The organism is Paenibacillus sp. FSL R7-269, from assembly GCF_000517865.1.
In the GTDB taxonomy this organism is placed as follows: Bacteria; Bacillota; Bacilli; order Paenibacillales; family Paenibacillaceae; genus Paenibacillus_AQ.
Window position 1 is genome coordinate 1 of the sequence record NZ_ASPS01000148.1, and the last position, 57671, is coordinate 57671.

At 52.9% G+C, this 57671-nt stretch carries 52 protein-coding genes; 13 read left to right on the plus strand and 39 right to left on the minus strand.

Annotation, left to right across the window (positions count from 1 at the left end; translation table 11 throughout):
- The 22 genes from C162_RS33625 to C162_RS33730 all read right to left on the minus strand — a co-directional run.
- On the minus strand, positions 1 to 191 hold a 191-nt coding region (locus C162_RS33625; protein ID WP_036702401.1), incomplete at its 3' end, for a hypothetical protein.
- Positions 192 to 244: 53 nt separating this feature from the next.
- Positions 245 to 700 (minus strand): hypothetical protein, encoded by a 456-nt coding sequence (locus C162_RS33630; RefSeq protein ID WP_036702402.1) that lies wholly within the window; start codon positions 698 to 700, stop codon positions 245 to 247.
- Between the two features lie 221 nt (positions 701 to 921).
- Positions 922 to 1518 (minus strand): pentapeptide repeat-containing protein, encoded by a 597-nt coding sequence (locus C162_RS33635; protein WP_036702404.1) that lies wholly within the window; start codon positions 1516 to 1518, stop codon positions 922 to 924.
- A 25-nt stretch (positions 1519 to 1543) separates the two neighbouring features.
- Positions 1544 to 3691: a hypothetical protein gene (locus C162_RS33640; RefSeq protein WP_036702406.1), complete on the minus strand. Its 2148-nt coding sequence runs from the start codon at positions 3689 to 3691 to the stop codon at positions 1544 to 1546.
- 29 nt (positions 3692 to 3720) lie between these two features.
- On the minus strand, positions 3721 to 6438 hold the full coding sequence (locus tag C162_RS33645) for a hypothetical protein (protein ID WP_036702408.1): 2718 nt from the start codon (positions 6436 to 6438) through the stop codon (positions 3721 to 3723).
- Between the two features lie 10 nt (positions 6439 to 6448).
- A complete protein-coding gene (locus C162_RS34925; RefSeq protein WP_051494129.1) occupies positions 6449 to 7258 on the minus strand; it encodes a copper amine oxidase N-terminal domain-containing protein in 810 nt (269 codons plus the stop codon).
- 50 nt (positions 7259 to 7308) lie between these two features.
- Positions 7309 to 8616, minus strand: coding sequence for a hypothetical protein (locus tag C162_RS33655; RefSeq protein ID WP_036702410.1), 1308 nt, complete (start codon positions 8614 to 8616; stop codon positions 7309 to 7311).
- 48 nt (positions 8617 to 8664) lie between these two features.
- Positions 8665 to 10779 carry a peptidoglycan-binding protein gene (locus C162_RS33660; protein WP_036702411.1) on the minus strand — a complete coding sequence of 705 codons (2115 nt, stop codon included), beginning with the start codon at positions 10777 to 10779 and terminating at the stop codon, positions 8665 to 8667.
- 144 nt (positions 10780 to 10923) lie between these two features.
- Positions 10924 to 11214, minus strand: a complete 291-nt coding sequence (locus C162_RS33665; RefSeq protein WP_036702412.1) for a WXG100 family type VII secretion target — start codon at positions 11212 to 11214, stop codon at positions 10924 to 10926.
- 33 nt (positions 11215 to 11247) lie between these two features.
- Entirely contained in the window at positions 11248 to 11574 is a 327-nt protein-coding gene (locus C162_RS33670) for a WXG100 family type VII secretion target (protein ID WP_036702413.1), read from the minus strand.
- A 35-nt stretch (positions 11575 to 11609) separates the two neighbouring features.
- Positions 11610 to 15503: a type VII secretion protein EssC gene (gene essC, locus C162_RS33675; RefSeq protein ID WP_051494130.1), complete on the minus strand. Its 3894-nt coding sequence runs from the start codon at positions 15501 to 15503 to the stop codon at positions 11610 to 11612.
- A 12-nt stretch (positions 15504 to 15515) separates the two neighbouring features.
- Positions 15516 to 16352: a DUF5050 domain-containing protein gene (locus C162_RS33680; RefSeq protein WP_036702415.1), complete on the minus strand. Its 837-nt coding sequence runs from the start codon at positions 16350 to 16352 to the stop codon at positions 15516 to 15518.
- Between the two features lie 4 nt (positions 16353 to 16356).
- On the minus strand, positions 16357 to 16593 hold the full coding sequence (locus C162_RS33685) for an EsaB/YukD family protein (protein WP_036702417.1): 237 nt from the start codon (positions 16591 to 16593) through the stop codon (positions 16357 to 16359).
- A 21-nt stretch (positions 16594 to 16614) separates the two neighbouring features.
- Positions 16615 to 17103 carry a hypothetical protein gene (locus C162_RS33690; protein WP_036702419.1) on the minus strand — a complete coding sequence of 163 codons (489 nt, stop codon included), beginning with the start codon at positions 17101 to 17103 and terminating at the stop codon, positions 16615 to 16617.
- 32 nt (positions 17104 to 17135) lie between these two features.
- A complete protein-coding gene (locus C162_RS33695) occupies positions 17136 to 17615 on the minus strand; it encodes a hypothetical protein (RefSeq protein WP_036702420.1) in 480 nt (159 codons plus the stop codon).
- A 21-nt stretch (positions 17616 to 17636) separates the two neighbouring features.
- Complete coding sequence (locus tag C162_RS33700; RefSeq protein WP_036702422.1) at positions 17637 to 17855, minus strand: hypothetical protein; 219 nt, start codon at positions 17853 to 17855, stop codon at positions 17637 to 17639.
- Positions 17856 to 17880: 25 nt separating this feature from the next.
- On the minus strand, positions 17881 to 18762 hold the full coding sequence (locus C162_RS33705; protein ID WP_036702424.1) for a hypothetical protein: 882 nt from the start codon (positions 18760 to 18762) through the stop codon (positions 17881 to 17883).
- Positions 18759 to 19742 (minus strand): hypothetical protein, encoded by a 984-nt coding sequence (locus tag C162_RS33710; protein ID WP_036702426.1) that lies wholly within the window; start codon positions 19740 to 19742, stop codon positions 18759 to 18761. The genes C162_RS33705 and C162_RS33710 overlap by 4 nt, the downstream gene beginning before the upstream one ends.
- Complete coding sequence (locus tag C162_RS33715; RefSeq protein ID WP_036702427.1) at positions 19720 to 21186, minus strand: ATPase, T2SS/T4P/T4SS family; 1467 nt, start codon at positions 21184 to 21186, stop codon at positions 19720 to 19722. Before C162_RS33715 ends, C162_RS33710 begins: the two co-directional genes overlap by 23 nt.
- 14 nt (positions 21187 to 21200) lie before the next feature.
- Positions 21201 to 22028, minus strand: coding sequence for a hypothetical protein (locus tag C162_RS33720; protein WP_036702429.1), 828 nt, complete (start codon positions 22026 to 22028; stop codon positions 21201 to 21203).
- Positions 22010 to 22894 (minus strand): hypothetical protein, encoded by an 885-nt coding sequence (locus C162_RS33725; protein WP_036702431.1) that lies wholly within the window; start codon positions 22892 to 22894, stop codon positions 22010 to 22012. The genes C162_RS33720 and C162_RS33725 overlap by 19 nt, the downstream gene beginning before the upstream one ends.
- Positions 22895 to 24280, minus strand: coding sequence for a hypothetical protein (locus tag C162_RS33730; RefSeq protein ID WP_143804315.1), 1386 nt, complete (start codon positions 24278 to 24280; stop codon positions 22895 to 22897). It lies immediately after the preceding gene.
- 153 nt (positions 24281 to 24433) lie between these two features.
- Between C162_RS33730 and C162_RS34930 the strand changes: the two genes are divergently transcribed.
- Positions 24434 to 24853, plus strand: a complete 420-nt coding sequence (locus tag C162_RS34930) for a prepilin peptidase (RefSeq protein WP_051494131.1) — start codon at positions 24434 to 24436, stop codon at positions 24851 to 24853.
- Positions 24854 to 25115: 262 nt separating this feature from the next.
- On the opposite strand, the gene C162_RS33745 is transcribed toward C162_RS34930, so the two are convergent.
- Together C162_RS33745 and C162_RS33750 are read right to left on the minus strand one after the other, a co-directional pair.
- Positions 25116 to 25769, minus strand: a complete 654-nt coding sequence (locus C162_RS33745) for a deoxynucleoside kinase (protein WP_036702435.1) — start codon at positions 25767 to 25769, stop codon at positions 25116 to 25118.
- Entirely contained in the window at positions 25766 to 26389 is a 624-nt protein-coding gene (locus C162_RS33750; protein WP_036702438.1) for a deoxynucleoside kinase, read from the minus strand. The genes C162_RS33745 and C162_RS33750 overlap by 4 nt, the downstream gene beginning before the upstream one ends.
- Before the next feature lie 191 nt (positions 26390 to 26580).
- Between C162_RS33750 and C162_RS33755 the strand changes: the two genes are divergently transcribed.
- From C162_RS33755 to C162_RS33775, 5 genes are all read left to right on the plus strand, one after another.
- Positions 26581 to 28113: a stalk domain-containing protein gene (locus C162_RS33755; RefSeq protein WP_036702442.1), complete on the plus strand. Its 1533-nt coding sequence runs from the start codon at positions 26581 to 26583 to the stop codon at positions 28111 to 28113.
- Positions 28114 to 28269: 156 nt separating this feature from the next.
- Positions 28270 to 28776, plus strand: coding sequence for an RNA polymerase sigma factor (locus C162_RS33760; protein ID WP_036702445.1), 507 nt, complete (start codon positions 28270 to 28272; stop codon positions 28774 to 28776).
- Positions 28766 to 29803, plus strand: a complete 1038-nt coding sequence (locus C162_RS33765; RefSeq protein WP_036702447.1) for a hypothetical protein — start codon at positions 28766 to 28768, stop codon at positions 29801 to 29803. The genes C162_RS33760 and C162_RS33765 overlap by 11 nt, the downstream gene beginning before the upstream one ends.
- Before the next feature lie 100 nt (positions 29804 to 29903).
- Entirely contained in the window at positions 29904 to 30368 is a 465-nt protein-coding gene (locus C162_RS33770; RefSeq protein ID WP_036702448.1) for a VOC family protein, read from the plus strand.
- 27 nt (positions 30369 to 30395) lie between these two features.
- Complete coding sequence (locus C162_RS33775; RefSeq protein WP_036702450.1) at positions 30396 to 30797, plus strand: VOC family protein; 402 nt, start codon at positions 30396 to 30398, stop codon at positions 30795 to 30797.
- Positions 30798 to 30882: 85 nt separating this feature from the next.
- On the opposite strand, the gene nspC is transcribed toward C162_RS33775, so the two are convergent.
- The 3 genes from nspC to C162_RS33790 form a co-directional block, all read right to left on the minus strand.
- Positions 30883 to 32019 carry a carboxynorspermidine decarboxylase gene (gene nspC / locus C162_RS33780; RefSeq protein WP_200869266.1) on the minus strand — a complete coding sequence of 379 codons (1137 nt, stop codon included), beginning with the start codon at positions 32017 to 32019 and terminating at the stop codon, positions 30883 to 30885.
- Between the two features lie 26 nt (positions 32020 to 32045).
- Complete coding sequence (locus tag C162_RS33785; RefSeq protein ID WP_036702452.1) at positions 32046 to 33245, minus strand: saccharopine dehydrogenase family protein; 1200 nt, start codon at positions 33243 to 33245, stop codon at positions 32046 to 32048.
- A 524-nt stretch (positions 33246 to 33769) separates the two neighbouring features.
- Positions 33770 to 34591 (minus strand): AraC family transcriptional regulator, encoded by an 822-nt coding sequence (locus C162_RS33790; protein WP_036702454.1) that lies wholly within the window; start codon positions 34589 to 34591, stop codon positions 33770 to 33772.
- 172 nt (positions 34592 to 34763) lie between these two features.
- Between C162_RS33790 and C162_RS33795 the strand changes: the two genes are divergently transcribed.
- Positions 34764 to 36587 carry an acyltransferase gene (locus tag C162_RS33795; protein ID WP_051494132.1) on the plus strand — a complete coding sequence of 608 codons (1824 nt, stop codon included), beginning with the start codon at positions 34764 to 34766 and terminating at the stop codon, positions 36585 to 36587.
- Positions 36588 to 36751: 164 nt separating this feature from the next.
- Here the strand turns inward: C162_RS33795 and C162_RS33800 are convergent, their stop codons facing one another.
- Both C162_RS33800 and C162_RS33805 read right to left on the minus strand, forming a co-directional pair.
- Entirely contained in the window at positions 36752 to 36958 is a 207-nt protein-coding gene (locus tag C162_RS33800; protein ID WP_036702456.1) for a hypothetical protein, read from the minus strand.
- A 19-nt stretch (positions 36959 to 36977) separates the two neighbouring features.
- Complete coding sequence (locus tag C162_RS33805; protein WP_268748828.1) at positions 36978 to 37595, minus strand: ATP-dependent Clp protease proteolytic subunit; 618 nt, start codon at positions 37593 to 37595, stop codon at positions 36978 to 36980.
- 137 nt (positions 37596 to 37732) lie between these two features.
- Between C162_RS33805 and C162_RS33810 the strand changes: the two genes are divergently transcribed.
- Both C162_RS33810 and C162_RS33815 read left to right on the plus strand, forming a co-directional pair.
- Positions 37733 to 38503 (plus strand): sigma-70 family RNA polymerase sigma factor, encoded by a 771-nt coding sequence (locus tag C162_RS33810; protein WP_051494133.1) that lies wholly within the window; start codon positions 37733 to 37735, stop codon positions 38501 to 38503.
- A gap of 55 nt (positions 38504 to 38558) precedes the next feature.
- Positions 38559 to 39458 (plus strand): NAD-dependent epimerase/dehydratase family protein, encoded by a 900-nt coding sequence (locus C162_RS33815; protein WP_036702460.1) that lies wholly within the window; start codon positions 38559 to 38561, stop codon positions 39456 to 39458.
- Here C162_RS33815 and C162_RS33820 read toward each other — a convergent pair.
- Complete coding sequence (locus C162_RS33820; RefSeq protein WP_156949772.1) at positions 39438 to 41519, minus strand: methyl-accepting chemotaxis protein; 2082 nt, start codon at positions 41517 to 41519, stop codon at positions 39438 to 39440. The genes C162_RS33815 and C162_RS33820 overlap by 21 nt on opposite strands.
- Positions 41520 to 42014: 495 nt before the next feature.
- Here C162_RS33820 and C162_RS33825 point away from each other — a divergent pair, with 495 nt between their 5' ends.
- Positions 42015 to 42584: a YdeI/OmpD-associated family protein gene (locus tag C162_RS33825; protein WP_036702464.1), complete on the plus strand. Its 570-nt coding sequence runs from the start codon at positions 42015 to 42017 to the stop codon at positions 42582 to 42584.
- Between the two features lie 749 nt (positions 42585 to 43333).
- On the opposite strand, the gene C162_RS33830 is transcribed toward C162_RS33825, so the two are convergent.
- The 7 genes from C162_RS33830 to C162_RS33860 form a co-directional block, all read right to left on the minus strand.
- Positions 43334 to 44506, minus strand: coding sequence for an N-acetylglucosamine-6-phosphate deacetylase (locus C162_RS33830; RefSeq protein ID WP_063829090.1), 1173 nt, complete (start codon positions 44504 to 44506; stop codon positions 43334 to 43336).
- A complete protein-coding gene (locus C162_RS33835) occupies positions 44503 to 45282 on the minus strand; it encodes a glucosamine-6-phosphate deaminase (RefSeq protein ID WP_036702467.1) in 780 nt (259 codons plus the stop codon). The genes C162_RS33830 and C162_RS33835 overlap by 4 nt, the downstream gene beginning before the upstream one ends.
- Before the next feature lie 101 nt (positions 45283 to 45383).
- Complete coding sequence (locus tag C162_RS33840) at positions 45384 to 47027, minus strand: response regulator transcription factor (RefSeq protein ID WP_036702469.1); 1644 nt, start codon at positions 47025 to 47027, stop codon at positions 45384 to 45386.
- Positions 47020 to 48846, minus strand: coding sequence for a cache domain-containing sensor histidine kinase (locus C162_RS33845; protein ID WP_036702473.1), 1827 nt, complete (start codon positions 48844 to 48846; stop codon positions 47020 to 47022). Before C162_RS33845 ends, C162_RS33840 begins: the two co-directional genes overlap by 8 nt.
- A gap of 124 nt (positions 48847 to 48970) precedes the next feature.
- Positions 48971 to 50332 carry an ABC transporter substrate-binding protein gene (locus C162_RS33850; RefSeq protein ID WP_036702475.1) on the minus strand — a complete coding sequence of 454 codons (1362 nt, stop codon included), beginning with the start codon at positions 50330 to 50332 and terminating at the stop codon, positions 48971 to 48973.
- A gap of 63 nt (positions 50333 to 50395) precedes the next feature.
- Positions 50396 to 51184 carry a carbohydrate ABC transporter permease gene (locus C162_RS33855; RefSeq protein ID WP_051494135.1) on the minus strand — a complete coding sequence of 263 codons (789 nt, stop codon included), beginning with the start codon at positions 51182 to 51184 and terminating at the stop codon, positions 50396 to 50398.
- Positions 51185 to 51251: 67 nt separating this feature from the next.
- A complete protein-coding gene (locus C162_RS33860; protein ID WP_036702478.1) occupies positions 51252 to 52187 on the minus strand; it encodes a carbohydrate ABC transporter permease in 936 nt (311 codons plus the stop codon).
- A gap of 292 nt (positions 52188 to 52479) precedes the next feature.
- On the opposite strand from C162_RS33860, the gene C162_RS33865 reads away from it, so the two are divergent.
- The 3 genes from C162_RS33865 to C162_RS33875 are packed head-to-tail and all read left to right on the plus strand — an operon-like array spanning position 52480 to position 55531.
- Positions 52480 to 53244 carry a sugar isomerase domain-containing protein gene (locus tag C162_RS33865; protein ID WP_036702480.1) on the plus strand — a complete coding sequence of 255 codons (765 nt, stop codon included), beginning with the start codon at positions 52480 to 52482 and terminating at the stop codon, positions 53242 to 53244.
- Entirely contained in the window at positions 53241 to 55052 is a 1812-nt protein-coding gene (locus tag C162_RS33870; protein ID WP_051494134.1) for a family 20 glycosylhydrolase, read from the plus strand. The genes C162_RS33865 and C162_RS33870 overlap by 4 nt, the downstream gene beginning before the upstream one ends.
- On the plus strand, positions 55052 to 55531 hold the full coding sequence (locus tag C162_RS33875) for a GNAT family N-acetyltransferase (protein ID WP_036702481.1): 480 nt from the start codon (positions 55052 to 55054) through the stop codon (positions 55529 to 55531). Before C162_RS33870 ends, C162_RS33875 begins: the two co-directional genes overlap by 1 nt.
- A gap of 86 nt (positions 55532 to 55617) precedes the next feature.
- Here C162_RS33875 and C162_RS33880 read toward each other — a convergent pair whose 3' ends face one another.
- Positions 55618 to 56412, minus strand: coding sequence for an SDR family NAD(P)-dependent oxidoreductase (locus C162_RS33880; protein WP_036702483.1), 795 nt, complete (start codon positions 56410 to 56412; stop codon positions 55618 to 55620).
- A gap of 147 nt (positions 56413 to 56559) precedes the next feature.
- Positions 56560 to 57567 carry an AraC family transcriptional regulator gene (locus C162_RS33885; RefSeq protein ID WP_036702485.1) on the minus strand — a complete coding sequence of 336 codons (1008 nt, stop codon included), beginning with the start codon at positions 57565 to 57567 and terminating at the stop codon, positions 56560 to 56562.
- Positions 57568 to 57671 lie beyond the last annotated feature (104 nt).

Sequence of the window (57671 nt, forward strand, 5' to 3'; positions counted from 1 at the left end):
TCCTTATAATGACTCTTCGCCCACTCGCGGTATTTCTCATTTACCAGCCCCAGTGTGATGGCGAACCGCAGCTCATCACTGGCGGGCACTGCCGAACCGTCCGCTAACAGCGGGTTATAGGTGCAGGCGGATAGGGGGGAGCCCTTGTATTGGGTCCGCAGGTCAGTCTTTAAATAAAATCCAGGGTCCACGCCCAGCTTCTGCAGCAGCTCCCGCTAGCGCTCCGCATGTTCGTTCGCAGACTTCATATAGGCCTTGTTCCCATACTTCTCATAGACAGAGTAGGCGGATGACGAAGGACATCCTGAATGCCACGGGCGGCCTGATCCCGTATGCCTTGCAGCCACCGGCTGAACAGGCTGCCTGCCTGCTTCCAGGTGAAGGCCGGTGTAGCCTTTAACAGACTCTGCGCCTTCGATTCTGCCGACTGATATTGCCCGGCCGCCCAGCGCAAGGCCGATTGCTTGCGTTCTATCCGGTCACTAAGTGACTGTGCCTCCCGTCCCAACTCCTGTAGCAACCGGACCGCCTCGCGGGAGGGAGACTGTACATAACTTTCCGGGTAAGCAGCCTGCACCGAACGGACCAAACCACCAACGCTTCTGTCCATTCCCGTGACCTGTTCCTCCAGCACACGGTTCAAGCGCTTCAGTCCCAGTTCCAGCTCCAGCATCCGCTTGATCTCCACCTGCTGCTGCATGCTTCACCTCCTGAGCACAATTCCCCTTTGACAGTTTGTTCTAGATTCATGTCATTAAAAATTCCCAGCGAAGTCTGGCATCAGATGTATCTATCAAAATATAAAGAAACCTATTTTTTCGAAGGAAACAAGAATTTGAAATCCCTTTGGAAAAACTGCCACCTCTCGGCATCCAAATCCCAGCAATTCCACCTCATCCATAAGAATGTCCCGCCTCCGGGCTATTTAGATTCTACGGTTTGTGTGCACAACCACCGGTTAACATCCTCTCCCTCAAGCTTAATAGGGTGATCCTCACTACCAATATAGATATGGTCGGCATGGATGAAGTCCACACCCTTCGCCTTTACGAATGTCGTATGATACAAATGCGCGCCATCCATATGAGCATAGGACAAGTCAGCTTCATCAAAACAGGCATGACTCAAATTAGTTCTTTGAAAAGAAGCACGGCGCAAATCTGCTCCGGTTAAATCAGCATATACTAGATCCCCATCATCGAATGACGCTTTGATGGCTGTACAATGCCTCATTACACAATGCTTCATGGAAGCATATTCAAAGATCGCCTTGCTGAGCATACTGTCTGACAAATCAGCCTCATCAAAAACCGACCCCAGAAAATATCCTCCGGCCAGATCGCTATAGTGCAGAACGATTTTTTTGAAATCTGACTCTACTATAATTGCATCACTCAAATTGGTATGAGGTACAACCAGTCCGCTCAGTGATGCTTTTTCTATATCCATCTTCTCACCGGACTGCCCATTGGATGCTGCCCATGTCTTGTGATTCTCTATAAGATTTGTAATGTTCATATCGTGTCTCCTTAGTAAATTACTATCAGGGCCACCACAAGACTTTATCACTTAGCTTCGCAGCCTCTAGTTCAATCTTTACTTCCTTTATGTGCTCTGGATACATTTTAGTTGTGTCCACTATAACGTTTTCTCCATTTGCCAACGATTTTCTAATATCCTGCATTGCTTTTTCAAGTGAATACCCTTTAGGTGCATATTTAGAATACCAACCTTTTACATCCCATAGTTGTCCATTGGCATCAATAAATTCAGCACCTTTAGGATTAGGGTCTCTTTTGATTGGGCCAGGTAACTCATTTCGAATCTCTAATTCCAAACCTGCGATTCTTTCAATTTCTGATTTTTCACTAATCTTAAAATCGTGTGCAGGATCTCTAGAGAGACTCTCATACTCATCGTTAGATCTTGAAAAGTATTTTCCTTCATGACCGTATTTATCGATTAATTCTTTATAGTAATTGGGTGCTGACTCTCTGATATCATTTATCCTGGATTTAAAATCACCGCCAGCATCATGCTTTCCTTCTGGCCCCTGACTCCGCCACACCCGCCCCGGCACTTCGACCGGACCGGGGCCGCCCGGCGTTGCCGGAATTAAACGGTTCGGGTAAGGGTTCATCCCTGGGAAATTCCAGTTCTTCAAGGCATCCGGCACTTTCTTCACCGCATCGGTCAGCGGGTCCATCACCGCGTCGGCCACCTTGCCGACCACGCCGCTTTTGGCGATAGGTACGCCCGGGACGAGGATGGACGCGGCGTTGCCGAGCATTTCTGCTTTTTGCTCCAGGGTGCCTTCATTAAAGTTATGGTACATGGCTTTCGCTGCATCCACCAGAACTTCGGGATGATTGACGAGATAGTTCACCTTGTCGATCGTTTCTTGAGTCGTCTTCTCCGGGTCGATGACGAAGTCAAAAGCGAACTTGGCGGTGTCCACGGCTCCCATCACTGTAGATTTAATCAGGCCGCCTACGAAGGCTTGGGTTACCTGATCCGCCTGCACCACTATTTTGCGCCAATTGGTCATACCGTAGGTGTCATCCAGCCAACTGTCATAGGCGGTATACATGACTTCGGAATGTTTGCTGGGATCATAGACCTTGTCCTTAAAATAGGCAAAGGTCGTCTCATTCTCTTTGTTCTTCGCTGTGATTGGCGTGCCGTCCGGCAACGTCATCGGCGGCCCATGGAGCCGCTTATACTCCGCAACCTGACGTTCCAGCTCGCGAATCTGTTCCGCTCGAACCACTGCCGCCTCAATGTCCTTATAATGACTCTTCGCCCACGCGCGGTAGTTCTCATTCACCAGTCCTAACGTGATGGCGAACCGCAGCTCATCACTGGCGGGCACTGCCGAACCGTCCGCTAACAGCGGGTTATACGTGCAGGCGGATAAGGGGGAGCCCTTGTATTGGGTCCGCAGGTCGGTCTTCGCATAGAAGGCCGAATCCACGCCCAGCTTCTGCAGCAGCTCCCGCTGACGCTCTGCATATTCATTCGCAGACTTCATATAGGTCTTGTTCCCATACTTCTCATAGACAGAGTAGGCTGCTTGACTGCGCCCGATTTCCCGCAACGCCTCAGCAATCCTGGACAATTGTTCCCGCGCCTGCTGCTGTTCGGCGGGACTGCCGGATTCTCTCTGCTGGAACAGCTCAGAGATGACTGCATCTGCTTCAAAAGGGTGCAATTGTCTATCCACCGAAGCGTCTCTGACGTTCAGTAGGAGATTCTGAATCATGCCGCTAAGCGTGGGCGGGTGACGAAGGACATCCTGAATCCCACGCGTTGCCTGGTCCCGTATGCCTTGGAGCCATCGGCTGAACATACTGCCTGCCTGCTTCCAGGTGAAGGCGGGTGTAGTCTTTAGCAAACTCTGCGCCTTCGTCTCAGCAGATTGATATTGCCCGGCCGCCCAGCGTAATGCAGATTGCTTACGCTCTAACCGGTCAGTGAGCGATTGTGCCTCCCGCACCAACTCCTGCAGCAACCGGACCGCCTCGCGGGAGGGAGACTGCACATAACTTTCCGGGTAAGCAGCCTGCACCGAACGGACCAAACCGCCAACGCTTCTGTCCATATCGGTGACACGATCTTCCAGTATGCGGTTCAAGCGCTTCAGTCCCTGCTCCAGCTCCAGTATCCGCTTGATCTCCACCTGCTGCTGCATGCTTCACCTCCTGAGTACAAATCCGCCGTCTAGTTATTTAAGTCGTCGAACATGGAGCCCTTCACTGTGATGGTCATGCCGTCCAGTGCCGTAATACCTTGAATGGAGCCTAGAGTGCGATAGGCCAGCTTGCTCTTGCCAAGCTCCACATTCCCAACCGACACTTTAATCGGATATTCACCGTCCGCCATATTGGCATGAGTATACAGATAGCTGTTCTTCGGGTTGATCACAATCGTAACGCGGGTCTCTTCCGTAATTTGATACATGCTCTGCCCGTCTTTTACGAATTCCTTATATTCAAAAGCCGTATTGCTTCCAGCCGTAGAGGACTGGCTATAGCCTTCCATCACCTTTTTCCAGTATTCATGGGTATCGCCCTTTACGTCCTGTGAATGCTCCAGCTCCACTACCTTTTTGCTGTAGCGGCTGTCATCTGTACTACGGTCCATTACGGCCAGCAGCACTTCGCCATTCACACCCTTTGGACTCGCGGCAGTCAGTATGCCCGTCTTACGGGCAAAACCTCCGCCCTGTTTGGCAAGCGGCTCATTGCTCAGGTTCACGGCGATCTTTTTATTGTTGATATAGATCAGGTCATTCTCATAACGGAAAGAATCAATGACCCGCTGCACCAGCTCTTTATGATCTTCAGTATCGTCCTTGACCGGCTTGTACACCACAGTCTTTACCTTGAAGGAATAGGACCCTGCCGGGTTAAAATAGTAGCCCGACTTCAGCGGATAGTTGAAGCGCTGCAATTCCCGGTCCGTGGCGAACACCGCTTTGTCATAGCCTGCTTTACCTGCTTGTCCATTTTTGGCTGCTGTCCGCGAAGTCTGATATTCTTGGAGCTGCGGACTGGTTGCACTCCAGGCAATTTCACCAGTACCTTGCTGCGTGAACGAACGATTGTATTGCCCATTTACGGCTACAGCTTTGTATGCTTGATTATTCTTATCTAAATGGTACATCCAGCGGATGACATCCACCGGATACGGTTCGGTTCTCCACAGCAACTTCTTGGATAGAGCGGTCCCGGTGTTCTGCCCGATCTTACTGTCTATCACAGGCTCCGGTACTTCTTTGCGTCCATGATAGAAATACATTTCATAGAGTTTCCGGTCCGTTCCCTGCGGGAAGCTGGCGATTGCCGTATCGGTCTCTGTCCGTGTGGTGCAAGTGCCATTGCTGCAGCTCGTCACTTCATACTCATAGCTTCTTTGCACTCCGCCTTGAAAGTCCACCCGGCCTTCTTTTACCGCAGGGGAATATGGATTAGCCGGATTGAGCCATTTGCCATGCTCAGGGTCATCGCCGAAATCCTTGCGGTCAATCACCGCGCTGACGATGGGCTGGCGCGAAATACGACTCCCCGGATCATCCACCACAGGATTGCCCGACACATTATATTGCCGGAATACATCCGGTGTCGCATTGGTCACATTCAGTTGTCCTGTTGCCTTGTTGATCCAGTCTCCGCGGGGTAAGTACAACTGGGCAACTAACGGTACGCCGCCGTAGATCGGGAATTCCACCTGCCGGGTCAGCACATTATAGCCCAGCGGCTGCGGCTGCAGCAGCTTGACGGCGATCGGATGCGAATCGAGCACGTTATTAGCCATCTGCTTCTCCTTGGGGTTCTTCCCCTCCGGGTTCACGCTGAACTTGATACGCACATCGCTGCCTGGCATCTTGAAGCTGGCTTTCAGCAGGCGCTCCCCGTTCTTGGGAATGACAAGCTCGCCGCTACCCTTCTGCGCATGACCGGTGAACGTCAGCTTCGCCGAAGAGCTATCGATGGCCTTGCCTGTACTCACCTGAATAATCTCCCAACGGAAGGGAGTCTTGATCTCTTCAGGAAAAGATGAATCCACCCGGATCTGTACTTGCACCTGTTCACCGGCCTCTGCCTGCAGCGGCAGCTGTTCAAATTCAGTCTTTATATCGTACTCCTGCTCAATCAAGGCCAGCGGTGCAATCGGAATGTCCAAATACGTGATATTCCCGCTGTTATGGGAGATATAGACGGTGCCATACCCCCACGAGAAATACGTGGGCGGCTGGAGCACATGAACATAGTCAATCCACTTGCCACCCTTGGATGGAGTGGCGTTGTTGGTATAGACCTTCTTATCTTGAAGCTCTTTATTCTGATTACGGTACATGAAATCCTTATACGTATGGTTGCCGCCGTATTCAATATTCAAGCCCTCGATAATCGCCTGCTCAAAGGTCCCGTCTGTGAGATAGGCGGTGAGCTTTGAGTTGTTAGTGTTTTGATAGCGGTCAAATTTATTTGTGTTAACTTTGAATTTTTGCTGAACGGCATCATCCTCCCAGGATTCCTTAATCAGGGAGAGATTCTGAATCTGCGTCCCGCTCCACCCGGCGAACCAGGGAACATTCTCTGTCGGTACCGAGTTGCCTTCCCGGGTATAGCCGGAATATTCATAGAGCCCTCCGTCCAATTGGGTGCCATGACTGGTCCCGTAGACGATTTCATAGTAACGTTCGGCACCTGAAGCAATCCTTTTTTGCAGCAGATCCTTCCGGTAGCTGCCCTTGGAGGTCTCCTCCTTGAAGTAATCCTTCACACCATATAAGTCCAGGTAATCTTCGTTGGCGAATTTCAGCACTTCGGCCGGAGTGGCCGGCTTCCCGCGTGCATCCGAATAGGTATCCATTTGGAAGACGGCAGCGACAAAAATGACCGATAGTATGGCTAGAACCAGGGCTCTCTTCATCCATCTACACCTATTTTCTGTATATAGTAAAAACCAGCGCGTTATATTCGGTAGAAGACACATTAATTTTGTATTTTGCATCTTCAAATGTTCTAAAGGGCAGGTTATACTCTACTGTCTTCTTTGGAGCAACATAGTCCAGCATGGCATCTACAGTAGCCGGCTCAATCTTTTGCCGCATAATCGCTTCTGCTTCCTTCATTTGCATGGCATAATCAGCACCCTCGATCTCGAAATCGACCAGAATGACAAGGACGGCCTTGCCCTTGGGAGGATTCTCAGTAGAAGAATTAACCTGAAGCATAGAGCCTGTATCCGTATAATAAGTGAATCCGTTGGAGGTCTTAGGAGTGCCCTTAGCGGGTGCGGAGCTGATAACAGGCGTCTTGCCATCCGTGGAAATATAAGCGGTGCTAACCCGCTGGTCCCAGTTCACGCCTACGCCCAGCCCTTCGCTGACAAACTTCAGCGGCACGAACGTTCTACCGTTCTTCATCAGGGCAGCGGTATCCATCGTCTTCTTGGCGCCATCCAGCGTAAATTGTCTGTTCCCGATGACTAGCACCAGCTTCTTGCCGTTCAGTTCCACCGTTACGGTCTTGGAAGCCGGAACCCAGCCCACCTTCGCCCCGAGGGCTTCACTCACGAAACGGACCGGCACCTGCACCCGGTTCTGCTTGTCGAGGAATGGCTGGGCATCCGGGAAGCTGATTTTGGAGCCGTCCACCACCACCCGGACAGACTGGGCGGCATGTGCAGATACAGGCATTAGCGAGATTAACAGGAATAGGGCTGTGAACAAGATTGTTATTTTTTTCATCTTCATATCCTCCTCAAGTGGGGTTGTGACAAGCCTTAGCTATACTTCCTCTACTGGCGCTGCAGAATTACCGGCTCCCCGTCTAACTCTATCGTAATTACAGGATCGTTAATCAGCGTGCCCATGAAGCCGAAGGCGTGCCAGTCTCCGCTTGCCAGTACTAGGTCTGCACTGTGCTTGCGGCCGTATTGGGTCAGGAGAGGTTCAAGCTCTTTGCCGGTAAAAGGAGTCACCTGCTTAGTCCCGTCACTGCTGTCCGAGACGGCAATCGAGCTGAGCCTGATCTCCTTCCGCGAGTCTGTCAGATCCTCTGCATACAAATCAAGCCCAACTTCAAGCGAACGTTCATCTGACGCCTCTGCAATTGCAGACAGGAAGGCATATTCATCCTCCTTGCCGCGCAGCTTGTTCATCGCAGCTTTATATTTCTCATTCCCCGGCGTAGTTGGCGACAGAATCGCCATCAGATGCACGCCCTGCGTCGAATAGCCGGTATAAATCACGGAGTCGCCCAGCAGCGGTTGAACCTGTTCTTTCTGATCCAGCATCTCTTCTACTTCCGCATCGCTGAGCACGATGGACATAATGCTCTGCAGCCCGCGAATCCGGTCCGAAGCCAGCACGGCGGCCATCAAATCATCAGAGTTTTGCGCAACCTTCTGCATATTTGCCTGCAACTCTTCATACAGCTTCTCTTTCAGTGCAGTGCCTTCATCATCTCCGGCAGGCTTCACCTGATCATAGCTCTCCGTAACGGGACTGTTCGTCTCCCACTTATAAGAAGAGACCCCCCAGCCGCCAACCTTCTGTTGCTGCAGCAGCACCGTAAAGTAATGGTCATTCATTACATATTCCAGGACCCGTCCGCCATCGTCAGGCAGCTCATAGGCATGGGAATCTTCCCCATACAGCCGAACGACATCCGCTTCCGCGTCTCCCATTTTGAGGCCTGCTGCTGTAGGAGAATCATCGGTCACATCAATGATGTAGAGCCGCTCATTCTCATCGAATGTGAAATCAGCTCGGTCCGTCATAACGGTACGATGTCCCTGATTCCAGTCGGCGGGATCACCTGCATTCTCAATTTCATTGCTGTCGTCTATGCCTTCAGCTTCCAATTGTTTGCGCACTTCTTCCAGAGTCATTCCCAGTTGGAACATACCATCTTCTCCATTCTTCTGCTCATCGGTAATAACCCTATGGGCCGGGACTGCTGAAGGACTGGGAGCAGCGGTCTCCAATACCGGACTTTGCGTGGCTGACTGCCCCGTTTCTCCTAAAGTAGCCTTATCTGTCCGTGCGCAGCCTGTAATCATAAGTGCGGTGTACAAGCCTATCATCCAAAACCATTTTTTCATATGGCTATTTCTCCCTTCCAAGAGTTACTGCTACTACTGAACTTTCTGTCACCGCGTACTATGTCCCTTGCCCGATTCTGCGCTGCCGTCCGTTTGCCCTTCTGTAACTCCGCCATTTTTGCCATACCCCACGATATAGGTGTCAGTAAGCTTATAGGAACGCCGGGCAACCCTATCTTTCGTATTGCCTTCAATGGTGTATACGGTTTTGGACTTGCTGTCATAGCCGGTGACGATGCCTGTATGGTTTTGCCCGCTGCGGGTAAAAAAGATAACATCTCCAGCCTTCGGCGTGTATCCCGAGGAGCGTTTACTATAACGCCCTTGCTTGATGTACCATTGTCTCCCGGCTTCAACACTTGCATATTTGGGTACCACATTGCCCAGGATTCCGGCTTCATTAGCGATATAAGAGACGAACATCGCACACCAGGGCTGGTAGTTCATCCCATACCATTTGCCGTAAGGCGTATTGTTGTCACCGCTTGTTTTGCCTTTGGGGACATGCTCCTTGAAGCCCTTAGCCAGTTCCAGCTCGGCGGCTGCAAGAAATTTGTCAATACCAGGGGGATTCCCGGTACTGCCGCCGTTTACACCGCCCTTAGCGTCAGGTGCTTCCGGCTTCGGCTTGGATGGCAGCTGCGGAGTCCCGGAGGGAGTCTGAAGCGCTGCGCTTTCTTTATAGGTGTTGTTGCGCCGGGGGGTATATTTGCCCATGACCTCGTCTTTCAATGCTGCATTATGAATATTCTTGAGCGTCAGCGGAAGACCCGCCTTAAGCACCGCCTCCACCACCCGGTTCGCTCCGCGCGGCGACTGATTCTTAAGATCCGCATAATAGACCAACGCCTGGGGATCGGTAATGCCGAGTTTTTCCCCGCTATCCAGATAGACTTGAACATCCTTGCGGGCCTGCTCATCCTGTGCATTCTTCCCTGCCTTGGTCGTCAATAAGGCGGCAAGCGCTTCTTTCTCCTTCAAGCTCAGCACCCTGGTATACCACCATTTATCCTGCTTGGCGTACTTGATGAGATCCTTCGCCAGACTGGCAGGCAGATGCTTCTTGAGCTTGGCTTCATAGTCTCCCTGGGATGGCGTGATATTCATTTTCTTGAAGGTAAGCAGGATCAGATCTCTGGCCCGTTCGCCGTGCCACTGTATTTTCCCGACACTCAAGCCGCCGCCGTCGTCCGGAACCACAGTACCGTAATTGCCTTCATTGCCAAAAATCACGCCCATCGCCAGGTCCGTAAGCTGCGTCTCCGTGAGCGTGTTGCTGCCCGTTCCGGCGGAAGAATCAGCCTGGTTCAGCTCACTGAACAGCTTCTTCCAGGTGTGCGGGCCTACGACACCGGCCACGTCGCCTGTATTGCCCAGATGATTAGCGGCCTTAAACGCATTCACCGCTTGTTTCGTCTTGGCGTCGAAACGGCCATTCACCGTAACCTCATAGCCAAGCTCACGCAGCCGGATTTGCATGATCCGCACCTGCTCGGAGTACACATGAGGGCTATATTTCAGCCCGCCCTGAATGACGCCGAACAAGTAGAGCCAGGTCATCTCGCCTACGATCCCGGCATCCTTGCCTGTATTGCCCAGTCCATATTTCTTCTTAAAAGCATTTACAGCCTGCTTGGTCTGCTTGCCGAAATAACCGTCTGCTTCAAGCGGATACCCTAATTCAGTCAGACACTTTTGCAGCAGCAGCACCTCTTTACTGTAGACATCGGGGTTGTACGAGAGCTTGGAAGAAAGTGCTTTGATCCCCTCCGGCAGTATCAGAGCTGCCGGTTTGGAGGCTGCAGCTGAGCCTTTGTTCTGGGAAATACCGGGTGCACTCTGCTTTATGACAGATATTCGCTCCAGCCTGATGGTAGACTGCTTCTCTTCCCGATGATACTGATCTGCTGCCCAGATGAGCGCAGCCGCTTTGCGGTCCAGCTCAGTGGAGAGCGTTCCCGCCAGCGAATTGATTTGCTTAAGCAGGTTCTCCACACTATAGACAGCAGACTGCACATAACCTTCTGTATATCGTTCGCGGGTTCTTGCAGCAGCCTGGCCTGCTGCCTTCTGCATATTGCTGCTCCCGCTGATCTCCCGGCCCATCCGCTTCAAGCCGGCCGACAGCTCAGTCAGCCTTGTACGGTCAACCTCTTGCGACACTGTCCCGGCCTCCTTCCGCCTGCTTCACTTCTATATCTGAACCATCACTTTCATGAGGTCTGGTATGCTGAAGTTATGTATGACAAGCATAGCCGCGCCGGAAGCCTAAGCTTCCGGCCGCCTATACCTATATTCCGCCTGCTTCTATCTGCGAAGCTGGCTGGCAATATCGCGATCGCTTTGTTCTTTGATCTCTGCAACCTTATTCAATTGCATACTGATGCCATTCACACACTCGACCAGCTTGTCGAGCGACGGCTTCAACTGATTGAATTCCTCAATGAAGGCCTTGGAGGATTCACCTTGCCACCATGCTTCAGCAGCTTTAATTTCACTATCCAGCTTGTTGATGATATCTTTAGCACTTTGGCCTTTAGCCTTAATGGAACTGGCAACACTTCTAGCCTGCTCAGGACTGAATACCTGTTTCACCATTCGATTCACCTCCCTTCGTGGAATCTATTGCCGTTACTTCTTCCTCGCAGCGGCTGCGGCCAGCGCGCGGCGTGCCTCTTCTTCGGCCTTCGCCCTCGCCCTGCGTTCATCGTCAGCCCGCTGAACAGCGCCCGCCAGGGCCTGCAGCTGATTCTGCAGCTCCCGCATATGTCCAAGCAAACGGGTTACATCCCGGGTAATCTCCTGATACTCGCTGCGGTAAGTATCCCCGGCTCCGCCCTTCCACCAGCTGCTGCTCTGAGCGGCACTGCTGTCATTCTTACTCTGCTCCCGGCGGATATCCTCCGCCGCACTGCTTACATTTCCTGACTGCCGGCGGATTTCTTGCGGCGTAGGCAACAAGCTCACCTCCTCAAATGGGTCATTCGAAGGCCCTAAGTAGCCGTACGAATACCCGAGTATTTATTCTTCAGAATCAGGTAGCCATCGCCCGGCTCCAGCTCCTTCTCCTTCTCACCGTATGGCAACCGGACGTTGAACAGATTCTGATCCTTCAGGCTGCCCAGCTGAAGTCCGCATTGTTCCTCGCGGATTGCCTTCCCGAGTCCGTCCCAGTTCCCGGCCAGCTCGGAGGTGTTATCTCCGGCAATAACGGCAACCTTAAGCGCCCGTTCCTGCTTTACCATTCGTTCCAGCAATTCTTTCAAGGCATAGAGGTCACCATTCGTGAACTCCGTAAGCCGGTCAATGACGAAGACGATACGCGGCCATGAGGCAAACAGCTCTTCGGCTGCACCGCCGCTGCTCTTGACCTCCAGCAGGGAGCGGCGTCTGCCCTCAAGCTCATTCTTGATTTCTTCTGCGAAGGCATACATATCATCTACGGCTGTCAAATCCGTTACACCAGGCTGCCCTAGCACACTGTAAATTCCCATACTCCCTGAATCAAGCGCATAGATAACGCTCTTCTCAGACCGATTAAGAAGCTGTGTGATCCATGACACCAGCAGTGTGCTTTTACCGGACATGGGATCTCCGGCTACCATGACAATAGGTGTTGTGTCCAGATCCAGGATGGCAGGCTGAAGGTCGCCATCTGATAGTCCAATCGCCAGCCGCCCTTCCGGGAGTGCACAAGCCTCATTCAGCTTATTGATATCAATGGATGCTGGCATCACCGGAATCCGCGGTGCTTCCGTTAACAACCCGGTGTCTGCCTGCTTACGCAGATGAAGTATCCACTGTTCCACTCCTCCATGCTTCTGCTCTGGCAGGAGCGGCAATGCCGTCTGGAACTCCAGCGGAGGCTTACCGCGCACAAGTCCCCGGCCGCCAGCGCGTGATGGCTCCAGTCCTTCCGTGCGGCCGACAATCATTTCATATTCGCTTTTCTCTGTCATCTGCAGGCTGATGGCATTCTTGAAATTGATAGCGAATTTATAGCGTACAAGCGAAGCATTGGTAGCCGTAACCACCATATAGATTCCATATTTGGTCCCTTCCCGCGCCAGCACCACCATCTGCTCATCCAGCTCCTCATAGGTCTCCGATAAGGCGAAATAGTTGTCAATCACAAGCACCACTGACGCCAGCTTGCCGATCCTTGCCCGATAATCGGCAAAGCCGTCCGCCCCGCTGTCTTCAAAAATCCGCTTGCGCTCATTCATGGTGCGAAACAGGAATTTAGTGAACTGGAGAATAGTCTTCTCCTGCTCCAGCGTCATCACGCCCCCGCAATGGGGCAGCGCTTCAAGCGCTTTGAACGAAGAGCCTCCGCAATCCATTAAGTATAAATGTACGTCATCTGGTGAATACCGGTACGCCGCTGACAAGCATAAGGTTCTCAGCAGCACCGTTTTGCCCGTGCCCGGCGCCCCGTAGATGAAGAGATTACCTTCCCCGGCCAAATCAAGCATCAACGCTTCCTGCCTTTGCCCGCGCGGGTCATCTACAAGTCCGACGGGGATGCTCAGCGTCTCCTGGACTGCCGGCCAGCCGCCAGCTTCCTTCCAGCCCCCGTCAGCCTTATACAATTCCGCTAAATCTACCGATTCAGGCAGCGGAGGATGCCAGGGTCCGGGGAGCGGGTGAATGTCTGCGCTCCGGGCAGAAGCTGCCAGCGATTTGACCACGCTCTCCAGTTGGCTTGGCACCTCCATCTCAGGCAGCTTCTCTTCATCCAGCGGATAGATCTGCTCCTGTTTGCCGTTGAGCTGCAGCCGGTAAATGCGTTTGTGCCGGAGGTGATGCCTTTGCACGTTGCCAGGATCATACATCGCTCCAGAGTAAGCCGACTGGAACATCTCAAAGATCTCGTCATTCCCCACCTGGATGAACGCCCGCCCCGGTTCCTTGATCATGGCCGCATCCGGACGCTTAATGACATCCTTGCTGTCCGCTTCATCCTGGACCTTCAGGCATATTTTGAATTTCGCATTGCTCCAGATCTGATCATCCACGATTCCTGCCGGCTTCTGCGTAGCCAGGATCAGATGTACCCCCAGGCTTCGGCCTACTCTCGCGGCACTGACCAATTCCTTCATGAAGTCGGGCTGATCCTGCTTCAGCTCCGCGAATTCATCGGCGATCATGATCAGATGCGGGATAGGCGTCATGCCGCGTTCCTTTCCTCCGTTATGATACAGCTTCTGATAGCGGTCGATATTGTTGACCCCTTGTTCGGCGAACAGCCGCTGGCGGCGCAGCAGCTCGCTTTTGATGGAGAGCAGCGCCCGGTTCGTCTCATTCCCGCCCAGGTTGGTAATCGTCCCCACCAGGTGCGGAAGCCCCCGGAATACATCGGCCATCCCGCCGCCTTTGTAGTCAATCAGGACAAAGACCAGGTCATGCGGATGATAGTGGATCGCCAGCGAAATAATCAGGCTCTGAAGCAGCTCGCTTTTGCCTGAACCCGTGGTCCCGGCAACCAGGCCGTGGGGGCCATGCCCGCTCTCATGCAGATCCAGACGAAATGCGGTTCCGCCTGCGCGTACACCGATAGGGACACTCATTCCCCTGAACGTCTTGTTGCGGCTCCAAATGGACGGGAAATCCAATTCCTCCACGGTACGGACCCCCAGCATGTCCAGCAGTGTGACCGAAGCAGGAAGAGCAAACGCTGCTCCCGTAGACCGCAGACGCAGAGGGGCCAGCTTACGGGCCGACTGTTCAAGCGTTCTCGTATTCACCTGATCGGGCAAGAAGGTCAGCTTGACTCCCGATATTTTGTCCGCGAGTTCGGCACTCTTGCTGTTCATATGGATCACTACGCGGCTGTTCATCGGAAGATAGGCTTTATTGGCTGCAATGAACATCGAGGATACGCCAAGCCGGGAATTCCCGTTATAGAGATAATTGTAGATAGGTTCATTCTCAAGCAGCGAAGGATCTTCAATGATAAAGACATAATGCGGATGCAAACTCCCGGGCACCGTGCGCAGCTCCCGTTCCCTCAGAATCTCCTGTAATTCACCCAGCACAGGGTGGGCCATCGGCCGGCCGCAGAGCAGGTAACGGGTGGTGAAATCCTCATTCCACACATGGGGCAGATGCTTAAGCCAGCTCCAATCTTGAACACGTTCCTCCGGCACCAGCAGCACGAGCTTCACATCATCGTATCCGTGATGCGTCACCAGCTGCAGGACCATTTGCTGCAGCAGATGCCGGGTTCGCTCTGCCTCTCCTGCGAGGCCGCAGATTTCAGCTTCCAGGAGGTTAACCGTAACCGGTGCATCAGGAACCTTGGCGAACTCCAGCGCCAGCCGGTGCGGCTCCATCAGCAGCGGGTCATTCTCCAGCACGACTGCCTGCTTGTTGTATACGATACGTAAGGCGGACGGCACACTGCCTACCCCCAGCCGCAAGGAGAGGAAATCCTGGTGAACCGGCATCCGTTCCCACAGCTTGCTGTCATGCTGCTGAAGTCTATGCAGACAGGCTTCAGGCTCCGGGTTCATCTCATGCAGCGCCTTACTCTGCTGTGTCCGGGCCAGTGACAGTTCGGCCCGGACATCGGCAATATATTGCAGATACTTCTGCTCCCGCTCCTTCTTCTGCCGGTTATACTTACGAATCTGCGACGCTGCACCCGTGAATGAGAACAGAAGCGTGGTTACCGTCATGGCAATGGAGAGCATCATATACATAGACTGGGCTGTCAGTGCCAGCAGCACGGTAATGACGAGCATTACGGCAGGGGGCACCAGCAGGGCCATCCAAGCGATCTCCGGTTTAGCATAGGCATGTGGAGGATTAGGAATTTCCAGTTCACCGCCAGGCATATCCGGCAAAAATCTGGGCTGGCGGCTGAATTCGTATACTTTTGCCATCTTCATCCCCCCTTAACGACTTCTGTCTGCCTGAAAGCGAACCTCTTGTCCGCCTGACATTGGCATGGTGTACCACAGCTCTTGATGAATGAAGAACAATTGCCCGTCTACCTTATGCACGCGGTCCGCACGCTCTCCATAAATGCGCAGGCTCTCACCAGACTTCAGATCCAGCCTATAGATCGATCCGTCATTGCCCGCATTGCAGCAGTAGATGTAACCACCTTCGCTGATCATGCTGAGCGGAATCAGGTCCGGGTAGGCTTTCTGCTCACCGGACAGCGGATCAAGCAGCGTCAAGGCATGTCCATTCATCAGATCCGCATACAGGAGCCGCGTTCCGCAGTACTGCAGATAAGCAGCGCCTCCCTCAGTCAGCCGGGTAGAGCGGTTACCCTCCAATGGACAACTGTAAATACCTTGTGCGCAAGCATAATAGAGCTGTTCTCCCAAGATCGTATAGCACTGCACCACACTGTCCGTAAGGCATTCGGTCTTGCGTCCGTCCGGCAGACAACGGTACAATCTTCCATCCTTTTCATTAATGTAAAACAGCCAGCCTGCTCTGAGCCTGATCTCGCGGCAAGGCTCATGCAGCAGTACTTTCAGCTCCAGCGTTCCCGTATCCACTCTGCACAAGGCATTACCACGGCTCTGGTCACTGGCGAACAGCAACCCGCCCGCTTCATTCATGAACCAGAGGATTCCGGGCAGCCTTGCAGCTCCTTCTTCATCCCGGCTCAACAGATAAGTTCCCGGTTCCGGTTCCAGCGTCCCGCATAGATCCGTTATGCAGTACACACCCGGAGTCTGTAACAGGAGTCCGCCGCCTGCAATATTATCATTCATGCTGTCATTCCTCTCCTATCAGCGTCAGCAGCGCGCCGTGGCTGACACCCTCTTCCTCAAGTGAACGTGCGCTCTCCAGAATACGGCCCAGCGGCTCTGCCTGCAGTCTCCCTCTCTGCGGCTTCTTCAGCGCAAGCGGCTCCTCCAGCATCTCCAGCAGTTCAGATACCGGGATTTCCGAGGGCAGCTTCAGATCAGCTTCCACCATTCCTGCCTTCAGCGTAACCATCACATATTCCATAAGAATCCTATCCTCCGTTCCCTAGTTCTTCACAGAGAGTACGGTCATCCGCTCGCCTGTCATGACGAAATCCACATCCTGCCCGGCTTCCCGGGCCAGGCGTAAATATCTTGTCTTGAACACATAAGGTACTTCCGCCAGGACATGCACTTCAGTAGTTTCCCGCCCATTCCATGCCTCAGGCTCATGTCTAAATTCAAGGGTTACCTGTATCGCCTGCTGCTCCCCTGCGAAGGTTAGCTGACCTCCATCGTTGCTTGTAAGCCCGGCTTTCATCGCTGCACCAAACGCTTCAGCGAAGTACTCCGCGAAACGTTCTTCATCCACCTCCGCGTCCAGGCCCCGCAGCTTCTCATAGACCAGGCTCCGGTCCTTCGCTGAGCGCAGCGCATTATTAAGCGCCGTACTCAGTACAATCTGCTCGCGTGAAATGTTGAACACTTCTGTCAGCGGTGCAATCAGGATGGACAGCATCACAGCGATCAGAATGGACACAGCGATTGTTCTCAAGTCCTTCAGTCCCCGCTTCTCATCCGAATGAGTTAATCGAAATAATAGTCCAGATCCTTATAGTGCTTCAGCCCGACTGAGGTTAGCGAAAAAGACACGGGAATCTCCGTGCGGATCTCTTCCCCCCATAGCTTAACGCTCAGCGGATAAACTGCGCGTACCGTGACCGTCACGGGCTCTCCCCGCTGGCGGTAGGGCTTCTCCAGCTCGGTCGCATTGGCATAGACTGTCTCGTCGTCATTGCCGACAGCCCTGCCATTATCTTCATTCAATGCTTCGACCTCGATCTGATTCGGATGCTCCCGGTAGATTGGACGCTCCTTCAGACGCTTCAGCGCATCATCATAATAGGATTGCTTGATATAGTTATCTTCGGCAGCGACCTGTGACAGGTTGAAGGTCTCGATGACCAGTGTCATGTACCATGGGAAGAAGAACACCAGATTGGTGAACACCATAATGCTGGCTGCCACCACAATCGCGACCAGAAAGGATTTTGCGACTCCCCGCATTGCTGGTGTACCTCCTTCAGATTACTGTGTGAATTTCTCAATCTGCTTCATGAAGAGATCCCAAATGTCACTGATCCAGGCTCCCAGATTTCCTTGCACAATAACGATGGCCGCACCGATAATGACGATGGCCGCTACGGTAAGTGCAATCTGCTTCACCCCGATATCCCCGCGCTCTTCTGTCCAAAAGCTCTCTTGACTCTTCTTAGGTTTAGCCACGTTTTCCGATTTCTTCTCCATATTGTTCAACCTCCGAATATAAAATTTATTGAAACATTTCCAGTGAACCCTTGACCAGGAACAGATAATAAATGGCAATGTACACAAACAGGATGATGATCAGTATCCATTTGATTCGGGCATTGCTGCGCTCACGCCGCAGAAGATCCTTCTCCAGTGCTTCCACCCTAAATTGATTGACCTCATTCTTGAGGTACACCATCTGGGAGACATTGTCATAGCCTCTAAGGCGGGTCTCCATGATGTCGCAGAACTTGATGACATAACGCATGGGAACCCGTTTCTTGAGCTGCTTCAGCGCGTATTCCTCGCCGTATTCAATATTGTCCAGCATCACACCCAGCTCTTCAGCCATATCCTGGCCCGCATGAGGCAGGTAATCCCGGATCACATCTGCCAGATAGATATTGATGGATTTGGAGTACTGGTAGTAGACCATGCTGTAAAAGGCAGGAAAATCAAGCGAGATATTGCGGTTCTTCTTCTCGATACGTTCTTCAAGACTCTTGACCGGATAGATCCAGCCCAGCAGAATGAAGATGGCGGTCACACAGCCAAGCAGCCGGTTTGCACTGCCCAGCACGATTGCCAGAAGCGTTCCGCCCGAGGCATAGAGCAATTGATTCAGTCTAATCTCCTCCGGCCGGACCAGCAGCTCCAGACGGTCTATCATCTTGCGGAAGCGGATGCGGTCTGCGGTGCCTACAAAGCCTGTCATATATTTCAGGGCAAAGTTCTTTTTGTACAATGCTACCCGCTGCTTCAGCTGCGTGCTTTTTCGTTCGTTCATGAACCGGCGTGCGCGCTTCTTCTTTCGTCCGCTGACCGGCTTTAGCATGGGCAGGAGAAACAGCTTAATCAGATACAGAATGGACGTTAAGGCACACACCTTGGCAATAAAGATCATTTACGGTCACTTCCTCCCCCAAGGTTACCCTGGAGCGCCTGGGTGCGTGCAAAGCTCAGACAGATTACACAGATCATCATGGTATTAATTAGCTTGCCAGCCTGCGTATCCAGCATGAATTCGCGAAATCCGTCAATGGACAGAGCGTAGATGAAGAATAGCAGTACGATGACGGTTTTCATCAGGAAATCACGGTTCATTTTACGGAAAATCGTCTCCTTACGCGCATTGATCTCCCTCAGTACCGCATTCTCATCTACAATATCCAGGAAAATGTCGGCCATTCCCTTGCGTTCGTTATATTCAAACACAATCGCCTTCTTCGTAAAATCATCGAACTTAGGACCGAGCTGGCGGTTCAGCAGAGTGATGGCCTGCCTGAAGCTATATCCGTTATTCTCGCAGTTATCAATGAACTGCCGGAGATAGACCCGGATGTTAGGGCTGATGTATTCGTCACTCTCCATCACCTTCTTGATCGCGACCAGCACACCGTCACGTGCCAGCGGACAGATCAGATCCTCTGCGTCCATAATATTTTCGATATCCTGGGCACGTATAATCTTGGACTGCATCACGAACCAGGTCATCAGGCCGACAAAGATGGAGATGGTTACGACTACCGACAACGTTACACTATTCATGAAGAACACAATGACCACGGCTACCAGCGCGAAAGAAATGCAGAGCAGAGAAGTGAAGCTCTCCAGAGTAACCGGGAGGTTGAAATCCAGAATCAGCCCTTCCACCAGCCGGTTATATTTCGCGATCGGGTTCTCCTTGCGCTTGACAATACGCTCCCGCTTAATCCGGGCAACGTAACGTTTGGTATTGTATTTACCAAGATGGTCGGCCACCGTGTCCAGCATATCTAACAGGCGGTGAAGAGAGCCCTCGAAGAAGCGGACCTGGAAGATCGTATTGAACAGCACAAAGGCCGCAGCTCCGAGCAGCAGACTAATGAGTAAGTTCACATTCATCGAATGCATAACCCTCCGTTTCGTCATCGAGGGGCTCCCGGGTGAGGAATTCAAACCGGCTGCGCTTAATGCCGGCCTTGAGCATAGATTCCTGGGCACGCAGGGATAGCTTGCCCACCCGCTTGTGCCGCCCGATGATTTGGACAACCCTTGTGCCGCCCGCCTCCTCCACCACATCATCATAGATGAACTTATAAATCGGATTAATCAGCGGCTTCAAGCCTTCAGACCCCAGAATCTCAGATATCGACGTGACCTTGCGGGTACCGTCAGCCAGCTTCTCCTGGTAGATTACGAATTTGACTGCACTGCAAATGTTGCGCAAGGCGAGCTCGGCAGGTTCATTCGACACCATCAGATAGGCAGTCAGGAAGCGGTAGATCGCCTCCTCATCCCCTTCGGCATGAAGTGTGGTGAAGAAGAAATGCCCCGTCTGTGCCGCCCGCAGCGCAGTCGCGAATTCACCCGGGGTCCGCAGCTCGCCCGGCCCGATCCAATGGGGAGACTGCCTCATCGCATTGATCAGCAGATTCTCCATGGTAGCCGGGCTGGCATCATCCTCTTCAGGCACGGATTCGTACTGCAGCACATCATTGATGATGGGGCCGAATTCTCCACCTTCCCGGCGGTGCAGCCGCATCTCGGACGGATTCTCAATGGTTATAATCCGGGAGAGCGGATGAATCTGCTTCACTAGCACTTCATTCAGCGTAGTTTTACCGCTACCGGTTGGTCCTACAGTAATCCATGACTGATCTGCTTTGGGAATTAGGGAGAGCAGCCGGAACATATTGACGGAGAAGCTTTGTTCATGAATCATCATGGCTGGAGTAAGACTTTTTTTGCTGAATTTGCGGATTACAAAAGCAGGCAGCTCATAGGGTGAGATTTCCGCATGCGTGGCATTCACCCGGTACCCTTCCACCGTTCGGGCATTCACCATCGGAACCTTCGGTGTTAGGCGCATCTTGGACACTCCAATTAACTTCGATATGATACGCTCCATATGTTCGCGGTCTGTGAAATGCTGGTCCCAGCGCAGCGTTTTGCCGCCGGTCTCCACGAAGATCTGTTCCGGCCCGTTGGCCCGGATCTCGTCAATTTGCGGGTCCTCCATGGCCTCGGTTATCGGGCCATAATGCGTGATTTCGTTAATCAGCGCATTTTTCAGGGACTGCAAACCGCCATATTCCTCCACACTAGGCTTCTGGGAATCGACAAACTCCATAATATACCCCTGGGTCATTTCCCGTTTGCGGATCGGGTCTCTCTCCCGGCGGAAGGCATTCGTTGCTGCCTTGCTAATATATTTCTGGCATAATTCCAGCGCTTCCTCGAAGCTGATGGTGGTGTATTTATTTTTGAGTGCATCCATATCTTCCGCTTGAGTGCTGTGGTGCGAGAACTTCTGCTGCATTTCACTTACTTTTGCCCGGGTTAGCAAGGCTCAGGCCTCCTTCACTGATTAATAATGGAATCCCGCAAACGGTTCATTTCCTTCATGAATGCCTTATTTTGCAGAGGATGATCTTTAACATATAGCTTGCCGTCCTGGGTGTACGCCGCTGCGGCCTTCACAAAGGGCAGCGCTGCTGCGATCTGAAAGCCCATCTGCTTGAACACCTTATAATCCAGCCCGATCTCATGCAGGTTCATCATAATCACACTGGTGAACTTGGCTGTGCTGATGCCAATGGAAGCGGCAAAGTCCAGCAGCTTGGTCATATTGCCCGGAGCCTCGATCCGCTCGGCTGCTGTAAAATATCCGATATGGCAGTGCTTCATCGCCCCCGTACAGAATTCGAGTGGAGGATTATATGGAATGTCCAGCAGGATAATATCGAACATTCCCTTAAGTGTGGATAATACCTGTTCAATATGCGCGAAACCAAATTCGAAGTATTCCTCCAGCAGATCATAGGGACTGGGGGAGAGCAGATACAGGTTCTCCTCAGAAGTAGGATCAATATCTTCACGCATATCCGCTTTATCGCTTTTGAGCACCCGGATCAGCCCTTTTCCTCTGGCGGGAGGATCTACACCAAACAGATAGTAGAGGTTCGGATTGAACACTTTAAAATCCACGATGCAGGTGTTGAAGCCTTGTTGTGCCAGCAGATAGCCTAAATTGCCGATCAGCATGGCCTGATCTGTCCCTTCACAGGCCGGCAAGAAACCAATAACACTATAGATCAGCGGGCTGTCCCGAAACTCGGCTCCTACCAGCTCCTTAGAGGATATCTTGCGGAAGATGCTCTCCAGTTTTTTTACTTCTTTTCGATCCATGATTCCACCTCATTTTGCAGTGTAGGCAGCTCATCCATAATTACCGTGCTGCCGCTTCTGCTGAGCATCGTAATCAGAAAGCTTTTGCTGTCCAGGCTTTTGTATTTGGCATACTTATTAATCTCCTCACCTGAGCCTTCCAGCAGCAGAGCCTTGGGCTGAATGCTCTTCAGGAAATCGTCGCTGCGCATAACCTCCTGCCGCTTGTCCTCGCTCAGCTTCAGCACTTCCTTGTATACCTCATAGATCGAATGGCTGTTGGCGTTGAGCATATCCTTGATGACAATACTGTCGAACAGAATCTCGGTCTTCGTAACGGAGGACTGTGAGGGGTTGAATACGGCATTGGGATTGCCTCCTGCACCAGAAGCTGCAGCTTCTTCCACATTGTAAGACACCCGGATACGGACACGGTCTCCCGGCATCAGAATGTCTCCGCCAGCCTCAAGGAAGTTGTAGGGCAGGGTGAGGACTTCCTGCTTCTCACCCAGCTTATACAGCCATTCATTCTTGACCGGCTTCTCATCCAGCAGCTGATCCTCATACAGCACACTATTATCCCGAATATAATATTTCGTGAACTTGCCCAGTACTTCAGGAAGCTTGTCCGCCAGCACCATATCGGATGTATACTCTGTGCGGATAATGTTATAGGTCTCCACTTGCTTCTCTGTCAGCACCGTAAAGGCGGGCAGCCCTCCCTTTTCTGTGAGCCGCAGCACCTCTACCGTATCACGGGCATCCTGGCTCGCGTTGGTGATGACTATGTATGAGACGACAATGACGGTCAGACTGAACAGTACTGCAACTATTCGTTTCAACAGGTTCCGGTTGGGAGCCACATTTTTTACACTTCTGATATCCATCTACCCCGAACCCTCCATCAATCTAAGAAGTATGGTGCCGAAGGCCCGCTCGAACTCCGGTCCGCTATTCACAATCGGGATATCACTTTCGATCTGCTGGTCAAATCCGGCACTGGCAGGCACGTACCCGGCCAGTGCCGGTTCAAACCGGAAGCTGTCACTGAGGCCCGAGCCGAGCAGCTCACCGACCTTCTCCGGGGTAAACAGGTCACCGTGATAACGGAAGCTGTGATTATAGCGGGTGACAATAACTTTGGTCTTGGCATTGAGATAGGCGGCAGAATCCCGTTCAAGCACTAATTCAATATTCCGCAGGGTGCTTAGCACCGAATATAGGTTGTTAGGAACACACAGTCCGAAGGTATCCATATGAATCAGCGCACTCTCCATCTGCCGCATGGCATCCAGGGGAAGATCGAGTACGACCAGGTTGAAGTTATTCCGCAGAGCCGATAACAATCCGGCCAGCTTCTCGCTGGTGTAGAATTGCTGAATCGCCCGCTTGTCCTGGAATCCGTAGCTGAGTGTAGTCATCCATAGATTTCCTTGGACCGGAAAAGCATTGGTCCTGTAATCCTGCGGCTTCGCCAGCATCCGGATCAAGGAACTCCCCAGATGCTCATCCTTGTGCGCCTGTTCATCAAATCCGCTGAAATATAAGTTAATCCCTCTGTATTCAGTATCCATATCCACAAGAATAGTGTTCAGTCCGCGTTTTGCAGCTTCTGCCGCCAGATTGACTGCGGTGCTCGTCAGCCCGCTGCCCCGGTGTCCGGTCACCGCCACTACCCGGCTCATCCCCCGGCTGATGTTCGCCAGTTCCCGGGAGAGCGAATCAGTGGACTGGAGGGCTTCTGTATCCTTGCCTTTGGAACGGAATCTGTCCAGGAAAGAACGCTTCTTGCCCTTCAGCTCACCCGGTTCACTCTCCCGGGCTGGCGTGAAGCGCATTTCTAGGCTGCCTGATCCTAACCCATTATTCCTCAGACGATCTGCAAGCTGTGCCAAAGCCTGCTTCACCAATGCGATTGGCAGCCTGGGTGTATGATATTCAAGAACACTGAGCCCCAGATATTGTCTTGCAAGGGATGACCATGCTTCTCTCTGACGCGGGTCTCTCGTTAATATAATTACCGGAGTGTCTTCCCGGGTCTGGGATAGATGCTCTAACAGATTATGAACAGACTCCCTGTCAGCAGCCAGTCCGTCCGGCAATCCTTCGTCTGTAATCACAACAGCTTCCGGTGCGGGAATCGTGGAATTCTGCAATAACCCGGCTGTATCCCGGACCCGCAGGCCTCCGTCATTCATAGTTGTCCACGGATCAGCGATATGGGCAGTGATGTACCCGTGACCTGTACCAGCCAGTAGAAGTACCCTCATCATCAATCCTCTTTCATTGTAAATTTGCCTGGTATAGAACCCCGGCCTTCAGCCTTGACACAATACGGCACATCATGAGAACATTTTCCATAAAACGACTAATAGTGCAGAGCACAAAACCCAGCACAGCACACAGAATCCGAGGCGGTGTCCTATATGAAACTCCTACTGTTATCCAGCCTTATGCTAATACTGATCCTATGTAGCTTAAATGATATCCGCCGGCGCAAGATTCCCAATATTCTGACAGTCTTAATTCTGGGAGTGGGCATTCTTCATATGATCCTGTACGGGTCTCTGCTGAACTCGCTTAACGGTTTGCTTCTTCCCGCCGCCCCCCTTCTTCTCTTGCGCAGGTACTCTCGTTCAATTGGAGCAGGAGACATTAAGCTAATCTCGGCTGTAGGGGTATGGCTGGGAGGACTCCTGAATCTGGCCCTGTTCGGTGCGGCTTGTCTGTTATGTGCTGCGGTTCTGCTCTTGAAGCGGACTTACCGGCAGGATATTCCCGGCTCCGTGCCCTTCGCTCCTTTTCTTACTGTTCCAGTCATTCTGACTGTGTTAATTATGTATTAACTTCATTTGATTTAGCTTTTCTCAATTGGTAATATTTCCTTCTGTTTTTAATTAATCCAATGGCAGGTGATTTGAAACAGGCCACATTACCCAAATTAAGGTGCAAATGCGAAATATTATACAGACCTATAGACAGCATAATTTTCAGGTAAACCGCTAATTATTATGTAGATCAATCGAACTAATCGTTCGTCCTAACGAAAAAGAGCGTTCCACAGTCTCTATCGGCTGTGAAACGCTCTTTTTTTTGTAAATAAACACTTTATGCTTGTGCCACCCGCTGCCCAATCGTCCGGCCTACCTGATCCAGAATGGCAGACACCGAGGCGGGATCATGCACATCGTACTCATCAATATTCAGCCGCAGCACCGGACAGGCGCTGAATTCGTTAATCCACTGGGAATAGCGGCCGTGCATATGCTCCCAGTAGGAGACGTCGGTCTGGATCTCCATCTCGCGTCCGCGCTCATTGATGCGGGTCAGGATCGAAGGCAGGCTGCCTTCAATATAGATCAGCACGTCGGGATGCGGGAAATATGGCGTCATTACCATGGCCTCATAGAGGCTGGTGTACGTAGCATAATCGGTCGGGGACATGGTGCCTTGATCGGCGTGCATTTTGGCGAAAATCCCTGTGTCCTCATAAATCGAACGGTCCTGCACAAACCCGCCGCCCAGCTCGAACATCTTCTTCTGCTCCTTGAAGCGTTCGGCCAGGAAATAGATCTGCAGGTGGAAGCTCCACCGCTCGAAATCGTGATAGAACTTCTCCAGGTACGGGTTATGATCTACCTGCTCCAGCGAGGTCTGGAAATTCAGGCGCTGCGCGAGTGCTGCGGTCAGCGTCGACTTGCCGACACCTACGGTTCCGGCCACAGTGATAATGGCATCATTCGGGATGTTGTAACTACTCATTTCATAAGCTCCTTTACTTGCTTCGCGATGGTGTTGAAATCTTCGGGATTCTCCACGAAATCCACCTGATTTCCGTCGATAGTGACGATTACGGTGGACGGTTCGCGGCGGGCCAGTGAGGCCATTGCATCGTCATAATCCTCAATTAACTGCTGGAGGTAGGCAGGGGCAATGATCTCTTCAAATGTACGCGCACGCTTGGCAATCCGGGCCAGCAACGTATCCAGATCCGCCCGGATATACAAAATGATGTTCGGCTTGGGGAAATCATCGGTCAGAATATGATAGATCTCCCGGTATTTGTCCCGTTTCGATCCCTTCAGCGTCCGTTCCCCGAAGATCAGATTCTTATAGATATGATAATCCGAAATGACCGGCTTCCCTTGATCTATGTACTGCACAGTTGTGTCTTCAAGCTGCTTGAACCGGTTGCAGAGAAAGAACATCTCAAGCTGGAAGCTCCAGTCGTCCATATTCTGATAGAACTTGTCCAGAAACGGATTCTCGTCGACAATTTCTTTAATGACCGGAAGCTGTAGTTCGGTGGCGAGCATCGTGGCGAGGGTGGTTTTACCGGCTCCAATCGGGCCTTCCACGGCTATAAAAGGTGCATGTTTCATTAACGCTAATTTCCTCCTCAAGTACGGACAATTCCAAAAAACAGACTAAATTATTGTACCACAGGAGCACCGCAAGCAACGGTTAATTTTCAAAGAAACTTTTCAGGGCCAAGCAGCGTCTATATTCAAGGTAATATATTCTTTTATTTACCTAATTCAGTAATTTCCTATAGAGAGTAGAGGATATCGTGATGAAAAAAAGAATTTTGCTTGTGAGCATGGTGGTGGGTTTGACGGCGTGTCTGACTCTGGGGAATCCCGAGGCTGCAACAGCAGCAGCTAATGACGTTGGCTCCGGCATCTCCTCCTACGGACCCGATTATCTGATTAAGGACGATGGGACCCTGTGGGTCTGGGGGGAGACGAAGTCCGTACCTACTCAGGTACATGGACTAAGTGATGTACAGGCTTCTTTCCCTTTATATTACAGTGCAATGGTAACCACCAAGGATGGCTCGGTCTGGAAGTGGGAGAGCAACGCCCGGACTATGGCCATTGAAGTTACACCTGTGCCCGAATTGAAGAATATAACCAGTTTCCAAAGAGTATACCCGCGTCATTTGGCAGTCACTGGAGAGGGTGCAGTCTATACTTCAGTTACGTCAACCGACGACAATACGACACCTCCGTTCGCGCCTGTTCCCGGCCTGGATCACGTTACAGCCATCTCTCAATATTCCGAGAGCAACAAGCTTAACAATAAGTTTAGCGACTGGCAGCGCTATCTGTTCCTGAAGACAGACGGGACGGTCTGGACCAGCATTGACGAACTTGCCACTTTTACACCGGTCGCCAATCTGAAGGACATTGTCCAGCTCGAACAGAATTATGCGCTCAGTAAGGATGGCAGCGTCTGGACCTGGCCGGACCAGGATAGTTATTTACCGGAGACCTATAGTGACCCGGCGAAGATAACTGCAACTCCTTTTTCCGGCTTAAAAGATATTCGCACTCTGTACAACAACGGGCGCAGCCGGCTCGCGATTGACAAGCAATCCCGTCTCTGGTTCTGGGGCTCCACAGTCACTGGATATTCGGATGGAACCACGTATCAGGATGAACCCGTTCCGGTTGTCTTCTCAGGGATCAGCAAGGTGACCGATGCGTACATTGTTGAACAATCAATTGTCGCTCTGACCTCAGACGGCAAGGTCTATGCGGCTTCGATTGCCGCAGAACTTATGTCGCCAAATGCAAAGTTTACCTTGCTTGCTTCCGACATCCAGTCGATAAAAGGCGGAGGAAGACATGTCATTATGCAGAAGAACGACGGCACCCTCTGGGGGTGGGGCGTGAACAAGAATGCTGAGCTCGGGTACGGTACTTATGAATTCAGCTACAAAGAGCCCGTTCCGATGCAAAAGCCAATCTCCGTTAGCCTGAATGGCGAATCCATTGCCTTCACCAATGGTGTCATTACCCGTAACGGACAGAATTTCATTCCGCTGCGTTCACTGTTCAGCAAGATGGGAGCTACTATCGGTTATTCCATGGACAAAGTAGTAACGATCACCGGTACCGCTGCCGATAAAACTCCGCTAACCATCGTCATCAACACCGTGAACGGAGCCACCACCGTAAATAATAAAAACGTCACTCTGGCAACACCGCCGTTTGTAGTTAATGGTACCGTCTACCTGCCGCTGCGCTTCATCAGCGAACAGCTCGGGGCCAAGGTCGACTGGCTGCCGCAGGAGAGCCGGATTGCGATTAGTATGAAGTAAGGATTCTATCCTGAAATAAAAATATAGCGGACTATTCTCAAATAGAGAATGGTCCTTTTTTATTTTTGATCTTGTATATAAACAAAGAATAATCTAAAATTCGCCTTTTGAGATATTTTGAAACCTTCAATCGTGTTGTTTATAGGAGGCGAAATAATGAAATCCAGCTCTTTGTTAGACACAGATATAGAATTCGCTGAACTCTATCAACGGCATGCAGATCTGGTCTACCGGCTTTGCTATATGTATTTAAAAAATCCTGTTGATGTTGAAGACGCTGTTCAATCTGTGTTCCTCAAACTAATTAACACTCCAAGGTTCTTTAATGACCACGAGCATGAAAAAGCATGGTTGACAGTAACTACTAGAAACTACTGTAAAGATATTCTTAAACATTGGTGGAGAACCCGCCGTGTGGCATTAGAGCGTTTGCCGGAGGCTGTTACTTGGAATGGTTTTGAGCCTTCGGGTAAAGTCTTTTCAAAACTTCTTTCGCTCCCCGAAAAATACAAAACCGTATTGTATCTATATTATTTCGAGGAATACACAGTAAAGGAAATCGCTGAAATGTTAGGCTGCAAAGAAAGCACAATCCAAACACAATTATTTCGAGGCCGTAAACGGCTTAAGTTAGATTTGGGAGGAGATTATATTGAGGATTAAAAATATTCATGAGGCTTTTGAAGCATTGACGCCAACAAAGGATCAAAAAGAAAAAATTTTTCAAAATCTTTTAACAAATAGCCAGATTAATCATAAAAGTCAAAGAAGAACTGCTCCTATTAAACTTAGAAGATATACTATACTTGCTGCTGTCCTGATGGTTGGATTAACCACAACAGCTTTTGCAGCAATATATACAGGACTTGATGAAGCACTGATTCAATTTCTTAAACCATCCAATAAGAATCAGGTTGTACATATGTCCAATGGTGCTTATACAATAAATAAAATAATTAAAAATAAACAGGGTTCTGTTGCCATTAAGCAGGTAATCGGTGACAGCAATCTAACTTACATTTTAATGGACTTTACCGCTCCTAAAGGCACTATTTTGAATGCAGCCCGTTATCGTTTTCATGCCAATATCGACTCTATTCAAAGCTCGTACAGTACAGGATACCAGGTACTCGATGACGGGAATCCTTATGACAACAAAATAAGTTTGGTTATGAATATAATGACCGATAATTCCTTAGCTGGTCAAACTGTTGATATTATTTTTAGAGATTTAGAAGCAGCTGATCCGTTTCCCGGTATTTTTGATACCGTAGTATCTGGTTCCTGGGAAACCTCACTTAAGCTTGATTTCAAAGAGTATTCTACCCTTCATCAGATTAATCAGGCCATTTCACTGTATGGTTATAAGGCAACCTTAAAGACGATCTCTGTCTCGCCCATCTCAATTACCTTAAAAATTGAGAGCGATTCATTAAAGGAGATAGATAAATTCGTCTTCAAATCAAAGGAAATTGGTCCAAATATATATTTGGATGACTTGCCTATCACTATAAATTTTACAGATGGCACTTCAGAAACAACTAGAATTTTCACAGGAATGTCTACGAGCTATTATACAAGTAACCAGCTCATTACACTAAAAACTTTTGATCGTGTTATTAATGATAAAGAAATCGATTCTTTCGTATTCTTTGGTAAAAAGATTCCGATTAAGACAACCGGCCGCTGAAGTCACTGTCTGAATGTCGCTTTTGTGCAATACAAACCAGGCACGATAATATACAATGAGCTTAGTAAAATCATCTATAGCAAATTTGGGAGGGGCTATTGTGGGCTTCAAATCAACAATTTTGGTAGTAGAAGATATAGCGAGATCAAGAATGTTGTACGAAGATATTCTTAAATGTAAAGTAGAGGCTGATTTTGGCTTATATAATGTTGGATTTGAAGGCGGTTTGGCGCTGTATAGAAAATCGTTTTTTACAGAGTTAATTCATCAAATTGACAACGCATCCAAAACACATAATGTCGTTATTTATTTTGAATTTAAGGATATTTACTCGTTAAGAGACCGGATTGTGGCTGACGGGTTTGAGTTATTGCACGATATTAAGGAACAGCCCTGGGGACAGAGCGTACTACGTTTCTATGATTATGATCAGCATATTGTTGAGGTAGGAGAAGACATGGAGACTACGCTAGTTAACATGTACCGGTCAGGTATGTCAGCAGCAGCCATTGCTGTCAAGACCGGCTATCCTGAAGACCATATCAAAACTCTATTAGGAGTTTAGTTAGCCATTTAAGGGGAGGTCGTTTTTATGATAACACCATTTATACATTTTCCAGGAAAATGTGTCGAAGCCATTCAGTTGTATGAGAGGGCATTTAAGGTGACCGACAAACAAGTGATGCTCTTCCAAGAAGCCCCTGACAACTCCGGAATGACTATCACATCAGAAATGTCCAATCTAGTCATGCATTCAACCCTCACAATCTGTGGAACAATGTTTAATATGAGCGACACGGTAGATACGCATGATGCAGGAAACATGTTAGGCTTTAATGTGAGGATGGACTCGGAGGCTGAGTTCTATAAGGCCTTCGATGTATTGAGTAAAGAAGGCGAAGTTTTACAAGAAATCGGGCCACAGTTTTTCAGTAAGCTATATACTGTTCTGGTCGATCCCTTTGGAATACGCTGGCAAATCATTTTAGTCTGACCACCCTGTTAGATTAATACAATGCCGCAAAAAAACGCCCCCTCAGCCAAGCTGAAGGGGCGCTTCTATTATTATCATCAACCGATTAAGACAACCGGCCGCTGAAGTCACTGTATTCGAACTCGCGGATCACCTTGAGGCCTTCTGCTTCATTATAAGAAGCGATGGCCGGGAGGTTGACGCCGTTGAACATGTGGTTCTTCACCATAGAATAATGCGCCATGTCGGTGAAAATCAGCTTGTCACCGTATTTCAGCGGCTCCGGGAATGAGTAATCGCCGATGATATCGCCTGCCAGGCAGGTCATGCCTCCAAGCCGGTAGGTGTGAGCGAATTCACCCGGTTCTCCGGCACCGATGATGGCCGGGCGGTAAGGCATCGCCAGCACATCCGGCATATGGCATTCCGCCGAAGAATCGAGAATCGCGATATCCATGCCGTTATGCATCGTGTCGAGTACCGTAGCAACCAGATAACCAGTGTTCAGGGCAACGGCCTCTCCCGGCTCCAGATAGATCTCTACATTATAAGTCTCTTTCATATGCAGAATGCACTTGATCAAGGTGTCGAGATCATAGTCAGGACGGGTAATATGATGCCCGCCGCCGAAGTTCAGCCATTTCATCCCGTGCAGGTACTGGCCGAATTTCTCTTCTACAACCTTAAGCGTACGCTCCAGCGTATCCGAGTTCTGTTCGCACATGGTGTGGAAATGCAGTCCGTCAATGCCGTCCAGCTCGTCCGGCCGGAAGTTCGGCAGGGTTACGCCCATACGCGAGAAGTTGTAGCAAGGATCGTACAGCGGCACTTCAATCTCGGAATACTCCGGATTGACGCGGATGCCGCAGCTAATCTGCTTCGGCGCGTTCTGCACGCGCTGCTTGAACCGGCTCCACTGGTCGAACGAGTTGAATACCATATGATCGCTGTATCGAAGCAGCTCATCGAACTCACGGTCAACATAAGCGGGTGCATAGACATGAACCTCTTTGCCCATCTCCTCGAAGCCCAGCCGGGCCTCGAACAGGGAGCTGGAGGTTACGCCATGCAGGTATTTGCCGACCAGCGGGTACATGGCGTGCATGGAGAAGCCTTTTTGCGCAAGCAGAATCTTGGCTCCGCTCTTCTCCTGCACATAATTCAGGGTCTCCAGGTTCTTCGTCAGCAGCCGTTCATCCACCAGATACGCAGGGGACGGCAGATTGCTGATATCGATATCGATGTCCTTGTTCTTCATGGCCATGCGCCTTAATCCAGCAGCGTCGGCGAGAAATCTTCTTGCCAAGGCAGGCCGTGTTTGTTAAGAGCATCCATGAACGGATCGGGATCGAACTCTTCGATATTGTGTACGCCCGGTTTGTTCCAGATCCCTTTGATAATCATCATCGCCCCGATCATCGCAGGAACGCCGGTAGTGTAGGAAATGGCCTGTGAGCCAACCTCTCTATAGCACTCTTCGTGATCGCAGACATTGTAGACATAATAGGTCTTAGGCTGACCGTCTTTGGTTCCTTGAATGATACAGCCGATATTGGTTTTACCTTTGGTTCTCGGTCCCAGGGAAGCCGGGTCAGGCAGAATAGCCTTCAGGAACTGCAAAGGAATAATCTCTTTACCTTCATAATTAATAGGCTCAATAGAAGTCATGCCGACATTCTCAAGCACCTTCAGGTGGGTCAGATAGTTCTGCGAGAAGGTCATCCAGAAGCGGATCTTCTTCACGCCAGGAATGTTAACAGCTAGTGATTCTAATTCTTCATGGTACAAAAGATAGATATCCTTCGGACCGATCTCCGGGAGATCGTATACTTTCTTCTCAGACAGCGGCGCGGTCTCAATCCACTCGCCATTCTCGAAGTAACGTCCGTTCGCAGTAATCTCGCGGATATTAATCTCAGGATTGAAGTTGGTGGCAAACGGATAACCGTGGTCGCCCGCGTTCGCATCCACAATATCAATCGTATGAATCTCGTCAAAATAATGCTTCTGCGCATAAGCCGTAAATACACCGGTTACGCCAGGGTCGAAGCCGCTGCCGAGCAGCGCTGTAATTCCGGCCTTCTCGAATCTTTCCTTGTAAGCCCATTGCCAGGAATATTCAAACTTCGCCGTATCCTGCGGTTCGTAGTTCGCTGTATCCACATAGTGCACTCCGGTAGCCAGGCAGGCATCCATGATCGTCAGATCCTGGTAAGGAAGAGCCACATTAATCACGACATCCGGCTGGAAGCTCTTGATCAGCTCAATGACTTCTTCCGTGTTGTCAGCATCCAGCTTGGCCGTAGAAATCTTAGTCAGGCCCCCGTCCAGCTTCTCTTTGAGCGCATCGCACTTCGATACCGTACGGCTGGCAATGCAAATCTCTTCGAATACATCCGGGTTCTGGCAGCATTTATGAACAACAACGCTCGCTACACCGCCAGCGCCAATAATTAACGCTTTTCCCAAATTAATAACCCCCTAATTTTGCTTAAGTTATTAGTTATTAGCCTTGCTGCTCTGGAACAGGCTACATCCTATGAAAAATCAACAACGCTGATTATACCGAAACTTTCTCAATAAATCAATAAATTCCGACAAAAACTGTGATCTTCCGTGTAAAATCTGCAGTTTTCTCCATTAATACTCTGTAATTCACTTCATTACACTGAAATCCTTCGTTTTCCTACGCTTTTAAACTTAATAAATTGAAAATCAGCTAAGGAGACTGTCCACTTTTCAGTCCATCAGGCCAACCGGATAATTATATCACAACGGCGGTGTTGTTCAACATTTTATTTTAAATTTAAGCAAGGTCAGCCGGACAAAAGTGCAAATAAGGCACATTATAATAACTTACCCGTTTTTCTCTACCGTTAACTGATAAGTGTAAAGGTCGCCCAATGTTGACTAATCTGATCCCATCAGTCCATGTGTTTATTATGCGTAACCCTCTCTATCCCATACCTCCGTCGTGCCTAGCGGTTACGGGATTAAAGGGACCTCATCACAGACGGCGGCTGTCCGCTGAGCTGCTTGAAGGCTTTGCTGAAATGAAACTCATCGCTGTATCCGCAGGCGTCCGCAATCTCCTTCAGGGTTAGCCTGGTGTATAGCAGCTGCTTCTTCGCGTGCTCATAGCGGATTTCACTTAAATACCCTTTGGGACTCTTGTGCAGATATTGCTGAAAAAGACTGCGCACATACGAGGAGGATATGCCGTAGCGCAGCGCCAGCTCATGGATCTGCAAGGGTTCACTGAAGCGCCGCTCCAGCTCCTCCTTCATCCGTAAGAATAATTCGTATCCCTGTCCCCGGTCAGGATTACCGCTCTCCTTAGCCTGAAATAATTCGTACAAAAGCTCATAGAGCAGCGCCTGAGTCTTAAGCTGGCTTCCGGGACTACCCGGAACAAAATCGCCGGCAATCCGGCGGAACAGCTCACCCAGCGCTCTGCCCGGCTCCCCCCCGGGCTTCAGGTGGAACGGCAAGGGCAGTTCATGAAGCGGCTCTACCCTCCCCTGATTGTCCGCCGAAGGCGACAATGTATACAGCGAGAGCAGGATCATAGTGATCCGCAAAGGTTCCCCGCCTCCGCTGCTCATCTCCATGGACAGTCCCGGCCGCAGATAGAACAGCATGTCCGGCGACACCGGATACTCCTCTGTATCTGTCCGAAACACTCCCTCCCCCTCCTGAATCCAGTACAGGCTGTGTACATGTATATTCTGACGGATATCTCTCCAGTGCGGAAAAGTGGTCTTGTCATGAATCCAGTGGATATCCATCACCAGATTCTGCGGAATCTCCTCCATGTATAGCTCCTCCGTTTCTCGTCCTGCCATTTACCAGGGATGGGATCAATCAGGGATTCATTTCTGAAGCGTTTTTGACATGCCAGTTCTGTTCATTATACCATGCCACTCCCCTGCATTCATTGCTACACTTAGGACATTAACGGCTGGAATGATGAAGGAGAGATACCAGATGACTGAAACCTTGTCCACTACGGCACAAGCCCTGGATTACATGCCTTGGATTGGCCTGTCCGAACAAGAAAGGCTTCAGCAGGACCGGCACCAGCAGCAGCTTGCTGCGGATTATCCCTGCACCTTCGGGGAAGCCTGCTTCGTCTCGCCGCAAGCCATTGTGCTGCCGGATCAGCTAACGCTTGGCGACCGGAGCTACATCGCCGGAGGTGCGATTGTCCGCAGCACACGGCTGGTCACAGGCAGCGACTGCTCTATTAACAGCTATAGTATATTGTCAGGCGATATTACCATGGGCAATGGCGTACGGATTGCTTCCCATGCAAGTCTATACGGCTTCAATCACGGCTATGCCGTGACGGATGTTCCGGTCTTCCGCCAGCCTCTGACAGTCAAGGGCATTGTCATTGGAGATGATGTGTGGATCGGGGCGAATGCCGTGATTCTTGACGGAGTGCGGATCGGGGCGCACAGCATTGTTGCGGCGGGGGCGATCGTAACCCGCGATGTACCGGCGTACAGCATTGTCGGCGGCAATCCGGCCAAGCTGATCCGCAGCCGTCTGGCCGGGAAGACAGTGACAGAAGATCATAAGGAGGATGCAGCAATGGAGATGAAAGAGCAGGCTGGCGAATACGCAGAGCATGTAGCGGATGCGCAGAGACTGTCGTCTGCTGAATATGAGGCAGATACTGCTAAGCTTGAAGGAGCGGGAATGGGCAGCGGGGTACTGCCGCTTGGCGGAGCGGAGCCTGCTCCTTCAAGCCTGTATGAGCAGCTCGCGAATTTCAGCAAGCAGGTGCAGGAGCAGCTAACTCCCCTGCTTGCGTTCTACTCCGAAACGATAGAGGGAGAGAAGCTGTTCCGGGACCGGCCTGGAGCGGGGCGGACTGTAAGGGCGTACTGCGATGCTGTGGAAATTGCTGCGATGTTCGGCAGTCTGCCGCCCGGCTGGACGAAGGAGGAGCTGACCGCCACATTACACCAGTTCCAGGACAGCGGGACCGGATTATTGCCCGACCCGTGGTCGCCGCCCGGACCGGAGGATCAGCCGGAGCTGTTAACCGATCATCTCTCGCGTTATCATCTTCTCGCTGTAGGCTACGCGCTAGAGGTGTTAGGTTCTGCTCTAACCTATCCCGTAGCCGTGGCCGAGAATATGGATACCGCCACACTGTATCAGCAGCTTGATAGTCTGCCCTGGGCGGACAATGCCTGGGGCGGCGGCGACTGGATTGATTGCTATGCTACCGGGCTGTATCACAATCTGAAGTCCTTCGGCTCCGGCAAGCGCCCGGATGATCTGTTCGGCTGGCTGGCGACGCACTGCAGCCGGGACTCCGGGCTGTGGGGTCTGCCTACTCCGGAGGAGAGCTGGCTGCAGCCGGTGAACGGCTTTTACCGGCTTACCCGCGCTACCTATGCACAGTTCGGCCTGCCCCTGCCGTACCCGGAGCAGAGCATCGATACCGTGCTGGCTCACAGCCGGGACCGCCGCTTCTTCCGCCTGGACGCGCTGAATGCCTGCAACGTGCTGGATGTCGTCCACCCGCTCTGGCTCTGCCTGAAGCAGAGTGATTACCGGCAGGCGGAGATTCGCGCTTGGGCAGAGAAGCTGCTCGGCGAAGTGCTGCCCTTCTGGGTTCCCGGACGCGGCTTCGCCTTCCAACTGTCGCGGCAGCAGGAGACCGGCCTGCAGGGCACGGAGATGTGGCTAAGCATTATCTGTCTGCTGGCGGACTTGTGCGGGTTAAGCTCAGCCCTGGGCTACTCCCCGAAGGGAGTTCACCGACTGGAGCCTGCCTTCTCGTTATCCGTATAAACGCGGCTTGCGCCCAGAAGGCGGCTTGAACTTATTTTCATAAGTGGAAACGGCTTTGTCGTCCTTTAAAAGGACGGTACCGTTTCAGCGCAAAAACCCCGTTATCTCCGCTCGTTCTGAGCAGTGATGACGGGGTCTTGTACGCTTTTATAGGCTGCTCCTGGTTATTGCCCGAAGCCGACGCGCGGACGCTCGCGTTCCTTGGTCTGCAGCTCTACCGCCCGGATCGAGGTAATGGGAATGTAGAGGGTCTGATACTCCGTACTGTATTTCACGAACCGTTCATCCAGCTCCTCCAATACGCCACCTCTAACACTTGTACCATCCAAAAAATGAATATGAACTTCCTGTCCCTTCAGCGCTTCCAGCATGCTCTTCCTCTCCTTCGTCTCACAAATGGGTGATGATGGTGTCAATAATTCCGTATTCCAGTGCCTCCTCAGCCGACATGAAGTAATCCCGGTCCATATCCTTCTCCACCTTCTCCTTCGGCTGGCCGGTCCGCTCAGCGGTGATCCCGACAATCTTCTCACGGATCTGAAGAATACGTCTGGCGCTGATCGCAATATCGCTGGCCTGCCCCTGCGCCCCGCCATGCGGCTGATGGATCATAATCTCGCTGTTCGGCAGGGCCGATCTTTTGCCAGTGGCTCCCGCAAGCAGCAGCAGTGAAGCGAATGAAGCAGCAAAACCGGTGCAGATCGTGTTGACTTGAGGTTTAATTACCTGCATCGTATCATAAATACCGAAGCCTGCGGTAGTTGAACCTCCCGGGCTGTTAATGAACATCTGAATATCCTTCTCCGGCTCATCGGCCGCGAGGAACAGCAGCTGCGCGATAATGCTATTGGCCAGCCCGTCATCGATTGCCGCACCCACGAATACAATCCGGTCCTTCAGCAGCCGGGAATAAATATCATAGGACCGCTCTCCTTGGGCTGTCTGTTCAATCACATAGGGGATTACGCTCATTCTGGTGTGCCTCCTCTGATCTGTTTTAGTGTGGATACCCTGTAAACGGTCCACCCGCACGAAAAGATACGGTGGGCGGAAGAGGTGCGGAAATAGCGGGGTGCGTATCTTTTACATTGTGCTGTTCGTTTATATAATAGAAGCAACGCAACCCATCGAAGGAGAGGGCCACTATGACGATTCTTGAACATCACCGGACACCGGATACGATAGCTATGGATACAAGACATCTTCAGGAGCTGGGAAGAACCTTGCAGCGCTACTGCCTGTCGCTCACCCGCTCCCGCTGCGACGCCGACGATCTGGCGCAGGAGACCTGGGCCAAAGCGCTCGGCTACCGCAAATTCACCATCAGCCCCAATCCCGAAGCCCTGCTGCTGCGGATTGCCAAGAATACCTGGATTGACGCTTCCCGCCGCCGGGGGTCGCTCATCCGTGCCATGGAACGGTCTGGAGTGTCAACCGATCCAGCTTCTGCTGCGGCAGCCCTAGAGGAGCTGACCGGGACGGAGCTGACCTTTCAGGCGCTGCTCGCCCATCTCTCGCCGCCGCAGCGGACCGCCTGGGTCCTCCGCGATGTACTGGGGTATTCAGCCGCCGAGTCCGCCGGACTCTTGGCTACGACGGAAGGCGCGGTCAAAGCAGCGCTGCACCGTGCACGCCAAGCCTTGAGCAAGGTCCGGGAGGAGCTGATCCAGCATGAAGGTCCCGCGCTTCCGCAGGATGCCGATTACCGGGGTTATCTGCGGGCGCTGGCTGAGGCCTATGAGCAAGGGCAGATTCCAGTATTACTGGAGCTGCTCCGCCAGGAGAACGCCGGGGAGGTAACCGCTGCTGTAAGCAACTTTACCGTTCAGTCCGTGTATTCCATGTATACAGACAACACCAGATACGCCTATACCCAGGGAGCACCTGCATACGGCGGGCTTCAGATGGCTGCATAATACGGATGAATGGAGCAGTGGCTCTGCTCTGATTATAACTTAGGAGAGTGAACCCATGAAGAAGGTGCTTGTGCTTGGAGGAACGAGATTTTTCGGCAAAAGACTGGTGGAGCTGCTGCTCCAGGACCAGGACAGCGAGGTCACCATCCTGACCAGGGGGCTAACTGAGGATACCTTCGGTGAGCGTGTGACCCGGCTGGCTGTGGACCGGACGGATGAAGCGGCGCTTGAGCAAGCTATCGGGGATACTTTATGGGATATCGTCTACGATAATATTTGCTACACGCCGGATGAGGCGGCTGCTGCTGTGCGGATCTGGGCCGGGCGGACCAAGCGGTATATCCTGACTTCCAGCTTATCCGTGTACGATCCGCAGCCGGAGGCGCTGGCTGAAACGGACTTCGATCCTTGGTATTATCCGCTGAAGTCTGGCGGAAAGACGGAAGTCAGTTACCAGGAAGGCAAAAGGCAAGCCGAAGCGATTCTGCTTCAGACAGCGGATTTCCCGGTGGCTGCGGTACGTTTTCCGATTGTGCTGGGCACAGATGATTATACGCGCCGGCTGCATTTTCACATCGAGCATGTTCTGGCAGGTCAACTGATTGGCATTCCTAATCCGCAGGCGGAGATCTCGTTCATCCGTTCGGACGAAGCGGCTGATTTCCTGCATTGGCTGGGCCGGGAGGGCTCAGCTGTCACGGGGCCGGTGAACGCCTGCTCGGACGGCACCCTGACCATTGGCAGCGTTATTTCCATCATCGAACAGATCACGGGAAGGACGGCTGTCGTCCAGTGTGAGGCGGCGGAAGCAGAGCAATCCCCTTTTGGCATCGGTGCATCCTGGTTCATGGATACGGCAAAAGCCCGCTCGGCGGGCTTCAGCTTCCTATCCTTATCAGAGTGGTTCCCAGAGCTGGTCTCGTCGCTGACCCATTCACTTCGCCAGGACCAGTAGTTCCTCTTCCAGCTCTTTGGAGATCTCTTTCTGCGGTTCGTTAACAAATGTACTCAGGCCGGGCGCAGGCTTATCCTGCACCGGTATTCCCGCAGGCAGGGGCCGTTGAATTTCGGCTTCTGCCTTTTTTCTCGTCTGTTGCGTGAGGTTCTTATGCATCTCCTGCTGTGGCTTGGCCTGGATATGCTCTTCTGTCTTCGCTTGCGCCTTCACTTTCGATGCCTGCACCCTTCCGCGAACCGTTGTATCTGCATGTGCTGAACTTGAATTTGAACCGGAATCCGCTGCTGATTCTTGCTCAGATGCTGCTTCCCGTGTAATTCCGTCCTCAGCAGCCTCCGGTATTTTGAACACATTGATCTCCCGGAACAGCCGTTGCGAGATTTCATTAATCTCCCCGGCCTGCCTTGCAATGTCCCCGATGGCCTGATCCTGCTGGGTGCTGGAAGCGTTAACCTCCTGAACTCCGGCCGCCGTCTGCTCAGCTACAGCCGCAACAGAATGTACAGATTCGGCAAGCCGTGAATTGAGGGTACGGGTCTGTTCCACCTTGAGGTGAATTTGCCCGATCTGTGTGCTGATGCCTGTAATCGATTCGTCGATAGCGGCGAAGGAAGCCAGGGTCTGCTCCACCTGATGGTCCTGCTGCTCCAGGCTGTCCCGGGTCTCCAGCATATGTCCCTGGAAATCCGCCATACCGGCCCCAAGCTCCTGAATAATCCTGCTGATATGCACCGAGGAGTCATTCGTCTGTACGGACAGCTGCCGGACTTCATCGGCAATCACCGAGAAGCCTTTGCCTGCTGCTCCCGCTCTGGCAGCCTCGATGGCCGCATTCAGCGAGAGAATATTCGTCTGCTTCGAGATTTCGGTGATTGAATGGGTAATGCGCGAGATATCCTTGGACTGGTTCACCAGCTTGTCCAGCGCACCATACACCTTGCCGATGGATTCCCGGGACTGACGGGAGCTGTGGCGCAGAGCCGTAACGGTATCCGAGCCCTGCTGTCTGTTCCGGTTAGCCGCTTCACTTGTAGTCAGCATTACATCGGTATAGTCAGTAATTTCCTGGACCCCACTGGCCAGCTCCTCCAGGAGCTGCGTGCTCTGCTCCGACTGGCTGGCCTGCTGGTCTGCCCCAAGCGAAATCTCCTGTATAGTTCTTACAATATTCTGGTTCGTATGCGCTGTAACGGCCGAAGACTCCTCAAAAGATTGCGCGTAATCGGCAAGCGAACCTGCCGCAGACAAGGTCTGCCGCAGCATCTCCTGTACCCTGCCGACCATATGGTCGAAATGATGGCTCAGCTGTCCCAGCTCGTCATTGTACGGGGAGTTAATCTGCTGCCGCAGATCGCCCTCCGCGATCTGTCTGAGCGCCGCCTGAAGCTTGCGCACTGGTGACAGGAACGAGCGGATCAGCAGCCAAGCGAGCATCAGCATAAACAGGGAGACTGCGATCGCAGCGTACATCACGATGGATACGGTATCATCCAGCAGAGCGAAGGAGACCCCCTGGGCCTGATCGGCATTGGCAGCGGCAGCGGTGTACAGCTCACCGTTAGTCTTTAGCATGTCCTGATTCAGCGCAAGCGCTTTTGTATGTATACCATCTATGGTCTCCAGCACACTCAGCGGATCAAGGGTCTCGTCCGATATCGTCGTTACCAGTTCTTTCGTTAGAGCGCCATATTCTTTTGCTTGTGCAGACAGTAGCTTATAACTGGCAGAAGCATGCGTACCCTGTTCAAAATTCACCTTGACCAGCTCCGCAGACAGCTGCTGCTGCTTCTCCTGCAACGGTTCGGCCTGCTCCAGGTCACTGGATTCCGCCAAGGAAGTCTCCGCACGGTTCAGCTCCTGCAGCTGCTGGGTGATGGTTGAGACCGTAATTCTATTCTCCATTTCGCTCTTCTGCCGTTCCATGGATTGCTCGACCTGCTTGATTTTATGTCCCTGGTACACAGCCACGCCCAGAAAAATAAGTGTAATCGCCGAGAAACTCAAGATCAGCTTCCATTTCATCGAAAAGTGCAGCGGCTTCCCCTTCAAAAGTATCATCCCTTCATATCCAGCCTGATTTTGCAATAGGTATATTCTGCTAATACTCTCTAATTGTAAAAGCCGGATATTAATTGTCCTCCTAAGTTATGTATGCGCAGCGTAAAGATTCTGTTGCGAAACTGTTAACAAATGTGCAGAATTTAAGGAATGACAGGACTAATTGGACTAATAAGACTATTGGATAGGAACACGGCTTATTTGTACGGGACGATTGGGCCGGTGGGTGTCAGAGAGACAAGGTGTGACAGCAGCGGCAGGCCCGGTTGTTGTACAAATTGCAACTTTGATATACCGATAAAAGGGTAATTCTAAAGATTGTTGCACAAAATGCAGGAATATCGCCGCCCAACCCCTTAGAGTAGAGGGAATGCTGCCTTTTGTGCAATATTTTCAGATTAGGATTAATTTAATGAGGGAGAAGTTGTATAATATGCAGGATTTGTACCAGCAAGAGCGCAGAAGGCATACGCAAGAAGGGACTGAAGAGTAACAGTGAGCATTGAAAATAGGCTTGAAGCTACTTCAAGAGAAGAATTAAGAGATTGGCTAATGGCGAACAGCACCACAGAGGGTTCTTGCTGGATAGAAGTCAGTCTCAAGCCGCTCCCGGGGACGATACTGTATCTGGACGCCGTGGAAGAAGCGCTGTGCTTCGGCTGGATTGACGGGGTGAAGAAGGCGGCGGCTGACTCGAAGCTGATACAGAGATTATCCCCGCGCAGCAAGCGCAGCTCATGGACCGAGCTGAATAAGGAGCGCGTCCGCCGCCTGGAGAAGCTGGGACTGATGCGCGCCGAGGGACGGCGGTGCCTGCCGGATATGGATGAAGAAGCTTTTCGAATTGATCCCGTGATTGAGCAGAGATTGAAGGCGGATGAGCAGGTGTACCGCCATTTCCTGGCCTTCCCGGCGCTATATCAGCGGGTGCGGATCGACACCATTCAGAGCTACATCCGCCAGCCGGAGCTGTTCGAACGCAGATTGGACAAATTCATAGAGAATACCAGAGTGAACAAAATGTACGGCCAATGGCATGACGGTGGGCGTCTGCTGGAGTATTAGTTCGGTTGGAGTATAGTTCTGGTGGATTATTAGTTCTGTTGGTGAGTTTGATTTCGGACAAATTGTCCTTACAGGCGGGGCATATAGCTCCCGAATGGTTTGCACAAACGGCAAGTGTGGGGATGTGTGATGGGTACATTGAAAGTACTGGGATGTGCTCTGCATGATGGAGATTACATAATGCATATTAGTTGGAAAAACGTATCCTATTCTGGGTCCTTTGGAGCGTTTGCAGAATTTAATTGGATTTATGTCATTTATTATTGTGCAAACTCCCTCTATGGCTCTGATGCCAGCATATTAAGTGCCTTTTTTCCAACTACGACTCGCTGTGTCCCCTTCCGTTCCTGAACGAGTGTTTAAAATCCAACTGTTCCCTGCGGCAGGGGCTGATGCAGACGATGAGGCTAATTCAGTACACATATATTGATGCTGATGTGATGCAGCTTGTGGTCCAGGTGCTGGCGCAGACGTTGACGCTAGTGCGGACGTATTGCGGATGCTAGTGCGGGTGTATTCAGAAAACCGAATACATTTACTATTAATGTTACTGGCGTGGTGCTGACGCTGGCGCAACAGCCATACTCGTACTCGTACTCATGCCCCTGCCCATGCTCATACCCTAACCATACCCTCGCCCAGCACCTGCCGCTCCCGCTCTCTATAATCGCTCAATTTGAGCGATTCACTTACATATCATAACAGGCCCCCGTAACCGGAGGCCTGCCCACACCTTACCGCCGCGCCTCTCAGTCCCGGCGGTACACCCAGCCGCCGGCCTGGCACAGCGCTGCCAGCGCAATCCCGGCACCGCCCGGCCCGGTCCGGCGGATCAGCGCCAGATCGGCCGGTGCCCCGGCCGCCAGGCCCGCCGCCGCAGGCAGGGCCATGAAGCCTGCCGGGCGCACGGACGCCATGTCCCAAGCGTCCGGCAGCGCGGCCAGGCCCGCGGCGCTGAGGCGCGCGATGTGGCGCAGCAGCATCTGCGCCGAGCCCGCCAGCAGCCCGGGCTCGCCGGCGAGATGCAGCCGGCCCGCCGGGGTCAGCACGACACGGCCGCCGACTGGCGTGTCGTAGCTGCCGGGCGCCAGCCCGGCAAGGGCAACGGCATCGCTGACCAGCAGTGCCCGCTGGCCCTTGACCTTCATCGCCACCTTCAGCACCTCCTCCGGGAGGTGGAAGCCGTCGGCGATCAATGTGCACCACAGCCCGTCCTCCGCGAGCTGGGTCCACAGGTAGTTCGGATGGCGCGGCAGCATAGCATGCGCGCCATTGCCCAGATGCGTGGACAGCCGCGCTCCGGCGGCTACCGCCCCGGCAATCTGCGCGGCATCCGCTGACGTATGCCCGATGGAGACGGTGATCCCCTGCCGGACGCAGTGGCGGATGAACTCTGCGCTCCCCTCCCACTCGGGGGACAGCGTCACGATGGCGAGGCGCCCGCCAGAGGCCGCCTGCCACTGATCGAGCAGGGCCGTGTCCGGCGGCCGGATATGCTCCAGGGCATGCGCCCCGCGCGGACCGTCCTCCGGCGAGAGGAACGGGCCCTCCAGATGGATGCCCTTAATGATCGCCGCGCTGGCTGCATCCTCGTCACAGGCCCGGGCAATAGCCCGCATCGCCCCCAGGATGGTATACGGCGCGCCGGTAATCACCGTAGGGTAACAGGCGGTCACACCTTCCCGCCATACCGCGCGGACTGCCTTCTTGACATCCTCTGCAGTCAGTGCCGGATGATTGAAATCATGTCCGCCATAACCGTTGATCTGCAGATCGACAAGCCCCGGAGCCACCAGCGGCAGCTCTGCCTGTTCCTCCAGCGTCAGCCGGGTCTCCAGCGGTTCGATAGCAGCAATTAAGCCCTCCTCCACCGTAAGCCGGACCGGCTCGCCCGTCCGGTAATGCAGCGCCTCCAGCTTCATGAGAAGACTGCCCCGAACGAGTCGGTATCCAGGAACATCCGGCAGTCCCCATGCCCCCGCAAGATGGTGGACGGACATGCCGTAGAGACGGATTCATGCAGCGTCCGGGTCACCGCACCGCGCTTGGAAGCGCCCGGCACCATGCAGAACAGCCATTGCGCGGACAGTAGCACCGGTATCGTAAGCGTCAAGGCCTGCTGCGGCACTTCCTCCAGACTGGCAAAACACCCGTCATTCACCTGCTGCCTCCGGCAGATATCATCCAAGACCACCAGCTTCACAGGAAGCGGATCAGCGAAATCGGCTACCGGCGGATCATTGAACGCCAAGTGGCCGTTCTCCCCGATGCCAAGGCAGACTATATCGATAGGCGCTTCTGCCAGCAGCCGCCCGTAACGCCTGCATTCCGCTTCGCTACCTGCGGCAGGACTCAGATAATGAACCGTTCCCGGCCGGACCTTGTCGAACAGCGCCTCCCGGAGGAAGCGGCCGAAGCTCTGCGGTGAGCCTGCCGGCAGGCCGGTATATTCATCCATATGGAATGCGGTAATGCGGCTCCAGTCCAGCTCCTTCGCAGTGGCAAGCTCAGCAAGGAATTCGTTCTGCGAAGGGGCGGCGGCGAAGACGATCCGCACCTGCGCTTTGGAGGCCAGCAGCGCCCGGATGGCTGCCGCCGCCTCACGCCCGGCAGCAGCTCCAAGCTGTGCACGGTTTTTGTATACACGGACAAGCATAGCACCCGACAGCTCGGTGTGAATCGGTTTGATCGTCAGCATGGGTAGTGCCTCCTTGCTTCAGGGGGTTGTGTGAATCGGTTTGATCGTCAGCATGGGTAATGCCTCCTTACTTCAGAGGGTTGTATGAATCGGTTTGATCGTCAGCATGGGTAATGCCTCCTTGCTTCAGGGGGTTGTGCGGAACGGCTGCCTTCCTCTCCCCGGAATTCTCCGGGCGTAGCACCGGTATGCAGCTTGAACAGCTTCGTGAAATAGCTCTTATTCTCATACCCGAGCCGCTCGGCAACCTGTTCCACGCTTTGCGGAGATTGGTCCAGCCATTCCTTGGCCTGCTCCATTTTGATATGGGTAACGTAGTGGATGAAGCTCATTCCGGTCTCCTTCTTGAACAGGCGGCTGAAATAGCTCGAATTCAAATGCGTATATTCCGCCACCTCCTCCAGGGTGATCTTCCGGTTCAGATGGCGGTCTACATATTGCTTCACCTTCTTAATCTCCTCCCGCCGGGTCTCCTGGTACATCTCGCGGATATAAGGAAGCCGTTCGTAGAAGAAGGCCAGGGACCAGCTCTCCAACGTGCCGATATCGTCAATGTCCGCCAGGGTATCATGCAGCAGCTCCAGCGAAAAAGTAGACTGGAACTGCTGGCGCGCCATCAGCCGCATCTGATTGTCGTAGAGCAGCTTGAGCGTCCATTCCTTCACCTGGCGCGGGGCATAACGCTTCAGACGGATGTGGTCCATCCATTGGGCCAGCAGCTTCGCAAGCCTGTCCGCGGATTCCTCCAGGAAGGCTTCGCGGATCTCGTGCGCAGCTTCGGCGTAACGGGTGAACAGGTCCTCCTCTGTGAACGGCGGAAGCTCCTTCAGTCCCGTTAGCTCGCCCGGCTTCAAGTAGAAGGCATACTCCCGGCCTTGGGTTAGCAGCTCAATCAGCCCCTCGCGGAAATGCCCGCTGCCCGCAGGGATACACAGGTATTGAAAGGAAGCCCTTACCCCCGGCACGGCTTGAATGGCTGAACGCAGCCTGCCCAGCATAGAGATGTGTCCGGCCTCTGCCCCGTTCCCCATACCGCCGGTGAACACCAGTACACAATCACGGCCGCTGTAGGGCAGGCATAGGACAGCAGTATTGTCCTGATACACCGACTCAGCCGCCGATGCCGCCAAGGCCATCCGCCTAGGCTCCTCCCCCGCAGAATCCCCGCTGTCTCCGCTAATCCGGCAGAGCACAGCCACATGAGCTGTGAGCTCAGGCTTAAGGCCCAGCTCGGCAGCGTCACTCTGCCACTCGCTGCCTGGCAGCTCCCGGGCAATGATCCGTTCCAGTACCCGTTGCTTCAGCAGCCCCTTTTGATGCTCGGCCATGCTTTTCCATTTCAGCGTCTGGGCCTTCTCCTCGTCCCTGCGGCGCAGCTCCCCGCCCAGCTCCCGGAGCAGGGTGATGATCAGCTCTCGGCTCATCGTCTCCTTCAGAATATAGTCGCTCACCATCAGCTTGACCGCCTGCTGCGCATAGGTGAAGTCATCCATGCAGGACAGCACAACCACGCGCACCTCCCCGCTTCGCATCTTCAGCTCGCGGATCAGCTCCAGACCATCCATATACGGCATGCCAATGTCTGTAATCACAATATCCGGCATGTCCGCCCCGGCCTTCTCCAGAGCGACCAGACCGTTCTTGCAGGCCGAATGCAGCGTGAATCCAAGCTCGTCCCAGGGAATCATTGCCGACAGAAAATCCAATACCGGCTGATCATCATCCACCAGCATTACGCTATACATCCCTACCACGCTCCCTTTCCTCAGCCTGATCCGGAATCTGCACGGGCAGCACGAACCGGAAGGTTGTCCCCTCGCCGGGCCTGCTGTCCATCGTAATCTGGAAGGCTGAACCGTAAGTCAGATGCAGACGTTCATAGACATTGGACATTCCGATGTGGGCCAGCCTGCCAGGCGGCATCGCTTCCTTGCCCGGCGGCTTGGAGCTTAGCCCGGCGCACAGGCGGCTCAGAGTGACCTCATCCATCCCCTGACCGTTGTCTTCTATCTCAATGAACAGCCGGTGATCCTGCGTCCAGGTTCGGATCAGAATACGCCCGCCCCCTTGGCGCAGCCCATGAATATAGGCATTCTCAATGACAGGCTGAAGCAGGAAGCGGGGGATACGGACACTGAGGCTCTCGGAGGTACAATCAGTATCCAGCGCCACCTCCTCGGACTGGCGGAAATTCAGCAGCTCCACATAGCTCCTGACAATATACAGCTCATCATGCAGCGTAGTGTATTCATCCCGCTGTTGAATCGTCATACGCAGCAGCCGGGAGAGCGAGAAGAGCAGTTCCGCATTCTCCTCATCTCCCCGCATCATAATGCGCAAGCGGATCGAGTTCAGGATATTGAACAGGAAGTGGGGATTAATCTGCGATTGCAGCATCGCCAGCTCCGCCTTGCGCTTCTGTGCCTGCTCTTCCTTGATCTGAAGTACCATCCCTTCTACCCGGTCCAGCATATGATCGAAGGATTTGCCCAGCCGCCCGATCTCATCATAGCCCCGGACTCCCGAACGGAGGCCGAGCTCCCCCCGGTCCACCCGCGCCGCCACCTGATCGAGCCGGATAACCGGCTTCGTGAACTGCCTGACCAGCAGCACCAGGATCAGCAGGAAAAAAGCGCCCGACACCACCTGCACCGCCGTACTCCAGCGGTGGGTCGCGCTGATCCGGCTGACCGCCTCACGGTAAGGCGACAGGCTGACAATCCGGTAATTGCCGTAAGGGATCTCCAGACTGCTGAGCAGATACTGCTCCCCCCGGTAATCGATGAAGCTGGAAGCGGCGGCGGGCTTCACGGCATCCATAAGTGAGAACGGCCGGCCCAGCAGGGACTTGTCCCGGGCGGCAATCACCGTTCCGTCCGGCGCAATCAGCAGGGTCTGCTGTCCCTTCCCGCTATCACTCAAGATCTGGCTGATCCGGCTCTCGGCGATACTGATGATTACCGTAGCGTAGGTTGAACTGGAGGACAGCTTGAGATTGCGGGCAATCGTAAGCACCTGCGGGCTGCCGGCTGCTGCGGTCGGGATATAGTTATCAATTACGCCTGCCCAGTACAGCTCGAAGGCAGGCTGCTTGCGGGCGGTATCCATCCAGGGCTGCTGGAGCAGTGCCCCGACATCGAGCTTGGCGTAGGAATAATTGGAGTAGTATTGCCCGTCCGAGGTGAGGACGGTCACGAACGTTTTTTCCATCATGGAGGTCACGCTGACCAGCTTGTCGGTCACCTCTTTGAAATCCAGGATATGCCTGGCTGTATCAGGCTGGTGCAGCTTGCTGCGCTGCCAGTTTTCTTTGAGAATAAGTGTGATGCCGGGATCGAACTGGATATAATTCGCCACCAGCACCATATTGCTGAAGAGGTTCGAGATGTACAGGCTCTCCTGCTCCAGCGAACGGCGTTCATTCTGAATCACCTGGGAACGGAGGATATGCTCTGTGTAGGAATTGGAAATATACAGGGTAATAGAGGCGGGAAGCAGCAGACAGAGCAGGGAAGCGACGAGCAGCTTATTGCGAAAACCGAGTCTCCATCCTCTTAGCAGCAATGGCCATCCCCCTTCACAATCAGACTATCGTGTCTATGCTTCTATCATATCAGCTTTCCGCCTCAAGCAGCTGATTTCACCGCAGGATTTCAGGTAAAATCCGGCCGTTTAGCCCTGCCAATTTTTACTTATTGGCATCCACAATCTTCTGCAGCTCCGCCTGCGCTTTGCTGATCGTAGTCTCCAGATCCTGCTGCTTCAGGATGAACAGCTCGGTCTCTTTGGTAAAGGCCGTTTCCAGCTCGCCCTGGTAGGTCGGCGGCACACTTAAGGGAGCAGGCTTCGCATTCTTGATCACATAGGCCAGTGAGGTTTCGTCAATGTTGTCCGGGCTCATGGCCTTGGTTTTGACGCCTGCAATGAACTGGTCCACATCCTGCTTCTTCCAGGCGGAGTATACATTCTGCATCTGCTCGCCCTCCGTGGAGTACCAGCGGATGAAATCATACGCTTCCTGCTGATGCTTCGACTTTTCCAGAATTCCAACGTAGTTGCCGTTAGCAATACTGACCCCGCTCGGTTCTCCTGCACTGTTCGAAGGCATCGGCGCGAACGCGGTGGTGAACGTAGCCGGGAACTCCTCCGACCCGCCGGCTTCACCGATCATCCAATTGCCGGTCACGATCATCGCGGCATGTCCGGTGAAGAATTCTGAGCGGTATGCGAGCTTCTGGGAGATCGTATCGGCATACGGTACGGCCACTCCGGATTCCTCAGCCTTATTGCGCAGCTCCAGAGACTTGCGGATGCCCGCGCTGTCAATATTTACGATACCGTTATTGACCAGATTATTGTCCTTCTCCTGGTTGATGATTCCGAGCTCCCAGTACATGGCCCAGGTATGGAAATAGGTGCCGAAGGTCTTGGAGGGGCCAGTGCCGCTGGTCAGTTTGGCTGCATAATCGAGATAGTCGTCCCAGCTCCATTCCGTCGGAACGGCTAACCCTGCCGCATCCAGCTTGTCCTTGTTCAAGAGGACGAAATAATTCTCAAGCGTATCCGGGAGTGCATACACCTTGCCGTCCACGGATGGATCAATCGTGTATTCATCAGCCAGCGTGATCCCTTCCTTGGTGATCAGGTCATTCAGCGGAGCCAGCAGGCCAAGTCCGGCACGCTGTGAATAGTCGGTGGCTCCGGGCATGAACACCACATCCAGGTTCTCGCCGGAAGCCACGAGCAGATCCAGCTTTTTCATGCCAGCCACAGAGTCCCCGTTGTCGGCAAGCTCGACATATTCCAGGGTGACGCCCGGATGTGAATCCTCATAGGCCTTCAGCACAGGCTCCATATCCGCCGCAGGGGACCAGTTGGCCACCTTAATCGTTACCGGTTCTGTGGAAGGTGCGGCACTTTCCCCTGCCTCCGGTGCAGCCGTACTGCCAGCAGCGGGAGCTGCGCCATTGGTGTTGTTTGAATTGCCGCAGCCCGCCAGGGCTACCAGAAGCACGACGATCCATACCAGAGCGAACACATTCTTTTTCATCAATAACACCCCTTCTAATGTGGTTTACACCCGGTTATGCAGTTTCCGGGAATCTGCCCGCCCTCACCCCTTCACCCCCCCTAAGGAAATACCTTCGATAACCTGCTTCTGCCCAAGGATGAACACAATCAGCAGCGGGACAATAGCCGAGACCGAAGCCGCCATAATCAGCGAATAGAAGGCGCCGTTGCGGTCGGCGAAGGCGTTCATCCCAAGCTGTAGCGTGTAGAGCGTCTTACTGTTCAGGAAGACCAGCGGCGTCTGAAAATCATTCCAGGTCCAGATAAACCGCAGAATCGCATACGTGGCAATCGCGGGCCGGACCAGCGGGAACAGAATGAAGGTGAAGATGCGCAGATGGCCCGCACCGTCAATCTGTGCCGATTCGATATATTCGTTCGAGAGCGAAGCGAAGAACTGGCGGAGCAGGAAGGTGCCCAGCACGCTGAACCCGCCCAGCAGGATCAGGCCCAGATGCGTATCGTACAGGCCCGTGGAACGGAAGATGATGAACAGCGGCACCAGTGTGGCTTCCGCAGGAATCATATAGGTTGCCAGCACCAGTACGAACAGTGCATTTCTGCCGGGGAAGCGGATTTTGGTGAAGCCGTAGGCGGCCATGCTGGACACTCCCACAGACAGGAGCGTGGTGAGCGCCGTGACCTTGATTGAGTTCCAGTAATAGAGCGTGAAGTTGGCTTTGCCGAACCAGACGGAATGATAGTTGAAGGACGCCCGCAGGGTCTGCGGAATCCATTCAATCGGATACTTGAAGACATCGGCCTCCGGCTTAAGCGAAGCAGACAGCATCCATATAAAAGGAAGCAAAAACACGATCCCCAGCAGCGCCATGATCAGGGTGATGATGGCTTTTCCCCAATCCAGATTGCCTATTCTCACAGGTGTGCGCCTCCCTTCTCTAGTAATTGACCCAATAGCGCTGCCCCAGCCACTGCAAGCCGGTAATGGCCAGCACGATGACGAACAGAATCATAACCATGGATGAAGCATACCCGGTCTGAAGATCGACGAAAGCCGTCTGGTACATGTCATATACGACAACAGAGGTGGAATGGGCCGGTCCGCCGTCCGTCAGCACCTTGACCAGAGCGAAGGATTTGAAATTGCCGATAATCCCGGTCACCAGCAGGAAGAAGGTGGTCGGCGTCAGCAGCGGAAAAGTAATTGAGCGGAACTGGGCCAGCTTCGAGGCGCCGTCAATCGTCGCCGCTTCATACAGATCGGCAGGAATATTCTTGATTCCGGCGATATAGATAATCAGCGAGACCCCAAGATCGATCCAGATCATCAGCAGCATGACCGAAGGAAGCGCGTAGGTCGGATCGGCCAGCCATTTGGGCGGATGGTCCACGCCGAGCGCTGACAGGAAGCCGTTAACCGGACCGTACGAAGGATGGAAGAGCACCTGCCACACGACCGCTACCGCGACGACACTGGAAATCTGAGGCATGAAGTAGATGACTTTAAAAGCACCCGGCGCGTACACATGACTGGTGATAATCACCGCCAGAATCAGCGCGATCCCCATTCCGGCCGGTACGGCAAGCAGCATTATGAAGTTATTGCCCAGCGACTTCAGAAACACCTCATCCTGCATCAGCTGGCGGAAGTTATCAAAGCCATTGAAACGTATCTTGTCGAACCCGGTGACAAATGACCATTTGGTGAAGCTGAGCACGAAGGAGAATATCATAGGAATTAGCGTAAATACGAGCACACCCAGCAGCATGGGACCGGTGAACAGGTAACCCATCCCGGCTTCCAGCCGTTTTCTTTTTCTGCTGCCGGCGGTAGGTTTCTCACGGGACTGCGGTAAAGTAACTGACGTCTTCAATGGCTCTGTCCCCCCTCTTGCGTGATCTTATCTCTCATTATAGAAAGGTAAGGCAATAGGCATAAGCCACGATCCTGACCCGTTCGGAAAAATTTTTACCTGACCCTGCATCAATCAGTCAAAAACGGTCCGGAATTGCGCAAAATAGTTGATTTACTGAGGTAGTCCGGTTTGTTATCTTCTAGGCAAGCACCAGCTTAGGCTTACAAAACTTAAAGTGTATGCTTTCGAAGCCAGTTTGGCGAAGAGACCCAGGGGGCTTATGCTTACAAATCTTTTAGGAGGGATAGTGATGAACGTGAAGTCAGATATTATGTCCGCTTATATGGATACTATTGTCGAACTGCTGAATGAGATACGGAGTGAGCCGCGGGACAAGCTGCTGGAGGTGGCGGAGCTGCTCGCCGGGCATATTGCGGAGGACAGGCTGATCTATCTCTACGGACCCGGGGGACACTCCAATATGAATGCTACCGAGGTCTTCTTCCGTGCCGGCGGACTGATGCATATCAGCGCTATTTTAGATGAAGGCACGATGATCTCGAATGGTGCCCTGCGCTCCATGGCGGTTGAACGCACTCCCGGCTATGGCACATTGGTGATCGAAGACAACCGGCTCGGACAAGGAGACATTCTGATCATCGCCAATGCTTACGGGATCAACACAGTCTGTGTCGATGCCGCTCTGGAAGCACGCCGCCGGGGCGTGATCACTATTGCGGTGACCTCCGTGGGCCATGCCGAGGCTACGCCAGCGAATCATATCGCCCGCCACCCCTCGGGACAGAATCTCTACGCACTCTGCGATTATGTTCTGGACAGTAAGGTCAAGCCCGGTGACGCTGCGCTTCACATTGACGGCACCCAGCCGAAGATGGGCTCCACCTCTACCTTCGCTAACGCTTTTCTGCTGAATTCCCTGATGATGACCACTGCCGCCTGCCTCGGGGCAAAAGGGATCGAGGTGCCGGTCTGGCGCAGCGGCAACGCCCCGGGCGGGGACGAGTGGAATAACCGCTTCATTGAGCGCTTCAAAGGCCGGGTACGCTGGCTATGAGCCTGCAGCTGATTCCAGCCCCTCAGGTGGTGCAGAGCCGTGGACCGGAGCCGGTCACCGGGCTTCACGGCTGGGCGGTGCAGTTATGGAGCCCCGGGGAGGATGTCCGGCTAGTGGTGGCGGCTGAACGGATATTCGCCGGGGTAACAGTACATGCTGCTCAGGGCGGCAGCGGTGTATTCGCCCTGGTCACGGAGGGTACCCCGCTCAACCCGCTGCTGGCCCGGCGGGTCGAGGGCAGACATGACAGCTACGTGCTGATTACCGATAAGGACCGGATCGAGCTGTATGCGCTTAGCGCCTCCGGCCTCTTCTATGGGCTGAAGACACTGGAACAGCTGCTGGGGAGCGGCGGCGGTACCGTACCTGCGGTGACGGTTGCCGACTGGGCCGAGCTGCGGCTGCGCAGCGATTATCTGGATCTGCGTACCGTCTATCCGACCTATGAGCATCTGCTGGAGTATATCGCAGAGCTGGCCGATTATAAGATCAATACGCTGATTATCGAATATGAGGACAAGCTGCCCTTCCGTAAGCTGGCCTTCCTGCGCCATCCTGAGCTTGCCTTCACGGAGGAAGAACACCGGCGACTGCTCAGGACGGCACACGACCACTTCATTACCGTCATTCCGAAGCAGCAGTCCTTCGGGCATCTGGAATACATTCTGAAGCATCCGGCCTATATCGGTCTGCGCGAGGTCCCGGAGACCGTGTCGGAGCTGTGCCCGCACCGCAACGGCTCCTTCGGGATGATGGCCGGGATTCTGGAAGAGGTGGCAGCTCTTCATCCGCACAGCCGCTATCTTCACCTCGGCTGTGACGAGGTCTGGACCCTTGGCACATGCGAGGACTGCAAGCGCTCCGGGCTTACCCCGGAGGCTTCGTTCATCCGCTTCGTCAATCAATTGGCGGAGAAGACGCTCAGCCTCGGCAAACAGCCGATGATCTGGCATGATATGATCATGCAGGCTACAGCAGAGGAGATTGCGGCGCTTGACAAGCGTGTGATCGTGGTCGTCTGGATCTATGGCGGGCACCGGATGAAGGCGGATGCCCGTCAGATTCTCCACAAGCTGCGGGATGCGGGCATCCAGACCCTGGGCGCTTCCTCTGTCCGCTGCTGGGACGATAACGGCGATCAGAATTATCCGGTCATCCATAACCGGATCAAGAATGTGCAGGACTGGATTCAGCTCGCCCGCACCGAGCAGCTGGAGGGCATTATTCATACGAACTGGGGTTGCCCGTTCTCGTTAGGCAGCCCCTACGGATTGTTCGAGACCTCGCGTTATCCGGCTTTCTTCGCTGCCGAGCAGAGCTGGAATGCCGGAGCGGAGACCGGGACCTTCCTGACACGGTTCCTGCACCAGTTCCACGGCTTGCCTGCGGACCTGCTGAGCGGGGAAGACTGGGCGGAATATGCGGTCACTGACTATTACTCGCTGATTCCGCAGCTTCTGCCCGAGGTCAAGAAGAACTGCTTGACCGCTGAGCTGATCGATGCCATGATCCAGTACGAGCTTCCGGCGCAGCGCCGCTCACCGCTGCATACCTTCCTTTTCCGGGGAGCGATGTCGCCGGGCAGCGAGGAAGTGATGACCTTCCTCCGGGACAAATACCGGAGCGGCTATGGCGATCTGCGGCGAGCCAAGCTAAGAATGCAGAGCGTGCTCGCAGAGCTGCTTGTGCCGCAAATGTCGGAGCTGTTCATCCGCTCTCGCTTCTACCGGCCTGAACTATTCGAGGCCAACCTGCAAGCCATGATGACCGATCTTGAGATCATAGAACAGAAAGCGGGGGAACCTTGATGCCTGATATGCTTGTGAAGCTATACGATCTGCCGGACAACGGGGCGCTGCTGGAGCGTCTGCGGGGACAAGGCATTGTTATTAAACGGGCGATGACCGGAGATAAGCAGGCCATTGTGGATTTTGTCGGCCGCCATTTCACGGAGAGCTGGCGGAATGAATGCGAGGTAGCCTTCGCCCACCTGCCCGTCCACTGCTATATCGCCGTGAAACAGGGCGAGGTCATCGGCTTCGCCTGTCACGAGGTTGTAGTGAAGAACTTCTTCGGCCCGACCGGCGTGCTGGACGATTACCGGGGGCTGGGCATCGGGAAGGCCCTGCTGCTGGAATGCCTGTCCGCCATGCACCAGAGCGGCTACGGCTACGCCGTCATTGGCTGGGTCGAGGACGCACTGGCCTTCTATGAGAAGACCGTCGGTGCGATAGCGATCCCTGACTCTTTTCCCGGGGTATTCCGTGACCTGATCAAACTGGGCTGAATCTGGCCCTGATACAGCAATACAGCGGCACCCCGGGGCTTGACCGTCCCAGGTGCCGCTGTTTTTGTTGAGGATGTACACCTCCATCAATATATAGTCGGCACCATCCCTCCATCCATACGGATGGGAGAACCTCTAAAGGCTGCCGCATAAGGACTGCATACAAAGGCAGCCAGCCTGCCGATTTCCACCGGCTTGATGAAACGCTGTAATTCAGATTGCGGCAGATTAGCCGCCATGAATTTCTGTTCTTTTTCTGCAAAAGTTAAATTTTCGTCAGGATACATACCCTCAATGATATGGTGAACCTTTTCTGAGAGTGTAGGCCCGGGCATGATGGTATTCACTGTAACTTCCGTTCCTGCTGTCACTTTAGATATACTTTTGGACAAGGACAGCAGCATGGATTTGGTCATCGCATATTGAGGCATTTGTCCTGAGGGCATGACCGCCTCTTCGCTGGCAATGAAGATCACACGGCCATAATTCCTGCTCAACATTCCAGGTAAATATAATTTCGTTAATCCGTTTGCAGCAAGCACATTCGTCCGGAAATATTTCTCCCAGATGTCATCGTCCACTTCCTCATACTGCATCAATTCATAAATGCCCATACTGTTTATCAGAATATCAACGCTGGGGAAATGGGCGAATAAGGCTTGTCTTTGCTCAGAATCGGCAACATCGGCTGTGGCATTCTGAGGAGAGGTGGCCGGGTAATTCAGCTTCAATTCACGGACAGTCTGCTCCACCTCTTCCCTATTCCGTCCATTGACCAGTACGTTGACACCTTCCTTGGCAAGCTCTATCGCAATAGCTTTTCCTATACCCTTCGTTGATCCTGTAACTAGCGCTGTTGTATTGTGTAATCCCATCTCCATAATGCACTTCTCCTTATTCATTCCTTGTTGTGTTGCGGATAGTGATTATATTATCTCGTTGGGATCGTTCAGTAACTAGCACCTTGCGCCAAGCTTCTTGCCGGACACGCCAAAAGTTACAGCTCAACACATGCGGCATTCAGGTGTTCAACTATTCAGATGTTCCGCACGCCACTGTGAAGGCGTAACCCCTTCCCAATGGCGGAAGGCACGGAAGAAAGAGTTCTGATCCTCATACCCGGTCAGATACGCCACCTCTTTAAGATCAAGCGAAGGATTTGCCAAGAACTTCTGTGCCTGCTCATGTCTGACTTGTGTCAATAGCTGCTTGAAGGTCGTCTTCTCGTCAGTCAGACGGCGCTGTAAGGTCCGCCCGCTCATCGCAAGCTCCTTCGCAACCGTCTGGAGGTCGGGGCATCCGCCTGCGAGACAGTATGCAATAATCACCTTGACCTTCCCGGATACAGAGAAGCTGCCAAGCTGTTCATTGAGTGAGCGGTCCAGTGCGGGAGCAAGGATCTCCAGCAGTTCTTCGTTATACGAAACAAAGGGAAGGTCCAGATGGCTTTGCAGCAGCGTCAACCGGTTATACTTGCCGCCTGTTTGAATCGCGCAGCCGAAATAAGCTTCGAGCACTTGTTCATCGCCCATGGAGTGGACAAATTCGGCTGCCTGCGCCTTCAAGGGCTGACCCGTCCCCTTTCTTCCCAGCTCCAAGAGAAAAGCCAGCGTAATTCCCGCCAGCACCTGCGGGCCGGGCAGCCCTGTATCTCCCCACTCCAGTTCAATGATGCACTGCCCGTTCTCTTCCGCCATCCGCAGGCTTTCGGGCGGACACATCTGTTTGTACTTGACCATGCGGTGCAAGGCATCGCGATAGTCGCGGGCGTGATAAGTCGCTAATACGGCGGGCGGATACTGCGCGGTGTCAAAGGCGGCCGCAAGTCTGGTGATGCCTGATGCAAGATCTCCGGCGAGCTCGGAATACGCCTGCCAGATGGCGAAATATTGGGCAGTGGTAACTGTGGCTTCTGTTGTTATGGTTACAGGGAGCTGTGCCATGCGGGCTACGTCGGTTGCAGCAATCCCCAGGCGGCTTATCCCTGTCCAGAATCCCGGAGGCATTTTAACGCGTTCAGAGGGACGGGACTTCATAGGTGGGCCTCCTTTAGCCAGTTGCATATTACAGTGTTATGGTTGTCTTAAGGCCATATAAGAATACTCTTGTGCCTGTGATCATGTCTATCTTAATGAACGGC

Coding starts and splice junctions, on each gene's coding strand:
- C162_RS33885 (WP_036702485.1), bottom strand. CDS start 57,567: ATGAAGTCCCGTCCCTCTGAACGCGTTAAAATGCCTCCGGGATTCTGG.
- C162_RS33815 (WP_036702460.1), top strand. CDS start 38,559: ATGAAGAAGGTGCTTGTGCTTGGAGGAACGAGATTTTTCGGCAAAAGA.
- C162_RS33775 (WP_036702450.1), top strand. CDS start 30,396: ATGATAACACCATTTATACATTTTCCAGGAAAATGTGTCGAAGCCATT.
- C162_RS34925 (WP_051494129.1), bottom strand. CDS start 7,258: ATGAAAAAAATAACAATCTTGTTCACAGCCCTATTCCTGTTAATCTCG.
- C162_RS33840 (WP_036702469.1), bottom strand. CDS start 47,027: ATGTATAGCGTAATGCTGGTGGATGATGATCAGCCGGTATTGGATTTT.
- C162_RS33725 (WP_036702431.1), bottom strand. CDS start 22,894: ATGGATATCAGAAGTGTAAAAAATGTGGCTCCCAACCGGAACCTGTTG.
- C162_RS33720 (WP_036702429.1), bottom strand. CDS start 22,028: ATGGATCGAAAAGAAGTAAAAAAACTGGAGAGCATCTTCCGCAAGATA.
- C162_RS33875 (WP_036702481.1), top strand. CDS start 55,052: ATGCCTGATATGCTTGTGAAGCTATACGATCTGCCGGACAACGGGGCG.
- C162_RS33745 (WP_036702435.1), bottom strand. CDS start 25,769: ATGAGTAGTTACAACATCCCGAATGATGCCATTATCACTGTGGCCGGA.
- C162_RS33870 (WP_051494134.1), top strand. CDS start 53,241: ATGAGCCTGCAGCTGATTCCAGCCCCTCAGGTGGTGCAGAGCCGTGGA.
- C162_RS33700 (WP_036702422.1), bottom strand. CDS start 17,855: ATGGAGAAGAAATCGGAAAACGTGGCTAAACCTAAGAAGAGTCAAGAG.
- essC (WP_051494130.1), bottom strand. CDS start 15,503: ATGGCAAAAGTATACGAATTCAGCCGCCAGCCCAGATTTTTGCCGGAT.
- C162_RS33810 (WP_051494133.1), top strand. CDS start 37,733: ATGACGATTCTTGAACATCACCGGACACCGGATACGATAGCTATGGAT.
- C162_RS33685 (WP_036702417.1), bottom strand. CDS start 16,593: ATGGAATATGTGATGGTTACGCTGAAGGCAGGAATGGTGGAAGCTGAT.
- C162_RS33705 (WP_036702424.1), bottom strand. CDS start 18,762: ATGATCTTTATTGCCAAGGTGTGTGCCTTAACGTCCATTCTGTATCTG.
- C162_RS33680 (WP_036702415.1), bottom strand. CDS start 16,352: ATGAATGATAATATTGCAGGCGGCGGACTCCTGTTACAGACTCCGGGT.
- C162_RS33835 (WP_036702467.1), bottom strand. CDS start 45,282: ATGCTGACGATCAAACCGATTCACACCGAGCTGTCGGGTGCTATGCTT.
- C162_RS33640 (WP_036702406.1), bottom strand. CDS start 3,691: ATGCAGCAGCAGGTGGAGATCAAGCGGATACTGGAGCTGGAGCAGGGA.
- C162_RS33635 (WP_036702404.1), bottom strand. CDS start 1,518: ATGAACATTACAAATCTTATAGAGAATCACAAGACATGGGCAGCATCC.
- C162_RS33865 (WP_036702480.1), top strand. CDS start 52,480: ATGAACGTGAAGTCAGATATTATGTCCGCTTATATGGATACTATTGTC.
- C162_RS33795 (WP_051494132.1), top strand. CDS start 34,764: ATGACTGAAACCTTGTCCACTACGGCACAAGCCCTGGATTACATGCCT.
- C162_RS33645 (WP_036702408.1), bottom strand. CDS start 6,438: ATGAAGAGAGCCCTGGTTCTAGCCATACTATCGGTCATTTTTGTCGCT.
- C162_RS33730 (WP_143804315.1), bottom strand. CDS start 24,280: ATGATGAGGGTACTTCTACTGGCTGGTACAGGTCACGGGTACATCACT.
- C162_RS33695 (WP_036702420.1), bottom strand. CDS start 17,615: ATGCGGGGAGTCGCAAAATCCTTTCTGGTCGCGATTGTGGTGGCAGCC.
- C162_RS33855 (WP_051494135.1), bottom strand. CDS start 51,184: ATGGCGCTGCTGGGGATCGTGTTTTTGCTTCCTTTTATATGGATGCTG.
- C162_RS33790 (WP_036702454.1), bottom strand. CDS start 34,591: ATGGAGGAGATTCCGCAGAATCTGGTGATGGATATCCACTGGATTCAT.
- C162_RS33850 (WP_036702475.1), bottom strand. CDS start 50,332: ATGAAAAAGAATGTGTTCGCTCTGGTATGGATCGTCGTGCTTCTGGTA.
- C162_RS33755 (WP_036702442.1), top strand. CDS start 26,581: ATGAAAAAAAGAATTTTGCTTGTGAGCATGGTGGTGGGTTTGACGGCG.
- C162_RS34930 (WP_051494131.1), top strand. CDS start 24,434: ATGAAACTCCTACTGTTATCCAGCCTTATGCTAATACTGATCCTATGT.
- C162_RS33710 (WP_036702426.1), bottom strand. CDS start 19,742: ATGAATGTGAACTTACTCATTAGTCTGCTGCTCGGAGCTGCGGCCTTT.
- C162_RS33830 (WP_063829090.1), bottom strand. CDS start 44,506: ATGAAGCTGGAGGCGCTGCATTACCGGACGGGCGAGCCGGTCCGGCTT.
- C162_RS33750 (WP_036702438.1), bottom strand. CDS start 26,389: ATGAAACATGCACCTTTTATAGCCGTGGAAGGCCCGATTGGAGCCGGT.
- C162_RS33665 (WP_036702412.1), bottom strand. CDS start 11,214: ATGGTGAAACAGGTATTCAGTCCTGAGCAGGCTAGAAGTGTTGCCAGT.
- C162_RS33880 (WP_036702483.1), bottom strand. CDS start 56,412: ATGGAGATGGGATTACACAATACAACAGCGCTAGTTACAGGATCAACG.
- C162_RS33630 (WP_036702402.1), bottom strand. CDS start 700: ATGCAGCAGCAGGTGGAGATCAAGCGGATGCTGGAGCTGGAACTGGGA.
- C162_RS33820 (WP_156949772.1), bottom strand. CDS start 41,519: ATGATACTTTTGAAGGGGAAGCCGCTGCACTTTTCGATGAAATGGAAG.
- C162_RS33800 (WP_036702456.1), bottom strand. CDS start 36,958: ATGCTGGAAGCGCTGAAGGGACAGGAAGTTCATATTCATTTTTTGGAT.
- C162_RS33655 (WP_036702410.1), bottom strand. CDS start 8,616: ATGAAAAAATGGTTTTGGATGATAGGCTTGTACACCGCACTTATGATT.
- C162_RS33760 (WP_036702445.1), top strand. CDS start 28,270: ATGAAATCCAGCTCTTTGTTAGACACAGATATAGAATTCGCTGAACTC.